Here is a 56229-nt window from a genome sequence, read left to right on the forward strand (position 1 = left end):
GTGGCTACCACCGCGGCGTCCGCGCCGCGGAGCTGCCGTTCGCGGCCCGGCTGCTCGCCGCCGCCGACGTGTTCGCCGCGCTCACCGAGGACCGGCCGCACCGGCCCGCGTTCACCGTGGGGGCGGCGCGGGAGGTGCTGCTGGCCGAACCGGGGCTCGACCGGGAGGCGTGCGCCGCGGTCGTCGCGGGCGCCGGGCTGCCGCGCCCGCCGCGGGCGTGGCCGTGCGAGCTGACCGACCGCGAGGTCGACGTCCTGCGGCTCGCCGCGCGGGGGCTTACCAACCGCGCGATCGCGGGCGCGCTCGGCGTCGCGGAGCGGACGGTCGGCCACCATCTCGCGCACGTCTACGACAAGACCGGCCGCCGCACCCGCGCCGGCGCCGCCGTCTTCGCGATGGAGCACGGGCTGCTGCCGGGGTAGGTCGAACGACCGATGTGCCGGGCCACCGGCGGGACGACCCTGCGGGGACACCACGACCCCCGGAGGGCCCCATGACCAGCACGGACACCCGCACCAACGCCACGACCGTCGCCGAGATCTACACGGCGTTCGGACGCGGCGACGTCCCCGCGATCCTCGACACGCTCGCCGACGACGTCGCCTGGGAGCAGTGGGCCGACCACACGGCGCAGCGCGCGGGCGTCGCGCACCTGCAGCCCCGCCGCGGCCCGGCACAGGTCGCCGAGTTCTTCACGGTGATCGGGGCCTGGGTGCCGCGCGAGTTCGCGGTGCTCGACGTGATCGGCACCGGCCGCCAGGTCGTCGCGGAGATCCGCGCGGAGTTCGACCTGCCCGGCGGCGGCCGCCTCGCCGACGAGGAGCTGCACCTGTGGACGTTCGACGATCGCGGCCGCGTCAGCCGCTTCCGCCACTACTGCGACACGGCGAAGCACATCGCGGTGGCCGCGCCCTGACCGTCGCACGCCCAACCGTCGCACGCACGGCACGACCCGGACACACGGATGTCCCGACTCGCGCGGAAGGGGGCGCGAGTCGGGACATCCGGGTGAGCGAGATGTGCGGGGGGTGCGTCAGTCGTTGCGGTCGCCCCGGATGAAGGCCTCCACCGCGTCACGGGCCACGTCGTCGCCGTACTGCTCGGGCGGGGACTTCATGAAGTAGCTCGACGCCGACAGGATCGGGCCGCCCACGCCCCGGTCGAGCGCGATCTTCGCGGCGCGCACGGCGTCGATGATGATGCCCGCGGAGTTGGGGGAGTCCCAGACCTCGAGCTTGTACTCCAGGTTCAGCGGGACGTCACCGAACGCGCGGCCCTCCAGCCGGACGTAGGCCCACTTGCGGTCGTCGAGCCAGGCGACGTAGTCCGACGGGCCGATGTGCACGTTGTCCTTGCCGAGGTCGCGGTCGACCTGGCTGGTGACCGACTGGGTCTTGGAGACCTTCTTGCTCTCCAGCCGCTCCAGCTCCTTCATGTTCAGGAAGTCCATGTTCCCGCCCACGTTGAGCTGCATCGTGCGGTCGAGCTGCACGCCGCGGTCCTCGAACAGCTTGGCCAGCACCCGGTGGGTGATGGTGGCGCCCACCTGGCTCTTGATGTCGTCGCCGACGATCGGGACGCCCGCGGCGCGGAACTTCTCGGCCCACACCGGGTCGGAGGCGATGAACACCGGCAGCGCGTTGACGAACCCGACGCCCGCGTCGATCGCGGCCTGGGCATAGAAGCGGTCGGCCGCCTCGCTGCCCACCGGCAGGTAGGACACGAGGACGTCGGCCCGGGTCTCGCGCAGGACCTGGGCGATGTCGACGGGCGACTCGTCGGACTCGGTGATCGTCTCGCGGTAGAACCGGCCCAGCCCGTCGAGGGTGTGGCCGCGCTGCACCGGAACGTCCAGCGGCGGCACGTCGGCGATCTTGATGGTGTTGTTCTCGCTGGCCCCGATGGCCTCGGAGAGGTCGCGCCCGACCTTCTTCGCGTCGACGTCGAACGCGGCGACGAAGGAGATGTCGCGGACGTGGTAGCCGCCGAAGTCGACGTGCATCAGCCCGGGCACGCGCTGGGACGGATCGGCGTCGGCGTAGTACTGCACGCCCTGGACGAGCGACGCGGCGCAGTTGCCGACGCCGACGATGGCGACACGAACCTGACTCATGGGTCGGCTCCTCTTCACTCTGGTGGGGTCTCGGGGGCGTCGCGGAACTCGGCCCGTTCGTTCTCGATCAGTTCGTTGAGCCAGCGGACCTCGCGCTCGGACGAGTCGAGGCCCAGCTGGTGCAGCTCGCGGGTGTAGCGGTCGATCTGCTCCCCGGCGCGGGCCAGCGCGGACCGCAGTCCCTCCCGGCGCTCCTCGACGGCCCGGCGCCGCCCTTCCAGGATCCGCATCCTGGCTTCGGCGGGCGTCCGCGAGAAGAACGCGAGATGGACGCCGAAGCTCTCGTCGTCCCAGGTCTGGGGGCCGGACTCGGACAGCATCTCGGCGAAGCGTTCCTTGCCCTCGGCCGTGATCCGGTAGACCCGTCTCCCGCGCCGCGACCAGGCGGCCGACTCCGGGTCCGGGGCCGGGTCCTCCGCGATCAGCCCCGCCCGGGTCAGCCGTCTCAGCGCCGGGTAGAGGGAGCCGTAGGAGAACAGCCGGAACCCGCCGAGCCGGACGCCGAGCTGTTTGCGCAGCTCGTATCCGTGCGCGGACGCCTCGTGGAGCAGACCGAGGATCGCCAGCTCCAGCACGTCGACCTCCCTCCGCCCCCTGGGTACCGTCACATCATATCGAAGCGATACATCCGCGCGACGCGTCGAGACGCTCGTCACCCCCGACCGGCCGCTCGACCGGACGACCACCGGGCGTTCCCCCCACCCCGTCCGGTGGCCCGCGTACCCTGACCGGGTGCGCACCCAGCGACAGGTCGTCGACTACGCGTTGCAGCGCCGGGCGCTGCTCGCCGACGTCGGCTCCGGGCGCGTCGGCACGGCGTCGGTCTGCGATGCGGGCCCGTACCTGCTCCGGGCCGCCCGTTTCCACGGCGAGCAGACCGAGCAGACCTGCCCGGTGTGCCGCCGCGAGCGCCTCACGAACGTGTCATGGATCTTCGGCGACGCCCTGAAGCACGCGTCCGGCTCGGCCCGCAAGCCCGCCGAGCTCGACGAGCTCGCCGCGCGCCACGACGAGTTCTCCGTCTACGTCGTCGAGGTCTGCCGCGCGTGCAGCTGGAACCACCTCGTCCTGTCCTACGTACTGGGCACCGGAGCCCCCACCAAGCGACGCCGGACCGCGGCCGAGTGAACTCCCCACACTCGCGGCACGTGTACCGGAGACCCCCGATCCACAGGAGCCAGTGGTGACCGACCAGCGCGACCCCCGTCTCGGCGGGGGCCCACCCCCCGGCCGCGCGGACCTGCCCGCCGGTCCCCGACCGGGTCCGTCCGCCCCGCCGCCCCGCCCCCCTCGCCCGGGCGGCCCCCAGCCGCACCAGCACCAGCCGCGCCAGCACCAGCCCCACCAGCCGCCACCGGGCTACGGACCGCCGCCCGGGTGGCAGCCCGGCCCGCCCGGCCCGCCGCCGGGGCGCGTACCCCCGCAGCGCTACGGCCCCGGCCCGGACACCCGCGCGCCCTACCGCTCGGGCGACATGCCGCTGCTCACCCACGAGGAGACCGGCACCGAGGCCGTGGCCCGCAACCACGCCGTCGCGCTGGCGGAGCGCCCCCCGGTCCCCGACCGTCCCGAGCGGCGCGGCGACGGCCCCCGCAGGAGCGTGTGGAGCCGGATCCGGCGGGCGGTCTACGTCCTGCTCGGCCTGCTGATCCTCGGCCCGGTGCTGGCGTTCGTCGTCGGCTGGCTGATCTTCCCCGTTCCCACCTCGGAGCAGCTGGCGGTCGACCAGGTCTCCCAGTTCACCTTCGCCGACGGGTCGCCGCTGGCCACCGTGCGGCCCGAGGGCGTCAACCGGCGGGTCGTGCTGCTCGACGAGGTGCCCGAGCCCGTCCGCCAGGCCGTGCTCGCCGCGGAGAACCGCTCGTTCTACAGCGATCCCGGCTTCGACATCACCGGGATCATGCGCGCGGTCTACAACCAGCTCACCGGCGGGGTCGGCGGCGGGTCGACGATCACCCAGCAGTACGTCAAGGTGATCACCGGCGACGACGACTTCTCGCTGGTCCGCAAGTACAAGGAGGTCGTGCTCGCGGTGAAGATCACCCGTGAGCAGACCAAGGACGAGATCCTCGAGAACTACCTCAACGTCATCTACATGGGCCGCAGCTCCTACGGCATCCAGGCGGCGAGCCAGTCGTTCTTCGGCAAGGACGTCCGCGACCTGACGCTGTCGGAGGGCGCGATGCTCGCCGGCATGATCCAGGCGCCGTCGCGCTGGGACCCGGCCAACGACATGGAGGGCTCGCAGCGGCGCTGGACCTACGTGATGGACCAGATGGTCGACGCCCAGTTCATCACCCCCGCGCAGCGCGCCTCCGAGGTCTTCCCCACCGCCTGGCTCCCCGAGGCCCCCGAGGTCGAGGGCATCCCGGCCGACGACCGTGGGCACATCTACGAGCGCGCCCGCGACGAGGTGATCGCGCGCGGCATCGTCACCGAGGACGAGTTCAACACCGAGGGCCTGACGGTCACCACCACCGTCGACCCGGGCCGGCAGCGGGAGGCGGTCGAGGCCGTCACCGAACAGCTCGAGGGCGAGGACCCCGACCTGCGCAGCGCGCTGGTCTCGATCGACCCGCGCTCGGGTGCGATCCAGGCGTACTACGGCGGCAGCGACGGGCAGGGCACCGACTACGCCGGCCAGGGCCTGCGCCCGCCGGGCTCGTCGTTCAAGCCGTTCGTGCTGGCCGCGGCGATGGCGGCCGACCCGGACATCGGGCTCGGCAGCACCTTCGACGGGTCGTCGGGGCAGACGCTGGCCGGCACCGTCGTCGACAACTCCGAGGGGTTCGACTGCGCGAGCTGCACCGTGCAGACGGCGATGACGCGCTCGATCAACACCATCTTCTACCGGCTCGGCCTCGACGCCGGCCCGCAGAACGTCATCGACACCGCCCACGAGCTGGGGATCCCGGCCGACCTGGTCACCGAGGCCCGGGGCGGGGTCGCCCTCGGCGACCAGGACGTGCATCCCCTTGACATGGCCTCGGCGTACGCCACGCTCGCGGCCGACGGCGTCTACCACGAGCCCTACCTCGTCTCCCGCGTCACCGCGGCCGACGGGCGCACGCTCTACGACCGGGCCGAGAGCGCGGGCGAGCAGCGGATCGACCCGCAGATCGCGCGCAACGTCACCGAGGCGATGCTCGACGTCGCCGATTTCGCCCGGATCGGGCTCTCCGGTGGCCGCGAGGTCGCCGGCAAGACCGGCACCCAGCAGCACCCGACGCAGGACCGGCAGAACAAGGACGCGTGGATGGTCGGCTACACGCCGTCGCTCGCCACGGCCGTCTGGCTCGGCACCGACACCAGCAAGCCGATCCAGACCGCGGGCGGCTCGCCCATCTACGGCCGCATGATCCCCGGCTCGATCTGGCGGGACTTCATGAACGCCGCGCTGCGCGGCACGCCCGCCGAGCGGTTCTCCCCGTTCGTCCCGCTGGGCGCGCCGCCCTACGTCGAGCCGACCGCCGCCCCCGACGACGACGACGCCTCCGAGGACGACGGTTCCCAGGACGGCGACAACGGCGGCGACGGGAACGGCGACGGGGACAACGGCGGCGACAACGGGGACAACGCCGACGGAAACGGCAACGGCAACGACGGGAACAACGGTCGGGGCAACGACGGCGCCCCGGGCGACCGGTTCTTCTTCCCGGACAACTCCGGCGGCGGCAACCCCGACGACGGGAGCGACGAGGGCGACGACGGGTGAGCGGTCCCGACCCCGCGTCAGGACCCCGCGGTGTCGGGACACAGCACCCGCCGCCGGTCCGGGCAGCACAGCGCCCGGCCGTCCGCGTGGTGCCGACCTGGTCGGAGCCGCTGGCCGCGGCGGCCAGCCGGGTCGTCGGCGGGCCGCTCGGGCGGCACGCGCTGATCGGGCGCACCGCCTTCTGGACGCCGCTGCGCGTGATCCTGCTGGTCACGGTGGCCGTGCTCGCGCTCGGCTGGCTGGGCAAGTCCCCCTGCCTGCAGCAGTACCGCACCGACGACGGCACGCTCGCACTCGACTGGCGGGACAACCGCCAGTACGTGGCGATGTGCTACTCCGACACGGTGCCGCTGTGGGCCATCCAGAACCTGGACGACCCGGCGGCACTGCCCTACCGCGACCCCTGGGTGGAGAACGCGGGGCAGCCGGAGGAGAACGAGCGGTATATGGAGTACCCGGTGCTCACCGGGTTCCACCAGTGGGCCGCGGCGCGGGTCGCCGACGGGTGGGCCGGGCTGGCCGCCTCCGTCGGCTGGCTGCCCTCGGCGCTCCCGGTCGTCCTCTACTTCGACGTGTCCGCGGCCTGGCTCGCGCTGGCCTGGCTGGTCACGGTGTGGGCGGTGCACGGGCTGCGCCCGTCCCGACCGTGGGACGCCGTGCTGGTCGCGCTGTCGCCACTGGTCGCGGTGCACGTGTTCACCAACTTCGACGCCCTCGCGGTCGCGTCGGCGACCGCCGGGATGCTCGCGCTCGCCCGCAACCGTCCCGTGCTGGCGGGGGTGCTGATCGGCCTCGGCGGGGGCTTCAAGATGTACCCGCTGCTGCTGCTGGGCCCGATCGTGCTGATCGGGCTGCGCCGGTGGCGCGACGGTTCCGGCCCGCCGCGACCCGCCCTGCTCACGGCCGGCGCGGCGCTCGCGACGGTCGTCGCCGTCAACCTGCCGGTGGCGCTGGCGTGGCCGGCTGGCTGGGGGGAGTTCTTCCGCCTCAACCGGACGCGCGCGGCCGACCCCGACTCGCTGTACTTCGCGGTCAGCCACTTCACCGGCTGGGCCGGGTTCGACGGCCCGCTCGCCGCCGGGCAGACCCCGGAGGTGCTCAACGCGGTCTCGCTCGTGCTGTTCCTCGTCTGCTGCGCGGCGATCGCGTTGCTGGCCTGGCGGGCGCCCCGCACGCCGCGCCTGGCGTCGCTGGGGTTCCTCGTCGTCGCCGCGTTCCTGCTGGTCAACAAGGTGTGGAGCCCGCAGTACTCGCTGTGGCTGGTGCCGCTGGCGGTGCTGGCGCTGCCGCGGGCCCGGATCCTGCTGGCCTGGATGCTCGTCGACGCGCTGGTCTGGGTGCCGCGGATGTACTACTACCTGACGCCGGAGAACATGGGGTTGTCGCCCGACTGGTTCCTGGGCACCGTGCTGCTGCGCGACGCCGCCGTCGTCGGGCTGTGCGTGCTGGTGGTGCGCTCGGTGCTGCGGCCGGTCACCGACCCGGTGCGCGCCATCGGCCTGGACGACCCCGACTGGCCCGCGCCGGCCGCACGCGCGAGGGTCGGGGCATGACCGGTCGACCCGACGTCGAGGCCGCGCTGGCGGCGTTCGTCCCGCGGCCGATCGACCGGCCCGACCTGCGCCACTCCGCGGTCGCGATCACGATCGTCGAGGAGCCGGACGGGCCGGCGTTCCTGCTCACCCGGCGCGCCGAGACGCTGCGCCGGCACGCCGGTCAGTGGGCGCTGCCCGGCGGGCGCACCGACCCGGGCGAGGGGCCCGGGGAGACCGCCCGGCGCGAGCTGTCCGAGGAGCTGGGCCTGGTGCTCGACGCCTCCACCGAGCTCGGCGTGCTCGACGACTACGCCACGCGCTCGGGCTTCGTCATCACCCCGGTGGTGCTGTGGGCCGGGCCGGTCGGTGAGCTGACCCCGAACCCCGACGAGGTCGGCGCCGTGCACCGGGTGCCGCTCGCGCTCATCGACGTGGAGCCGCGGTTCCTCACCATCCCCGAGTCCGACGCCCCGGTGATCCAGCTCCCGCTGTTCGACCGGTTCGTGCACGCCCCCACCGGCGCCGTGCTGCACCAGTTCCGCGAGGTCGTCCTGCACGGCCGCGCTACGCGGGTGGCCCACCTGGAACAGCCGGTGTTCGCCTGGCGCTGACCTGCTCCGCGAGCGGGTCGGGCAGGCGCAGGAACATCACGAACAGCACGACCAGCAGCACCGCCCGGCCCCACACCCCGACGGCGACGGCCTGCGCCGCGAGCCCGTCGTAGATGCCGCCCTCGCCCGCCTTGAACGCGTAGAACCAGCGGAAGATCCCGATGCCCATGACGGCGTCGGCCACCAGGTACGCCCCGATCCAGCCCCACGGCACCGCGAGCAGCACCAGGAACGGCAGCAGCCACAGCGTGTACTGGGGCGAGTGCACCTTGTGCAACAGCATGAACCCGCACAGCATCGCCGCGCTCACCGCCACCCACGGGTAGCTGCCCTCGCGGCGGAACCGCCACCAGCCCACCGCCGCGGCCACCGCGAACGCCAGCAGCACGAGCACGGGCGACACGACGTCGACCGCATCCTGGAACTCCAGGTTCTCCGGGTCGGACTCGGGCCGGAAACCCCAGTACCAGATCGAGTTCGTCGTGAAGTCGACGTTGCGCAGCTGCTGGAAGGTGAACGACGCCCGCCAGCCCTCGTAGCCGGCCACGGCGAAGGGCAGGTTGACCAGCACGACGGTGCCCGCCGCGGCCAGCGGCACGCGCAGCGCGCCGCGCCAGTCGAGGACACCGGGGCGCGACTGCGCGAGGACGTACAGCGCCAGCGGCAGCACGAAGGCGCCCGGGTAGAGCTTGAGCGCGAAACCCAGCCCCAGCAGCACCGCCGCGACGGTGGCGCGGTCGGCCAGCGGCCGGTCGGTGGCCCAGCCGTGCACGACGTACACCGCCCCCACCGCGCAGGCGACGACGGGCAGGTCCCAGTTGTGGAAGGCGTAGAGCACCAGCGGTGGCCCGACCGCCCACAGCAGCGCCCGCCACCGGGCCAGCCGCCCCAGCATCCAGCCGGTGAGCAGCCCGAACGGGGCCATCAGCACCGCCGAGGCGAGCAGGAAGGCGCCGTCGTTCTCGGCGAACCAGGCACCGGCCCAGATCAGCAGCCCGGTGAGCACGGGGTACTCGACGACGCCGCCGACGAGCTGCCCCTCCGGGGTGATCGACCCGGAGACGTAGGGGAAGACGTGCTTGTCGACGTCGCGTCCCAGCCACAGGTACTGGATATCGGAGTAGCAGACGTCGCGGTCGACCCGGATCTCGTAGTCGGGGACCGTGCGGCCCGCCGCGTCGTACTCCGGGCCCGTGCACCGGGCCTTGTTGGCGTAGCCCAGCAGCAGCGTGACGCCGGTGAGCAGGACGAGCACCGCGAGCACGACTCGCGCGCCGGCCCCGGTGCCGCCCGCGGCCCGCTCGGGCACCCGCGGGGCGTCGAGGGCCGTGCGCGTCACCGCGTCAGCCGCTCGCGGAGGAAGGCGATGTCGGCGGGCTGGCCGTCGGCCGGGGTCTCGACCACGACCGGCGCGTCGGCCGCGGCGCACACCGCGGCCAGCACCTCGGGGTCGATCGTGCCGGAGCCGATGTTGGCGTGCCGGTCGCGGGCGGAGCCGAACTCGTCGCGGGAGTCGTTGAGGTGCACCAGGTCGATCCGGCCGGTGATCGCCCGCGCCCGGTCGACGACCCCGACCAGCTCCTCCCCGCCGGCGTGGGCGTGGCAGGTGTCGAGGCAGAAGCCGGCCCCGTACTCGCCGACGGCGTCCCAGAGGCGGGCCAGCGCGTCGAACCGGCGGGCCATCGCGTGGTCGCCGCCCGCGGTGTTCTCGATGAGGATCGGCACGGCGAAACCGCCCTCGTCGGCCTGGCGGGAGAAGAACTTGCGCCAGTTGTCGACACCGGTGGCCTCGTCCTCGTCCTGCGTGACGTGCCCGCCGTGCACGACCAGGCCGATCGCGCCGACCTCGGCCGCGCCCTCCGCGTGCTGCACGACGAGCTTGCGCGACGGGATGCGGACCCGGTTGTTGAGCGAGGCGAGGTTGACGACGTAGGGCGAGTGGACGACGACCGCGACGTCGCTCTCGCGCAGCTCGGCGGCCCGGGGGTGCGGCGGCGGCTTCTTCCAGCCCTGCGGGTCGGCCAGGAACATCTGGACGATGTCGGCGCCCCGCTCGGCCGCCGTGGCGACCGGGTCGTCCTGGTACACGTGGGCGCCGATGAGCATGGTCACGAGGATAGTGTCCGGGACCGACGGTCCCCGTCGCGCACTCCCGGCCGGCCGGCCGGTGCGCTCGCGGGCGGGCCGGCGGGGGCGGGCGGTGCCGGGCGCGGACGTTCGCGCTGGTAGCCTCGTTGCGTCACCCCGACCGGCGTCCCCCTGGATGCCGTCGTCGCACCCCCGGTCACGATCGCGGGGCCCGATTCTGTCGGGGTGCGGTGAGAACCTCCTGTCGCGGACGTACCGCGACCGTCAGACCGTAGGAGGTGAGTGGTTCTCATGCGCCATTACGAGCTTATGATCATCCTGGACCCCAGCCTGGACGAGCGCACCGTGACGCCGTCGCTGGAGCAGTTCCTCACTGTCGTGAAGAACGACAAGGGCACCGTCGAGAAGATCGAGGTCTGGGGCAAGCGCCGCCTGTCCTTCGAGATCCTCAAGCACGCCGAGGGCATCTACGCCGTCATCGAGATCACCTGCGAGCCGGCCACCGTCGCCGAGCTCGACCGCCAGCTCGGCCTCAACGAGTCCGTGCTGCGCACCAAGGTGCTGCGTCGCGAGCCGAAGAAGCGGGCCGCCCCGGCGCCCGCCGTCGCCGCCGCGGCGAGCTGAGGCGAGCCCGATGGCCGGCGAGACTGTCATCACCGTGGTCGGCAACCTCACCGCCGACCCGGAGCTGCGGTTCACCCCGTCCGGTGCCGCGGTCGCCAACTTCACCGTCGCGTCCACCCCGCGCACCTTCGACCGCCAGTCCGGCGAGTGGAAGGACGGCGACGCGCTGTTCATGCGCTGCAACGTGTGGCGCCAGGCGGCGGAGAACGTCGCCGAGACGCTCACGCGCGGCATGCGCGTGATGGTGTCCGGCCGGCTGCGGCAGCGCTCCTTCGAGACCCGTGAGGGCGAGAAGCGCACCGTCGTGGAGCTCGAGGTCGACGAGGTCGGCCCGTCGCTCAAGTACGCCACCGCCAAGGTCAACAAGGTCAGCCGCGGCAGCGGCGACGGCGGGGGCTTCGGCGGCGGCGGTGGCGGCGGCGCCTCCGGGGGCGGCGGCTACGGCGGCGGCGGTTCCCGCGGCGGCCAGAACGACGACCCCTGGGGTTCGGCCCCACCCGCCGGCAGCGGCCCCGCCGCGGACGACGAGCCCCCCTTCTAGATCCACCCCCTCCCGCGCGCCCCGCGCGCGGTGACCGAGAACCACCAGGAGTACCCCCATGGCCAAGCCCGTCCTGCGCAAGCCGAAGAAGAAGGTGTGCGCGTTCTGCAAGGACAAGGCCCAGGACATCGACTACAAGGACACCGGCCTGCTGCGGAAGTTCATCTCCGACCGCGGCAAGATCCGGGCCCGTCGCGTCACCGGCAACTGCCGGCAGCACCAGCGTGACGTCGCCGTCGCGGTCAAGAACTCCCGTGAGGTGGCCCTGCTGCCCTACACCTCGACCGCCCGATAAGCGAGGAATGACCAGATGAAGCTCATCCTCACCGCCGACGTGCCCAACCTGGGCGCCCCCGGCGACATCGTCGAGGTCAAGGACGGCTACGGCCGCAACTACCTGCTCCCCCGCTCGCTGGCCATCACAGCCACGCGCGGCGCGGAGAAGCAGGTGGCCTCCATCCAGCGCGCCCAGAAGGCGCGCCAGATCCGCGACCTCGGCCACGCCAAGGAGGTCGCCGGCCAGCTCGGCGAGCTCTCCGTCACCGTGAAGGCCAAGGCCGCGGGCGACTCGGGCCGGCTCTTCGGCTCCGTCACCACCGCCGACGTCGTCGACGCCGTGCGCGCCGCGGGCGGTCCCGCCCTCGACAAGCGTGCCGTCGACGTGCCGCAGATCAAGACCACGGGTTCGCACGCGGTCACGGTCCGGCTGCACCCGGAGGTCACCACCGAGCTCCAGGTGTCCGTCGTCGGCCAGTAGCAGCACCGCCGGCTCGCCGGCACAGATCACGCACCGTGACCGGGGCGGGATCCGGGTCATCCCCCGGATCCCGCCCCGTCGCCGTTCCCGGGTCCGCCCGGTGGCCGCCCGCCCGCCACCGGCCGACACGCCGCGGGGGTACGGGTACGTCGGCGAGTGACCGCTCGGATGCGCCGGGTGGACAACCCCGCGACACGCCCGGAGCGGCGTGCGCAGCGACACGCCCACAATGTTGTCCACAGCCGTCGATCACTCCTTGAGCTGCGGATAGGTCCGTCATCGGCCAGTTGTCCCCACTCTGTCCACAGTTCCCTCCCGACGCCGTCCAGGGCATCCGTCGATCCGTCCCCAGGCCCTCCCCAGCCCCGTGCACAGGCCCGTTAGGTATGGCGGGCGAGAGCGCCTAACGTCGCGCGCAGGTTCGGACGACGAGCCGGGTGGAGCCGACCGTTCATCGCGGGGTCGACGGGACGTCATCCGTGCGTCTCGAACGCTCGTTCGATATACTGGGACTGGGGGTGACGCTGCGTATGGACCGGATCCGGGCGAACCAGCGACCGACCGCACGACCGACGGCACGGGTGGCGCACGCATGGCACTGACCGACGACCGTCCGGCCGGACGGCGCCCCGACCGCCCCCTGCGCCCGGCGGGCGAGGGCGGCGAGAGCGGCTCCCCGTTCGACCGCCAGCCCCCGCAGGACCTCACGGCCGAGCAGTCCGTGCTGGGCGGCATGCTGCTGAGCAAGGACGCCATCGCCGACGTCGTCGAGGTGCTGCGCCCCGACGACTTCTACAAGCCCGCGCACCAGACCGTCTACGACTGCATCCTCGACCTGTACGGGCGCGGCGAGCCCGCCGACGCCGTCACGGTCTCCGCCGAGCTGCAGCGCAAGGGCGACCTCATCCGCCTGGGCGGCGCGCCCTACCTGCACACCCTCATCGCCACCGTCCCCACCGCCGCCAACGCCGCCTACTACGCCGAGATCGTCGCGGAGAAGGCGATCCTGCGGCGGCTCGTCTCCGCCGGCACCCGGATCGTGCAGCTGGGCTACCACGGCGCCGACGGCGCCGACGTGGCCGACGTCGTCGACCGCGCACAGGCCACGCTCTACGACGTGAGCGACCGCTCCACCAGCGAGGACTACGTCGCGCTGGAGGAGCTGCTCCAGCCCACGATGGACGAGATCGACGCGATCAGCTCGCGGGGCGGGGCGTCGGTCGGCGTGCCCACCGGTTTCGCCGATCTCGACGCGGCCACCAACGGCATGCACCCCGGCCAGATGATCGTCGTGGCGGCGCGGCCGGGGCTCGGGAAGAGCACCCTGGGACTGGATTTCGCGCGGTCCTGCTCCATCAAGCACGGCATGACCAGCGCGGTGTTCTCGCTCGAGATGAGCAAGTCCGAGATCGTCATGCGCCTGCTCTCGGCCGAGGCGCGGATCCGGCTCGCCGACATGCGCGCCGGCCGGATGAGCGACGACGACTGGACGCGGATGGCGCGGCGGATGAGCGAGATCAGCGAGGCCCCGCTGTTCATCGACGACTCACCGAACCTCACGCTGATGGAGATCCGGGCCAAGGCGCGGCGGCTCAAGCAGCGCCACGACCTGAAGCTGATCATCCTCGACTACCTGCAGCTGATGACGTCGGGCCGCAAGGTCGAGTCGCGGCAGCAGGAGGTCTCGGAGTTCTCCCGGCAGATCAAGCTGCTGGCCAAGGAGCTCGAGGTGCCGGTCGTGGCGATGAGCCAGCTCAACCGCGGGCCCGAGCAGCGCACCGACAAGCGGCCGATGCTCTCCGACCTGCGCGAGTCGGGCTCGATCGAGCAGGACGCCGACATGGTGATCCTGCTCCACCGGCCCGACGCGTTCGAGCGCGACGACCCCCGCGCCGGCGAGGCCGACCTGATCCTGGCCAAGCACCGCAACGGGCCCACCAGCACGATCACGGTGGCCCACCAGCTGCACTACAGCCGTTTCGCCGACCTGGCGCACGGCTGAGCGGAGGGTCAAGCGGGGCTGAAACCCGCCGACCCGTTGCGCTGGAAGGCGACGACCAGCGCCCACGCAGCGGTGGCCATGCCGATCACGGCGACCGGGACGGCCATGACCGCGGACCCGAGCACCATCAGCGCCAGCCCGATCACGAGCAGCAGGCTGGGGTTGATCCCCGACCGCCGCGGGGCCGCGCCCCGGAACAGCTGGATGAACTCGGGATCGGTGATCGCGAGGTGGTGCTCGATCCGGGCCAGAACCTGTCTCTCACGGTCGTTCAGCACGCGCGGTCGCCTCCGGTGAGCTCGTGTTCGATCCCGAGCTCCTCGTCGACCCCGGCACCTCCGTCGCGTTCAGGGTAGGCGGAGACCTGCCTCACTAAACGGAGGGGTGCGTCACCCGGCCGAGTGGGCGGCGATCAGCCCAGTGGCCTGCTCCGAACGCTCGATCGTCGCGAGGTGCGCGGCGTCGAGGACCTCCAGCCGCGCACCCGGGATGCCCTCGACGATCGTGCGCGCGTGCGGCTCGATGGGCGTCGAGGGGTCCTCGGCGCCGGCGATCACCAGCGTGGGGGCGGTGATCGAGCCCAGGCGCGGGCGGTGGTCGAAGTCGCGCAGCGCCGCGCAGCAGGCCGCGTAGCCGTCGTCGGGGGTGTTCGCGACCTGCGCGACGGCGTCGGCGACGACCTGCGGGTGCGCCGCGGCGTAGGCCGGGGTGAACCAGCGGGACACCACCGTCTCGGCGATCGGCCCGGTGCCGCCCGACTCCACGGCCGCGATGCGGTCGGCCCACACGCTCGCGTCCGGCCAGTACGACGACGTGCAGCACAGCGTCAGCGCGCTGATCCGTTCCGGCGCCTCGGACGCCAGGTACATGCCGACGCAGCCGCCCATCGACAGGCCGCAGTAGGCGACCCGGTCGAGGCCGAGCTCGTCGAGGAGGGCGAGGACGTCACCCGCCAGGTCGGCGACGGTGTACGGGCCGGGCGGGACGGGCGATCCGCCGTGGCCGCGGTGGTCGACCCGGATCACCCGGAACGACTCCGTCAACGGGGCGACCTGCGGCCGCCACATCTCGACCGTCGACCCCAGCGACCCGCACAGGACGAGGGCGGGCGCGTCACGCGGGCCCTCGTCGACGTGGTGCAGCGCCACGCTCACGACGCCACACCAACCGTCCGCAGGCCGCGCAGCGTCGACAGCTCCTGCTCGGTGGGCGGCGCGGTGATCCTCAGGTCGGCCGAGATCTCCAGCTCCCACCCGGTCTCGGAGCGCACCTGCTCGACGGTGACGTCCGGGTGCACGGCGGTGAGCACCAACTCGGCGGACTCGGGATCGGGTTCGAGCACGCCGAGGTCGGTGATCACACGCACCGGACCGGCCCCGCGCAGGCCCAGCCGGCCGCGGTCGCCGGGGCCGGACCCGTGGCCGACCGACGTCACGAAGTCGACCTGGCTGACGAAGGCCCGCAGCCGCTGGCGCATCACGACGATCACCTCGCGGCACGACGCCGCGATCTCCGGCGCCCCACCGGACCCGGGCAGCCGCACCGACGGCTCGTCGTACTCACCGATGACGGTGGTGTTGATGTTGGCGAAGCGGTCGATCTGGGCGCCGGAGAGGAAGCCGACGTCGATCCGGCCGGACTGCAGCCAGTAGTTGAAGATCTCCGGCACCCCGACGAGCGAGAGCGCCGAGTCGGCGAGGATGCCGTCGCCGATGGAGAGCGGCAGCTCGTCGGGCTCGGTGCCGATCGTGCCCGACTCGTAGACCAGCACCAGGCCGGGGGCGTGCAGGCGGCGGGCCAGGTTGGCCGCAGTGGACGGCAGCCCGATCCCGACGAAGCACACCTGCCCGTCGCGCAGGGAGCGCGACGCGGCGACGGTCATCATCTCGTCGGCGGTCCAGGTGCTCACGACGCGTCCTCCTGCAGCTTCTCGAGCCAGGCCGAGAATTTCTCGCGGTCCCGGCTGACGGTGTCCCACGCCCGGTAGGCGGCGTTGTCGCGGTCGTAGTAGCCGTGGGCGTAGGACGGGGCGGCACCGCGGGGGGCGACCGCCACCGCGTCGAGCACCCAGGCGGGCAGCACCACCGCGCCGGGGACGGGCGTCAGCTCGTCGACGATCTCCTCGACCGTGACGATCGCCCGCCGCGCGGCCAGCACCGCCTCCTTCTGCACCCCGAGGATGCCCCAGAGCTGGACGTTGCCCGCGCGGTCGGCGCGCTGCGCGTGCACCACCGTGACGTCGGGGTTGAGCGCGGCGACGGCGGCCAGCTCCTCGCCGGTGAACGGGCAGGTGACGGTGGAGATGGTGTCGGTGTGTTCGGGCAGCTCGGTGCCGGCGTAGCCGCGCAGCACCGCGAACGGCAGCCCGGAGGCGCCCGCGACGTAGCGGTTGGCCATGCCGGCGTGGCTGTGCTCCTCGATCTCGAGCGGCACCGGCCAGCCGGAGGCCAGCGCGTCGCGCATCCGGTGCAGCGAGCCGACGCCGGGGTTGCCGCCCCAGGAGAAGACGAGCTTGCGCGCGCATCCCGCGCCGATCATCCGGTCGTAGACGAGATCGGGGGTCATGCGCACGAGCGTGAGGTCGCGCCGGCCCTGGCGGATGATCTCGTGCCCCGCGGCGAACGGGATGAGGTGCGTGAAGCCCTCCAGGGCGACGACGTCGCCGTCGTGCACGAGCTCGGACACCGCCTGCGGCAGGGACTGGATCTTCGACGACGCGATCTTTGCCACGGCGGAACGCTAGCCCCCGCCGGGAGGCCCGGCAATCGCGCGTGACGCGCGTCGGCGGCGACGGGCGTCACGATCGGCTGCGGGTCGGTGGCGGACGGTGCCAGCCTGGGCCGCATGACCTCCACCTTCCGCATCGGTGACGGACCCGCCGTGAACCGGCTCGGTTTCGGCACCATGCAGCTCACCGGCCCCGGCGTGTGGGGCCCTCCCGCCGACCCGGACGCCGCCGTCGCGGTGCTCCGCCGCGCGGCCGAACTGGGCACCGACCTGTTCGACACCGCCGACTCCTACGGCCCCGAGGTCGCCGAGGACCTGCTCCGTCGCGCCCTGCACCCCTTCTCCGGCATCACCGTCGCCACGAAGGCCGGCCTGCTGCGCACCGGGCCCGGCGAGTGGCACCCGTGCGGGCGCCCGGAGTACCTGCGCCAGCAGTGCGAGCTGTCGCTGCGTCGCCTGGGCGTCGAGCGCATCGACCTGTTCCAGCTGCACCGCGTCGACCCGGCCGTGCCCGCCGACGAGCAGTTCGGGCTGCTCGCCGAGCTGCACGCCGAGGGCAAGGTGGCCGCCGTCGGGCTCTCGGAGGTGGGTGTGGAGCAGATCGAGCAGGCGGGCCGCGCCGTCGACGTCGCCACGGTGCAGAACCGCTACAACCTCGTCGACCGCGCGAGCGACGACGTGCTGCGGTACTGCACCGAGCACGGCATCGGCTTCCTGCCGTGGTTCCCGATCGCCTCGGGCCGGCTCGCCGAGCCCGGCGGGCCGGTCGCCGACACCGCGCAGCGGCTCGGCGCCACCACCGCGCAGGTGGCGCTGGCCTGGCTGCTGCACCGCTCGTCGGTGATGCTGCCGATCCCGGGGACGTCCTCGCTCGCGCACGTCGAGGAGAACGTCCGTGCCGCGGAGCTGACGCTCGACGAGGAGGCCGTGGACAAGCTCGACGCCGCGGCGTAGCGGAGGTTCCGTGGTAGGACACGCGGGTGGCCCAGGATCCCGTGTCCGCGCTGACCGGTGCGCTCACCGCGGGCCACGAGCTCGACCTCGGCGGGGCGGAGCTGCCCGCCGCGGCACTGGCCGCCGTCCTCACCGCGGGGCGGCCGCCCGGCGCCCCGGTGCTGCGGCTGCGCCACGCGCGCGTCACCGGGGTGCTGCGGCTGACCGGCGCGCAGGTCACCGTCCCCGTCGACCTGCGCGCCTGCACCTTCGACGAGGCACCCGACCTGCGGATGGCCGAGTTCAGCGGGCTGTCGATGTCCGGCTGCCGGGTCCCGGCGCTGCGGGCGGGCAACGTCGTCGTCACCGCCGACCTCACCCTCGACGACGGCTTCACCTCCCACGGCCCGGTGCACCTGTCCGACGCCCGGATCGGCGGCTCCCTGCGGCTCTCGGCCGGGCGGCTCGACGGCGCGGGCGGGCGGGCCGTCATCGCCGACCGGCTCGTCGTCGGCGGCACCTGCTACGCCCGGCGGCTCGTCGCCGGGGGTGAGGTGCGGATGCCCGGTGCGCGGATCACCGGCAACCTCGACCTGTCCGGTGCGGAGCTGGCCTCGCCCACCGTCGACGCCCTCGACCTCACGGGACTGGCGGTCGACGGCAGCCTGCTCGCCGGGCGCCACCACGCCGGGCCGGTGTTCACCTGCGACGGCCGGGTGCTGCTCGCCGGGGTGCAGGTCGGGGGCGACCTCGTGCTCACCGGTGCGGTGATCCGGCGCCGGGCGGGCGAGCCGCTGCTGCCGCGCGCGGCCGACGAGAGCCGGATGCCGATCGTCCCCGGCGGGATCGTCGACCCGGGGGCGGCGCTGGTCGCCGACCGGATCCGCGTGCAGGGCAACCTGGAGCTCGACGACGGGTCGGACACGACCGGCACCGTGCGGCTGCCGGGTGCGGTGGTCGGCGGGTACGTGCGCCTGTCCGGGGCACACCTGACCGGCCCCTACGACGAGCCCGACCGCGGGGTGGCGCTGCTCGGCGACGGCATCGAGATCGGCGGCGACCTGGAGGCCCGGGCCGCGGGACGCGGGCCGTTGCGCTGCGACGGACAGCTCCGGCTCGTCGACGCCCACGTGCGCGGCAGCGCGAGCCTGTCCGGCGTGCGGTTGCACGCCCCGGACCGCGACGCGTTCAACGGCGACCGGCTGCGCGTCGGCGGGGAGCTCTACCTGCGCTCGTCTGCTCGGGCACGCTGCGGCTGCAGAACGCCGAGATCGGCGCGACGCTCGACTGCACCGGCGCGGTGTTCGAGCGGCCACGCGTGCGTCCGTACCTCGACGGCGCGCCGCCGGTGCCGGACCCGCCACCGGTGCGGCCGTCGCTGGACGCGCGGGCGGCGTCGGTCGGCAAGGACCTGCTCCTGCTGCGCGTCCGGGCCGCCGGCGGCATCCGGCTCCGGGGCACCGACGCCCGCAAGTCGGTGCAGCTCGTCGACGTCCGGCTCGGCGGCCCCGGGGCCCGGTACGCGCTGAACGCCTACGGCCTGACGACCGCGGAGCTGGTGGTGCGGCCGGCCGAGTCCCCGCGCGGGGTGGTCCGGCTCGAGCACGCACAGGTCGGCGCATTCCGCGATTCCCCCGCATTGTGGTTGGGCCGATCGGCACGCGGATCCGTCCTCGTCGACGGATTTACCTACGGTGCGCTGAACGACACCCGTTCAGCGGACGCCCGAAAGCGGCTCCACTGGTTCGAGCGGGTGAGTAATGGCTACTCTCCGGCGTTATACGACCAATTGGCCGCGGCGTACCAGCGCGCCGGCCAGGACGAGATGGCCGAGACCGTGCTCATCGCGCGCCAGCACCGGCGCTACGCCGCGGCCGGGCCGGCGGGCCGGATCTGGGGCGCGCTGCAGCGGTGGACCGTGGGCTACGGATACCGCCCCTGGCTGGCCGTGTGCTGGTTGATCGGCCTGTGGGCACTCGGCAGCGTCTGGTTCGTCGGTCACGAGCCGGTGCCCGTCGACGCCGACCAGAACCCCGTCTGGAACCCCTGGATCTTCGCCGCCGACACCCTGCTCCCGATCGTGAACCTCGGGCAGGACGGGTACTGGCGACTCGAGGGCGCATCGCAGTGGATCGCCGGCACTCTGGTCGCCGCGGGCTGGATCCTGGCCACCACGGCTGCAGCGGGCGCCGCCCGGATACTCAAGAGAGTGTGATCGGGAGCGGAGTCCACCCGATCGAGCGTATTCGGCCCGCAGAACTGTAACGAGGCCCCGTAAGCCGTTTCCCCGAGCGAGTGTCCCCCGTTGTGGTCATCAAGTGCGCTGAACGGTCCACTTCGACGGCGCATGCGGAGCAGCGGAGGTGTTGAGGTGTCGGACGTGGTCAGGGGTTACGGGGAGATGCGGCGGGCGGTCGTCCACGGGGGGCGGCACGCCGTCAACGAGGAGGCGGTGCTGACGCCGATCTTCCACGCGCTGCGCCACTCCGGCTGGCGCGGCCGGCAGGTCGAGGCACCGTCCCGCAGGCGGTCCGACGTCCGGGCGCCCGACGTCCGGGTGCCCGGCGCCAGGGGACTCGACCCCGTCGACGAGTTCCGCCGCGACCCGCTGACCGCCCCCATCCCGGTGCAGGCCTTCGACGCCGCCGCGGCCCCGTCGCCCGTCCTGCCCACGCGGGCCCCGCGCCGCCGCCGCTCGGCCGACACCGACACCGGCGCCCACGCGCTCGTCGAGCCGCGCGAGGGCGGACGGCACCACTTCCGGCTGGAGACCGCCGGGAGCCACTGAGACGCCCCCGCCCCGGATCGTGCCGGGGCGGGGACTGCGCGGTCGGCTGGGGAGCGGACCGCACGCACGGACGAGGGCCGGTGGCCCGCGGGAGACCGGCGCCACGGACCGCCGCTCCACCCGCGGTCACCGGCCCTCCGCGCACCTCCCACCCCCGCGAGTCCCCCGAACTCCGCGCGCGAGTCCCCCGGATCCCGCGCGCGAGTCCCCCGGATCCCGTGCGCGAGTCCCCCGGACTGCGCGCGGGTCCCCCGGATCCCGCGCCGTCGATCTCGGTTCGGTGCGCCGGGAGGGGCACGGGACGCACGTTGTCCACCTCGGGACCCGACCATCCACAGCTTTCGCACTCGATCCGCCGGGAGCTACGCGGAGCGGCACGGTCGAGCACATGTTCCCCACCGAATCCCTGCACGGCGCCTGCCTGCGCCGCGACGCCGTCCGACAGATCGGCGAGACCCGGGTCCGCACCGCGCTCGCGGACGGCACGTTCCGCACACCGTGGCCGGGTGTCGTCGTCGATCCGGCGCGCGCGGCCGACCCGCTCACGATCGTCGCCGCGGGGCTGCTCGCCGGAGGTCCCGGCGCCCGTGTGTCCGGGCCGACCGCCGCCTTCCTGCACGGCCTCGGCGCCGCCGCACCGACGCCGGTCGATCTCGTCGTCCCCTACGGCAACAAGCGTCCGTCGCGGACCGGGCTCGTCGTCCACAACGGGCGCGATCTCGTCGACGACACCGTCGAGATCCAGGGCATCCCGACGCTCGTGCTCGACCGCGTACTGGCCGGTGTGCTGTGCCGGCGGCCTCACCAGGACGCACTCGCCCTGGTCGACCAGGCCCTCGCCGCGCTGCCCGCGGAGCAGCGCGAATCGTTCCGGGCCACCGTGCACAGCAGGTTGCGGAGCCGACCCGATCCGCGCGGCACCCGCGTCGGCGCGCGTCTGCTGGACCTCGCGACCGGGCTCGCCGAGTCGCCGGCCGAGAGCTGGATGTTGTGGCGGATCGTCGATCTCGGCTTTCCGGTCCCCGTGGTCAACCATTGGGTACGGGACATCGGGGGACGCCCGCGATGGCGGCTCGACCTGAGCTGGCCGGCCCTGCGGATCGCCGTCGAGTACGACGGACACCTGGCCCATCTGGATCGCGCCGACGTCGACGAGCTGCGCGTCGAGGCGCTCCGCCGCTCGGGATGGATCGTCGTACGGGTGGACGTCGACGACCTCCGGAGCACGGTGCGCGTGCAACGCGAACTGCACGAGGCCTTCGTGACGCGCGGCTACGCCGCCCGCGGGTTCACCCCCGGCGCGTTGCGGGCCCGACGGCATCGCGCACGGATCGCCGGGTGACCCGACGATCCGGGTCTCGCAACGCGGATTCCGGGGGACTCGCGCACGGATCTCGGGGGACTCGCGCGCGGAGAACGGGGGACTCGCGGGGGGGGTGGGTCAGGGGCGGAGGCGGGTGGCCACCTCGCGGACCGCTGCGGTGGTCTGCGCGCGGGTCACCCGGGTGGGCTCGCCTGCGGCCAGCACCTGCTCGCCCGCCACCCACACGTCGCGGACCAGCCGCGCACCGCCCGCCCACACCAGGTTCGACAGCAGCTGGGCGTCGTCGGCGGGGTCGGTGAAGACCGGGTCGTCGAGATCGACGTGCACCAGGTCGGCCCACCGGCCGGGCTCCAGGGCGCCGAGGTCGTCGCGGCCGAGCGCGGCGGCCCCGTCGCGGGTGGCCATCAGCAGCAGCTCCGACGCGGTGAGCGCGGCGGCGTCACCGCTGGTCACACGGGCGAGAAGCCCGGCGAGGCGGGCCTGCGCCCAGACGTCGAGGTCGTCGCCGGAGGCGGGGCCGTCGGTGCCCAGGCCGACCCGGACCCCGGCCCGGCGCAGGGCGGTGACCCGCGCGATCCCGGCCGCCAGCTTCGCGTTCGAGCCCGGGCAGTGCGCCACGGCGGTGCCGCGGGCGGCGAACAGGGCGATGTCGTCGTCGGAGAGCTGGATCGAATGGGCGGCGAGCACGCGGCCCTCGAGCACCCCGAGGGCGTCGAGCAGGGCGGGCACCGAGCCGTGCGACGCGCGCGCGGCCGCGTCCTCCTCCGCCGCCTCCGCGACGTGCACGTGCAGCAGCGCGCCCCGGGCCCTGGCGTGCTCGCCGATGGACGCCAGCGCCTCCGGCGGCAGCGTGTACGCCGAGTGCGGTCCGTACCCGAGCTCGACGCGGCCGTTCACCACGCCGTCGGCGTCGATCCGGGCGGAGATGCCGTCGCGCATCTGCTCCCACGTGCCGAGGCGGTCCCAGCCCGGTGCGGCGATGACCCCGGGCGTCAGCACCACGCGGGAGCCGACGGCGTGCACGGCGTCGAGCACCGCCTGGGTGTGGAAGTACATCTCGACGCTGGTGGTGCAGCCGGTGCGCAGCAGCTCGACGCAGCCCGCGGTCATCGCGGCCCGCACGTCGTCGCCGGTGAGCCGGGCCTCCATCGGCCACATGACCTCGTGCAGCCAGCGCAGCAGCGGGAGGTCGCCGCCCGCGCCGCGCAGGGCGATCATCGGGGTGTGTGCGTGGGTGTTGACCAGCCCCGGCAGCAGGACGCCGGGCAGGGCGTGCACCGGGGCGTCCGACGCCGGGGCCTGCGCGCGGGGCCCGACGAAGGTGATCCGGCCCTCGGCGGAGACGTCCACGACACCGTCGCGCAGGACCGAGCAGGCCGCGTCGCAGGGGAGCACGACCGGCGCGGTCAGCCGTATCACCGGCGGGGCTCCAGCAGCGAGCGCAGGGAGCGGAACGGGGGCAGCCAGGCGCCGCCGTCGGGCAGCGAGTCGAGCGTGATGCGCGGCAGCGGCTCGCGGAAGACGCCGTCGATCTCCTCGAGGTCGACGAACTCCATGACGTCCGACGCCACCGCGAACGTCGCGTGCTCGCGGAACCCGATGACCGTGACGTAGGTGCCCTTGGCGCGCAGCTCCTCCAGCGGTTCGCGGAACGCGCGCCCGTCACCGGAGGCCACGACGACGTGCTCGAGCGTGCCCTCGTCGGCGCGCAGGCGGATATGGGCGAGCATGTCGTCGTCGACGTCGGAGTCGTCGGTGATCTTCGGCTTGGCGAACACCGCGAAGCCGACGTTGCGCAGCGCCTCGACCCACGGGCGGACGACCTCGGTGCTGCCGGGGACGACGTTGGTGAACACCGTGGCCTCGGCCAGCGCGTCCGGCCCGGCGAGGTCGAGCAGCCAGCGCCCGACGGCGTCGAAGCGCGGGCGGAACGCCGCCGTCGGCCGGGCGCCCAGGAGCGAACCCAGGCTCATGTCCATGTTCGGCGCGTCCCAGACCAGCAGCACGCGGGGGGCGGGCGGCGAGGTCGGCGCGGGGGTCGTCATGGCCCGGACCCTATCCCGCGCCCCCGGATAGCATCCCGTCACGATGGACGAGCCGAGCGAGACCGCCCGCCGCACCTCCGAGGCCATGACCCGCCACGACGCCGCCGCACGCGGCGCGGGCGTCCGGCTGCTCGACGTCGGCCCCGGCACCGCCGCCGTCGCGCTGACGGTCGGCGAGCAGCACCTCAACGGCCACGGCATCTGCCACGGCGGGTTCGTGTTCCTGCTCGCCGACGCCGCGCTCGCGCACGCGTCCAACAGCCACGGCGTCTCGGCGGTGGCGGCCGGGGCCGACATCGCCTTCCTGCGCCCCGCGGCGTTGGGCGACGAGCTGGTCGCGACGGCGGCGGAGCGGGCGCTCACCGGGCGTTCCGGCCTCTACGACGTCACCGTGCGGGCGGGGGACGTCGTCGTCGCGGAGTTCCGCGGGCGCACGCGCCAGGTCCCCGGGCTCGCCGGGCCCACGTAGGACGGGCAGGCCGGGAGCCGCGGGCGCGCAGCGCCGTCCCCCCGGCGAGCCCCACGAACCACTCCTGCCCCGGCCCGGTGAGTGCCAGGCCGTCGCGGGTGCGGACGGGACCGGCGCCGACCTGCGCGTCGAACAGGGCGACGCCGTGCGTGCCGGCCACGTGGTCGTAGCGGGTGCGGGCGGCCGCCGCAGGCCCGGCCGACGCGGCGGGCACGACCCGGGCCGAGACCGTCGCGCCGGCGAGGGCGCCGGACGGGCGCGGCCTCCTGCTCACCGCCGACATCGAGTCGGGCTTCGCCGGCGATCCGGACGCGGTGGCATCCTGTGCGGCCGCCACCCGCCCGCCGACCTCACGGCCGTGGGGGTACGCCGGGTCAGCACCGGTTCCCTGCACTTCCGCGCCGCCGACCTACTCCGACGTCCGGCGCCTCACAGCCCGATGACGGGACTCGCGGACGGAGAACGGGGGACTCGCGGACGGGAAACGGGGGACTCGCGGGGTCAGGCGGGGGGTGGGGGGAGGTAGGCCGGGCGGGTCGCGGGGTCGGGCTCGTCGTAGTAGCGGTGGTAGACCGGGGTGAGCCCACCGCTGACCGGGGGCACGATCCAGCTCCAGTCGGCCGGGCAGCGCCGGCCTGCGTTCTCCTCGCGGGCGACGTGGGTGAGGAAGCGGTCGGACTCGGTGTGGTGGTCGGTCATCGTCACCCCCGCCGCGTCGAACGAGTGCTGCACCGCGCGCAGCATCTCCAGCAGGGCGCGGTCGCGCCACAGGGTGCGCTCGGAGGAGGTGTCGAGGCCGAGGCGCTCGCCGAGCACGGGGAGCAGGTCGTAGCGGTCGGCGTCGGCGAGGTTGCGGGCGCCGATCTCGGTGCCCATGTACCAGCCGTTGAACGGCGCGGCCGGGTAGACGATGCCGCCGACCTCCAACGGCATGGTGCTGATCGCGGGTACCGCGTGCCAGCGCAGCCGCAGGTCGGCGAACCACGCGTGCTCGGGGTGGGTCAGCGGGACCTCGAGCACGGCGTCGCGCGGGATCTCGTGCAGCTCCGGCGGGGCGTCGCCGTCGGAGACCAGCAGCGGCAGGACGTCGAAGCGGCCGGGCGGGTCGGGCCGCTCCCAGCCCAGCGCGACGGCCCGGTCGGTGAAGTCGGCGTACCGGGCGTCGCCGCGGATCCGGCCGCCGGGGGTGCGGTGCCCGGCATAGCGGATGAGCTGCTCGTTGTGGATCCGCGGACCCGGCCGGCCGGGGCGGTCCGGGGCGAACACCGTGATGGTGGAGCGGATCCGGCCGTCGCGACCGGCGTCGCGCAGGTGGGCGACGCACTCGGCGGCGACCTCGGCGGGCGCGGACACCGCGCGGCGGTCGCGCACCCGCAGGCTGTTCCAGTACAGCCTGCCGATGCAGCGGGCCGCGTTGCGCCAGGCCACCCGCGCGCCGAAGGTCAGCTCGTCGGGGGTGTGGACGTAGGTGCCCGTCTCGTCGATCTCGCGGCGCACCTCGTCGAGCCGGCCCGCCAGCGTCTGCGCCGGGGTGGTCTCGGAATGGAACTGCTCCAGGAACGTCGTCGCGGCCTCGACCAGGCCCGGCCCGGCCGACGCGGGCGCGTGGGCCACCGGGCAGGAACGGGGGGCCGGAACGACGGTGTCCTCGTCCACGAACGCCGTCACGCACGCCCCGCTCTCCCCGACCGACTTCCCCGTTCCGGGGCCGTCGACCTGTTTACACGGTCACGAAGCGTGATCGCCAGGGTGCCCAGCGGAACGGCGGCGGTACAGCAGATCGCGGACGACACGTCCCTCGAGGTGGGCACGCTGCTCGAACTTGGTCACCGGCCGCCATTCCGGGCGCGGATACCAGCCCTCCGGGGCGTCGGGGGCCGCGTTCACCAGAAGGTGTTCCTCCTCACACACGGTGCGCATCTGGGTCGCGTAGTCGGCCCAGTCCGTCGCCAGGTGCAGCGTGCCGCCGGGCGCCAGCCGGGACGCGACCAGCGCTGCGACCTCGGGCTGCACCAGGCGGCGCTTGCGGTGCCTGCGCTTGGGCCACGGGTCCGGGAAGAAGATCCGGACGGCGGCCAGCGAGCCATCCGGCACCCGCGTCCGCAGCAGCTCGACGGCGTCGCCACGCAGCAGCGCGAGGTTCGTCAGCCCCAGCTCCCCGACCCGCATGAGCAGCTGCGCCAGGCCGGGTTCGAAGACCTCGACGGCGAGGTGGTCGTGCTCCGGGGCGGCGGCAGCCAGCGCGGCGGTCGACTCCCCCATGCCGGACCCGATCTCCAGCACCAGCGGGGCGGTGCGGCCGAACCACGCGGGCGGGTCGTAGGCGACGGTGCCCGCGACGACGTCGGCGACGTCGCGGCCCAGCACCGGCCACGAGCGGTCCCAGGCCCGCTGCTGCCCCTCGGTCAGCCGCGCGCGGTGGTGCACGAAGCTCATGATGCGGGGCCGGTCCTCGACCGGTGGGCGCGAGGTCACGCGGGCTCCTTCGGGTGGAACGGGGACCGTTCACGATCGCACACCGTTCCCCCGATCCCCCGCGCGCCGGTGCCCGGGCCGTCACCCTCACCGGCATGCCCGACCGCCATGCCGACGCCGTGCGCGCCCGGCGCCACGAGCTGCGCGCGCAGCGCGCCCTGCTGACGCCGGGCCGCACCGCCCTGCGCGACGCCCTCGCCGCCGCCCGCGCGACCGCGCTCGCCCGGGCCACGGCCGATCTCGCCGAGGTCCGCCGCGAGCTCGACCGGGCGGCCCGCCCCGCCGCGGCCGTCGCCGACGCGGCCCGGGCCGTGGAGACGGCCGCGTACCGGCGCTTCACCGACCTCGCGGTGGCCGCCGAGCGCGGCACGGCCGCCGACCGGGGCGTCGCGCTGCCGGTGCCCCCGGACGACCCGCCCCCGCCCGCCGCACCGGACCCGCCCGCCCCGCGGCGCACGGGGACGTGGGAGACCCTGGCCGACGCCGGCACCTGGCGACCCGCGGTGCTCCCGCTCGCGGCGGCCCCGCTCACCGGGTTCGCCGGCCCGTCGGTGGCCCTGCCCGCCGCGGGTGCGGCCGTGCTGGTGCTCGTCGCCGTCGTCCGGTCGCGCCGGGCCGCGGCCGACCGGGCGCGGCTGCGGCGCTGGAGCCTCGCCCTGCTCGCCGACACGCGCACCCGCGTCGACGCCGAGCTCGCCCGGCGGGCCGTCGCCCGGGCGGCGGCCGGGGCCGTCCGCCTCGACGCGGCCCTGGCCGGGCACCGCAGCGCGGTCGACGCCGAGCTGGCCGCCTTCGGACCCCGGGAGGCGGTCGGTGCGTGATCCCCGCGACGACGCCTGCCCCGAGGTCACCGCGGGGTTCGACACCGACGACGACGGCACCCCCGACTCCCTGTTCTCCGAGGACGACTCGGGTGAGCTGTTCCTGCACACCGACCTCGACGGCGACGGACTCGCCGACCGCACCCTCGCCCTGCGCGCCGACGGCGACATCGACGCGGCGCCGTGCGACGACGACCCGCCCACGCTCGTCGAGGTGCTCACGAGGCTGCTGCGCTGGGGCTGACCGTGACCGGTCCGTGACCCGGAGCGGGTAGCCGTACGCATCCGCGCGAGCCCCGCCGGCCCGATCATGGCCCCATGAGCAGCACAGCGGACCTGACGGCCGAGCTCGCGCGGCTGGCCCACCGGCTCGACCGCGTCGAGGCGCGGCTGGACTCGCTCGCCGCGCCGCACCCGGTCGCGAACGCGGACGCGGTCACCGGGGTCCTGGAACGACCCCCGGTGCGGCACCCGGTCCCGCCGGGCCCGGCCGGGCCGCCGCCGTGGTGGGGTGCCCCCGCCGGGGGGCCGCCCCAGGGACAGCCCCCGGGCCCGTGGAACCCGCCCGGCGGCACCGGCCTGCCGCCCGCGCCGCCGTGGTTCGGCGGCGGCCCCGCGACCCCGCCCGCACGGGCGACCGCGGGCGGCGCCCGGCTCCTGGCCTGGACCGGCGGCGCGATGACGCTGCTGGGCGTGGTGCTGTTCCTGGTGCTCGCCGCCTCCCGCGGCTGGGGTTCGCCCGCCGCGCGGGTGTGGTCCGGGGCCGTGCTCGGCGCCGTACTGGTGGCCGTCGCGATGTGGATGCACCGCACCGAGGCCCGCCGCGGCGGTGCGACGGCCGTGGCCGGCACCGGTTTCGCGGCCCTGTACCTGGTGGTGGCGGCCGCGAACCGGCTCCTCGGGGTCCCCGAGGCGCTCGCCGTGGCGCTGGCCCTCGCGGTGGCCGCGGGCGGGCTGGCGCTGGCCGGCCGCTGGCGCTCGCCGCTGCTCGCCTCCGGCATCGTCGTCGGTGGTGCGGTGCTCGCCCCGGCGCTGGTCGAGGGTCCGCTGCTCGTGGCGCTGCTGCTGGCCCTGCAGCTGGCGGTGGCCGTGGTGGCGCTGCGCCACGGACCGCGCGGCGCCGCCTGGTCGTGGCCCGCCCTGCTCGCCGCGGCGGGTCCCGCACTGGGCGCGTCGATCGTCGCCTTCTCCACGGATCCGCTGCGGATCCCCGCCGTGCTCGCCGCCACCCTGCTGGGGCTCGCCGGCGCGGCGCTCGCCGTGCGCCGCCTGCCCGATGGCGTGGTGGCCGGGCTCGTCGCGCTGGCCCCGCTGCCCGCGCTGGCGCTGGCTCCCGAGCTCGACGGCTGGGGCGGCGCGGGCGTGGCCGCGGCGGTCGCGCTGCTGGTGCCCGCCCTGCTCGCGGTGCCCGGCGCCGGGCCGCGGCTGCGGGCGGCGGTCCTCGCGGTCGCCGGGGTCGGGGTGCTGGAGGCGGTGCTGGTCGCCCTGGACGGACCGGTCGCCACCGGCACGCTGCTGGCCGTCGCGATGGGCACGGCCGCCGTCGCCGTGGCCGTCGGCCACCGGCCCACGCTGGCTCTCGCGGCCGGGTTCGGCCTGGTCGGGACGCTGCTGGCGGTCGCCGTCGACGCACCGGTGACCGCGCTCGTCGCCTTCCCCGCCGATCCCTTCGTCGTCGACGGCCTGGCCCGCACGGGTGCGCTGGTGGGCGGCGCGGTGGTGTCGCTGCTGGTGCTGCTCACGGCCGTGGTCCTCACGGTCGCCGCGGGGCGGCTGGGCCTGGTGCGGCCGGACTCCGCGACCGCGGGGATCTGGGTGCCGCTCGGGGTGGCCGGCCTGTACGGCACGGCCGGGCTCGCCGTGTCGCTGGCGCTGCTGGTGTCGCCGGAGCGGACCGCGTTCACGGTCGGGCACGCCGTCGTCACCGTGTCCTGGACGGTGCTGGCGCTGGTGCTGCTCGCCCGCGGTCTGCGGCGGCCTGCGCTGCGGGTGACCGGGCTGGTGCTGGTGGCGGGGGCCGTCGCCAAGCTGGTGCTGTTCGACCTGGTCGTGCTCGACGGACTGGCGCAGGTCGCGGCGTTCCTCGGCGCCGGGCTGGTGCTGCTGGCCGCGGGAACCCGCTACGCCCGGATGGTCGCCGAGGCCGGGTAGGGCGCGGGCGGGATAGGTTCGGGCCATGCCAGACCTGGACCCGGTGTTCGCGGGCCTGCCCCTCACCGCCCTCGCCGACGCCGCCCTGTCCCGCGCCCGCGACCTCGGGGCGCAGCACGCCGACCTGCGGGTGGAGCGGATCGTCACGCAGTCGGTGGACCTGCGCGACGGCCGCGTCACCGGGGTCGCCGACGACGTGACGGTCGGCCTGGCCGTCCGCGTGATCGTCGACGGGGTGTGGGGCTTCGCCTCGCACGGCGACCTCACCCCCTCCCGGGCCGCGGCCACCGCGGAGCGCGCGGTGGCCGTCGCCCGGACGCTGGCGCCCGTCGCGGTGGAGCGGGTGGAGCGGGCCGACGAGCCGGTGCACGTCGCCGAGTGGGTGTCCGCCTACGACGTCGACCCGTTCACGGTGCCGACCCGGGAGAAGGTGGAGCTGCTCACCGAGTGGAGCCACCGCCTGCTCGCCTCCGACGGCGTCGACCACGTGCAGGCCGGCGTCGCGCAGGTGCGGGAGAACAAGTTCTACGCCGACCTCACCGGCACCCGCACCACCCAGCAGCGGGTGCGGATCTCCCCGACGTTCACCGCCACCTCCGTCGACCGCGGGGCCGGGGCGTTCGAGACGATGAGCACGCTCGCCCCGCCCGTCGGCCGCGGCTGGGAGTACCTCACGGGGACGGGCTGGGACTGGGACGCCGAGCTCGCGCAGGTGCCCGAGCTGCTGGCCGAGAAGACGAAGTCCCCGAGCGTGCAGGCCGGACCCTACGACCTGGTCATCGACCCCACGAACCTGTGGCTGACGATCCACGAGTCGGTCGGGCACGCCACCGAGTACGACCGGGCGATCGGCTACGAGGCCGCGTACGCCGGCTCCAGCTTCGCCACCCCCGACCTGCTCGGGACGCTGCGCTACGGCTCGGAGCACATGCACGTCACCGGCGACCGGACGCAGCCGCACGGCCTCGCGACCGTCGGCTACGACGACGACGGCGTGGCCACCTCGACGTTCGACCTCGTGCGCGACGGCGTGCTGGTCGGCTACCAGCTCGACCGCACGTTCGCCCCCCGCCTGGGCCTCGAGCGCTCCAACGGCTGCGCGTTCGCCGACTCCCCGCACCACGTGCCGATCCAGCGCATGGCCAACGTGTCGCTGCAGCCCGACCCGGTGCGCGACACCTCCACCGCCGAGCTGATCGCGGGCGTCGAGCGCGGGATCTACGTCGTCGGCGACAAGTCCTGGTCGATCGACATGCAGCGCTACAACTTCCAGTTCACCGGCCAGCGCTTCTTCCGGATCGAGAACGGGGAGCTGGCCGGGCAGCTGCGCGACGTCGCCTACCAGGCCACCACCACCGACTTCTGGGGCTCGCTCGACGCCGTCGGCGGCCCGTCGACGTGGGTGCTGCACGGCGCGATGAACTGCGGCAAGGCCCAACCCGGGCAGGTGGCGGCGGTGAGCCACGGCTGCCCGTCGGCCCGGTTCCGCGGCGTCGCCGTGCTCAACACCCAGGAGGAGGGCTCGTGATGCGGCCGCAGGAGATCGTCGAGCGGACGCTGGCGGCGGCGGCGCACCTGCACGGGTGCGCCGTGGTCGTGCAGGAGTCGAGCGAGGCCGTGCTGCGCTGGGCGAACTCGACGATGACCACCAACGGGCACACCACGTCGGGCCGGGTCACGGTGATCGCGATGGTGGCCGTCGAGGGCGGGACGGCGGCGGGCGTCGTCAGCTCCAGCGTGGCCGTCACCGACCCGGCGCAGCTCGCCGACCTGGTGCGCGCCGCGGAGGCCTCGGCGCGCGACGCCGGGCCCGCGCAGGACGCGATGCCGCTGCCCGACCCGTCGGAGACCGACCCCACCTGGGACGACCCCGCGGCCGAGACCTCGATCGGCGTCTACGGGACGTTCGCCGAGGGCCTGGCCGAGGTGCTCGCCGGGCCGCAGCGCCAGTACGGCTTCGCCAGCCACGAGCTGGCCACGACGTGGCTGGGCACCTCGGCCGGGGTGCGGCGGCGCTGGGTGCAGCCGACCGGCTCGGTGGAGCTGAACGCGAAGACCCCCGACCTGTCCGGGTCGGCGTGGGTGGGGGCGTCGACGGCGGACTTCACCGACGTGGACGTCGTCGACCTCGCCGCGCAGGCCGCGCGCCGGCTGGACTGGGGCAAGCGGAAGGTGACGCTGCCCGCGGGCCGGTACGAGACGCTGCTGCCGCCCTCGGCCGTGTCCGACCTGATGATCTACCTGGCCTGGTCGATGGAGGGCCGGCCCGCCCAGGAGGGTCGCAGCGCCCTGTCCGGCCCCGACGGCACCCGGGTCGGCGAGCGCCTGACGGGGCTGCCCCTGACGCTGGCCTGCGACCCGGCGGCCCCCGGCCTGGCGTACGAGCCGTTCCTCACCACCACCCGCTCCGGCGACGGCGTCTCGGTCTTCGACAACGGCGCACCGACCCGCCGCGTCGACTGGGTCCGGGAGGGCGTGATCGCCGAGCTCGGCTGGTCGCGGGCGGAGGCCGCGGAGTTCGGCACGACCTTCACCCCGCCCGGCGACAACCTGCTGCTCACCGGGGGCTCGGACGCGTCGCTGGAGGAGATGGCCGGGCGCACCGGGCGCGGCCTGCTGCTGACCTGCCTCTGGTACATCCGGCTCGTCGACCCGGCGTCGCTGCTGCTCACCGGGCTGACCCGGGACGGCGTGTACCTCGTGGAGGACGGCGAGGTCGTCGGCGAGGTCGACCACAACTTCCGCTTCAACCACTCCCCGCTCGACGTCCTGCGCTCGGCCACCGAGGTCGGCGCCACGGAGCGGACGCTGCCGCGGGAGTGGAAGGACTGGTTCACCCGCGCCGCCATGCCGCCGGTGCGGGTGCCGGACTTCACGATGTCGTCGGTATCGCTCGGTCGCTGAGGACGTCCCGTCGGGCGATCCGTCGTACACCCGGCCGGGGTGACCGGTCGCACACGGCGCGTGATGGACACCATCGGGCGACGCCCGGCGCGCCGATGCGGACCCGGCCGGGGTGCGTGCCGTTGACTGGGTGAACGCGCCGACGACGTCGCGGGACAACCGGTTCGAGCCCGAGAGGGGCGTGCCCGTGCCCTACGAGATGGTCAGCGCCTACACGCTGCTGGTCGGCCAGACCGACGGCGAGCCCAGCGTCAGCGTGCACACCACCGCCGACGACGCGTGGCGGACCCTCGACCGGGTGGTCCGCGAACACTGCAACATGCGCCCCCGGCCGCGGCGGCGCGCCGACGCCGACGCCACCACCCGCCTGGCCAACGCCTGGCGTGCGGGCGACCCGGAGAACCGGTACTGGAACGTCACGACGCACCGGCTGCCGGTCCCGGTGCCCGAGATCGCGCGGCACCCGGTGCCCGTGGAGCCGGCGCCCACGCTGGTGCGGGCCACGTCGCGATGGATCTTCGGCTGACGCGGTCCCGCCCCGGTCACGACCCCGCGTCGGGGAGGTAGCGGCGCATCCGGGCCAGCAGGTCCTCCACCCCGAGGCCGGGTGGGAGCGGCGTGCCGGTGAGGGTGCGCAGGTAGAGACCGTCGCCCACGAGCTGGGCGAGCCAGGCGAGCACCGGGTCGTCGAGCTCGGCCCGCAGCGCGGCGAACGCGTCGGCGTCGACCTCGGCGAGCACCTCCCGGATCGTCCGTCCCGTGCTGCTGCCCTCGGAGATCCGCAGGACGGCGAGGTAGGTGCGCGTGACGCCCCCGGGCACCCCGCCGCCGGGCGCGGACGTGCGCAGGTAGTAGGCGACGGCGCCGTCGGGCGCGGTGCGGATGGCGTCGGCGTCGGCAGCGCTGCGCTCGCGCAGCCGGTCGAGCAGGCCGGTGACCAGCGCGTCCTTCGAGGCGAAGTGGTAGAGCAACCCGCCCTTGGAGACCTCGGCCGCGGCGGCGACGGCGTCGAGGGTGGCCGAGCCGGGGCCGTGGTCGATCAGGAGCGTCTCGTACGCGTCCAGCACGCGGTCGCGGGCGCCGGTCATCGGGCGAGTCTAGGTGGGCGAGCCCACCACGCGTCCGGCCAGGGAATACCCGGCGCTACTGTACCGTCTGGACGGTATACAGACGCGTAAGGAACCCCGATGACCGTCACCGCTCCCCGTCCCGTCCGCCCGTCCGCCCGCGCCTGGGCCGGGCTCGCCGTGTTGTTCCTACCCACCCTGCTGGTGGCGATCGACAACACCGTGCTGAGCTTCGCGCTGCCCGCGATCAGCGCGGCGGTGTCGCCCTCGGCCACGCAGCAGCTGTGGATCGTCGACGCCTACCCGCTCGTGCTCGCGGGCCTGCTCGTCACGATGGGCACGCTCGGCGACCGCATCGGCCGCCGCCGGACGCTGCTGATCGGCGTCGCCGGGTTCGGGGCCGTGTCGCTGGCCGCGGCGTTCGCGACCGACGCCGCCCAGCTCGTCGCCGCCCGCGCCCTGCTCGGCTTCTTCGGCGCCATGCTCATGCCCGCGACGCTCGCGCTGCTGCGCACGCTGTTCCCCGACCGCACGCAGCGGCGCACCGCCGTCGCCATCTGGGCGACCGGCTTCGCGGCGGGGGCCGCGGTCGGGCCGATCGTCGGCGGGCTGCTGCTCGCGCACTTCTGGTGGGGCGCGGTCTTCCTGGTGAACGTGCCGCTCATGCTGCTGATCCTGGTGGCGGGCGCGGTGCTGCTGCCCGAGTCGCGGATGGAGCGGCCGGGCCGCCTCGACCCCTACGGCGTGCTGCTGTCGCTGCTCGCGATGGGCCCCACGGTGCTGGCGATCAAGACCGTGGCCCACGACGGCGTCACCGGCTCCGCGGTGCTCGCGCTGCTGGTCGGCGCCGGGGCGGGCGTGCTGTTCGTCCGCCGGGCGCGCGCCCGGCTCGCCGCGGGTGAGGAGCCGCTGCTCGACGTCACCCTGTTCGCCTCGCCGGTGCTGCGCCTGTCCGCACTCGCCAACGCGACGACGATGTTCGCGCTCACCGGGCTGCTGTTCTTCTCCGCCCAGTACCTGCTGCTGGTCGCCGGCCTCGACCCGCTCGACGCCGGGCTGGTCCTGCTCCCCGGCTTCGTGACGACGGCGGTGGCCGGGCTCACGGCGAGCCGGCTCGCCCGTCGCTACCCGCTGCGGCTGCTGGTGCCGACCGGCCTGCTGCTCGCCGCGGCCGGGTTCGGGCTGTGCACGCAGTTGGGCGGGTCGTCCGCCGTCGGGGTGCTGGCCGTCTCCGCGGTGCTCGTCGGCGCCGGGATCGGGCTGTCGGAGACGATCACCAACGACGCCATCCTCGCGGCCGCCCCCGCCGACCGGGCCGGTTCGGCGTCGGCGGTGTCGGAGACGGCCTACGAGATCGGGGCCGTGCTCGGCACGGCCGTGCTGGGCAGCGTGCTCGCCGCGGCGTACCGGCGCGGGGTCGCGGTGCCGGAGGGGATCGGCCCGACCTGGGCCGACGCCGCGCACGAGACGCTGGGCGGCGCGATCGGGACCGCACAACGCGTCCCTGGTGTCGACGGCGAGGCGCTGCTCTCCTCGGCCCGCGCCGCGTTCGACGCGGGCGTGGAGCTGACCGCGCTGGTCGGGTCCGGGGTGCTCGTGGCCGTCGCGGCCACCGTGGTGGTGGGACTCAGAGCTGCTTCGGGATCACCGGCTGGGTGCTGATCTGGGCCTCGCCGACGGGGCGCGGGGCCGGCGCCGACCGCTCGGCCAGCCGCTCCTGCACCTGCTCGGAGATCTGGTCGGACCGGCGGCGCTCGCGCACGCGGATGAGCACCAGCATCGAGATGCCGTAGGCCACGCCGAGGACCAGCAGCACCACCCCGAGCTTGACGACGAAGGTCTGCAGCGGTTGCTGCCCGCCGGCGATGTCGACCACCGAGATGATCGCCAGCACGCCGAGGGTGATGAGGTGGAACAGCACCGACAGCAGCAGGTTCACCGACCGGGTCACCTTGGTGTCCTGGAACACCTCCTGCAGGAAGGGCTCACCCGCGGTGACCAGCAGGCGCCCGACCAGGAAGGTGAGCGCGATCGCCACCACGAGCAGGGTGACGTACATACCGGTGTCGCTCATGTTCGCGCTCCCTCGTGGCGCCGGATACGGGCGAAACGCTACGCCCGGCCGCGCCGGTGGTCCAGGCGGAGCACCCGGACCGCAACGTCACGAAGGTCACCGCCGGGGATCCGGGAATGGCGCCGTGACCTGTTCTGAATCGATTAGTTGATCGGTCCTGTGAGTGAATCGACATCGCCCAGCGGTGGGGAAAGCCGGACACCGCCGGTACCGTCGATATTCATCTTCGACAGGCACGCCCGGCCGCATCCGCTGCCCGGGCGTGCGTAAGCGTTCCCGCAGAACCGGTCCGCCGGCTAGGAGACAGGACGACATGACTGCAGCCACCGTGCCAGGGCTCGACGCAGCGCCGACCGAGAACACGCGACTGCTCTCGTGGGTCCGCGACGTGGCCGAACTGACGACCCCCGACCGGGTGGTCTGGGTCGACGGGTCCGACGAGGAGTGGGAGCGGATGACCACCGCCCTCGTCGAGGCGGGCACGTTCACGCGGCTGGAGAAAAAGCCGAATTCGTTCTATGCGGCATCGGATCCCGATGACGTGGCGCGCGTCGAGGAACGCACCTTCATCTGTTCTGCGGAGCGTTCCGGTGCCGGCCCGACGAACAACTGGGTCGATCCCGCCGAGATGAAGTCGACGATGTCGGATCTGTACCGCGGATGCATGCGCGGCCGCACGATGTACGTCATCCCGTTCTGCATGGGCCCGCTCGACGCGACCCCGCCGATGCTCGGCGTGGAGATCACCGACTCCGAGTACGTCGTGGCGTCCATGCGGATCATGACGCGGATGGGCGCCTCGGTGCTCCCGCTGTTCGCCGACCGCGGCGACACCTTCGTCAAGTGCCTGCACTCGGTGGGTGCGCCGCTGGAGCCCGGCCAGGCCGACGTCGCGTGGCCGTGCAACGAGCAGAAGTACATCTCGCACTTCCCCGAGACCCGCGAGATCTGGAGCTACGGCTCCGGCTACGGCGGCAACGCCCTGCTGGGCAAGAAGTGCTACGCGCTGCGGATCGCCTCGGCCATCGCCCACGACGAGGGCTGGATGGCCGAGCACATGCTCATCCTCAAGCTGATCTCGCCGGAGGAGAAGGCCTACTACGTGGCCGCGGCATTCCCGTCCGCCTGCGGCAAGACCAACCTCGCGATGCTCCAGCCGACCATTCCCGGATGGCGTGCGGAGACCGTCGGCGACGACATCGCCTGGATGCGTTTCGGCGAGGACGGCCGCCTCTACGCGGTCAACCCCGAGTTCGGTTTCTTCGGCGTCGCGCCGGGCACCAACTGGAAGACCAACCCCAACGCCATGCGCACCATCGAGGCGGGCAACGCGCTGTTCACCAACGTCGCGCTGACCGACGACGGCGACGTGTGGTGGGAGGGCCTGGAGGGCGAGCCCGAGCACCTGACGGACTGGAAGGGCAACGACTGGACGCCCGAGTCCGGCACCGACGCCGCGCACCCGAACTCCCGCTACACCGTGCCGATCGGGCAGTGCCCGGTCGTCGCGCCCGAGTGGGAGGACCCGAACGGCGTGCCGATCTCGGCGATCCTGTTCGGCGGGCGGCGCAAGACCACCGTCCCGCTGGTCACCGAGGCGCGCGACTGGCAGCACGGCACCTTCATGGGCGCCACGATGTCGAGCGAGAAGACCGCGGCCGCGGCCGGCGGCCTGGGCCAGGTCCGCCGCGACCCGATGGCGATGCTGCCGTTCCTGGGCTACAACGTCGGCGAGTACTTCCAGCACTGGGTGAACCTGGGCAAGGGCGCCGACGCCGACAAGCTGCCGAAGATCTTCTACGTCAACTGGTTCCGCCGGGGCGACGAGGGCCAGTTCCTGTGGCCCGGGTTCGGCGAGAACAGCCGCGTCCTGAAGTGGTGCATCGAGCGAATGGAGGGCACCGCCGCGGCCACCGAGACCGCGATCGGCTACGTCCCGACCTCGGACCAGATGGACCTCGACGGGCTCGATTCCGCCGTGGCCGACATCGACGCCGCGCTCGAGGTCGACGTCGAGGAGTGGAAGGCCGAGATCCCGCTCATCGAGGAGTGGTTCGACAAGATCGGCGACGGCCTCCCCACGTCGATGCGCGACGAGCTGGAGGCGCTCAAGCTGCGTCTCGGCGCCTAGTACTCCGTCCCCGCCGGCCCGTCGTGCACCCGCACGGCGGGCCGGTGCCGTGTCACGACTCGGCATTCGGCGCAGCGGGAGCACTGACAACACCCGTTCGTGGGCCTATCGTCGCCTCGCCGGTGCCTTGTCGGGGGGCGCCCGGGACGGGGAAGAGGTGTGCGCCGTGGCCACCACGGAGATGTCGGGTGCGCAGCCCGAGGGGTCCGAACGCAGGCGTCCGGACCTGCGGCAGGTGCTCATCTGGTCGGCGGTGGCCCTGGTGGGCGCCGTGGCCTGGGGGATCATCGCGCTGAGCCGCGGCGAGGAGATCTCGGCCGCGTGGCTGGTGTTCGCCGCGCTGGCGTCCTACGCCATCGGCTACCGGTTCTACTCGCGGTTCATCTCCCGCAAGGTCCTGCAGGTCGACGACACCCGCGCCACCCCCGCCGAGCGCCTCGACGACGGGCAGGACTACCAGCCCACCGACCGGCGCGTGCTGTTCGGCCACCACTTCGCCGCCATCGCCGGCGCGGGCCCGCTGGTCGGGCCGGTCCTGGCCGCCCAGATGGGCTACCTGCCCGGCACGATCTGGATCATCGTCGGCGTCATCTTCGCCGGGGCCGTGCAGGACATGGTCACGCTGTTCTTCTCCACCCGCCGCGGCGGGCGCAGCCTCGGGCAGATGGCCCGCGAGGAGATCGGGCCGGTGGGCGGGATCGCGGCCCTGATCGCTGTGCTGGCCATCATGATCATCCTGCTGGCGGTGCTGGCGCTGGTCGTCGTGCAGGCGCTCGCCGACTCGCCGTGGGGCACCTTCTCGCTGGCGATGACGATCCCGATCGCCCTGTTCATGGGCTTCTACCTGCGCTACATACGGCCGGGGAAGATCATCGAGGGCTCGCTGATCGGCGTCGCACTGCTGCTGCTGGCGATCGTGGCGGGTGGCTGGATCGACAGCTCCCCGCTCGCCGAGTCCTTCACGCTCACCGCCAACCAGCTCACCCTCGCGCTGGTGGTCTACGGCTTCGTCGCCTCCGTGCTGCCGGTGTGGATGCTGCTGGCCCCGCGCGACTACCTGTCGAGCTTCATGAAGATCGGCGTCATCGTGCTGCTCGCGGTGTCGATCCTGGTGGCCTGGCCGACGATGCGGACCGAGGCCTTCACCGAGTTCGCGGCCAACGGCATGGGCCCGGTGTTCGCCGGTTCGCTGTTCCCGTTCGTCTTCATCACCATCGCCTGCGGTGCGCTGTCGGGCTTCCACGCGCTCGTCGCGTCGGGCACCACGCCCAAGCTGATCGAGAAGGAGTCGCAGGTCCGGCTGATCGGCTACGGGGGCATGCTCACCGAGTCGTTCGTCGCGATCTGCGCGCTCGCCGCGGCGTGCGTGCTCGACCCGGGCCTCTACTTCGCCATGAACATGCCGGCCACGGTGCTCGGCCCGACCGTCGAGACCGCGTCGGCCGCGGTGGCGAACATCGGGTTCACGATCAGCCCCGCCGAGCTGCAGGCCGCGGCGGCCGCGGTCGAGGAGGAGAGTCTCGTCGGCCGGTCCGGCGGCGCGCCCACGCTGGCCGTCGGGCTGTCCCAGATCTTCTCCGAGGTCTTCGGCGGCGACGCGCTGCGCGCGTTCTGGTACCACTTCGCGATCATGTTCGAGGCGCTGTTCATCCTCACCACGGTGGACGCAGGCACCCGCGTCGGGCGCTTCATGCTGCAGGACACCATCGGCGCGGTCTGGCCCAAGTACAAGGACACGTCCTGGAAGCCCGCCGCGTGGTCGGCGAGCGCGCTGATCGTGGGGGCATGGGGCTACCTGCTCTACGCGGGCGTCAACGACCCCCTCGGCGGGATCTACCAGCTCTTTCCGCTGTTCGGCATCGCCAACCAGCTCCTCGCCGCGGTCGCGCTGGCCGTCTGCACGACACTGCTGATCAAGTCCGGGCGGGCGCGCTACGCCTGGATCACGCTGGTCCCGCTGGCCTTCGACGCCGCCGTGACGCTCACCGCGAGCTACCAGAAGATCTTCTCGCCCGACCCGACGCTGGGCTTCTGGGCCCAGCGCCAGCGCTACCAGGCCGCCCTCGACGCCGGGGAGACGAGCCTGGGTACGGCGAGATCGGTGGAGGACATGCAGCAGGTCGTGTTCAACACGACCCTGGACACCGTGCTGACGGCGCTGTTCGCCACGCTGATCCTGATCATCCTGGCCGACTCGATGCGGGTGTGGGTCACGGCGCTGCGCGGCGGCCCCCTGCCCGGCGGCTCGGAGGACCCGTACGTGCGGTCGACGATCGTCGCGCCGTCGGGGCTGATCGCCACCCGCGAGGAGAAGCGGGCGATCCGCGAGCACGAGCTCGCGACGGCCGGCAGCAGGGAGTCCACGTGACCGCGCGGGAGGCCCTGAGGGAGGCCTGGCAGCTGCTGCGCGGTTTCGCCGGGGAGCAGGCCTACGAGCGGTACGTGGCCCACCACGCCGCCCGTCACCCCGGGGTGCCCCCGATGGGCGAGCGCGAGTTCTGGCGGAAACGCACCGATCGTGGCGATCACGCACCGTCCGCACGGTGCTGTTGACCGCTGGTCGTATCCAGCAGACCGTCTGTCGCATAGAGTGATCGACACGGGCACGACACCGCCGTTCACCACGATGTCAGTGTCGCGCCATTCGTCCGTTCACTCGTTCGAGTGCCGGACACCGCCGAGAGTGACCTTTCGGCGGCCCACGATTGCCCAGCCACTCGTCAGAGGTGCACCATTCTGTGGACCCCTGCGATACGAAAGGGTGATCACCGCCACGCCGGGCGGTGACAGTCGGAGGTGACCACGGTGATGGATGTCGGACCCGGGAGCGCGCACGACCGTGCGTCCGCCGGAGAGGACGCCGAGGACCTCCTGGTTTTCGTCGACCGGCTCGCCGCGGCGGCCCACGAGGAACCCGCCACGGCCGCCGCGCGCGCCCGAATCGGTGAGGTCGTCCGGGCGGGCTCCACGCCCCCCGGGCTGCGCCGCCTCGCCGAGGCGCTCGCCGCCTCGGTCGCGGAGGTCCCGCCGGCGCCGCGCCGGCCCGCCGACGATCCGGCGTCGGTCGTGCAGGCGATGCGCGGCACGGCGCTGGTCGTCCTCGACGAGGCCGGCCCGAGCGAGGTCGCCACGGCCGTCTCGGCGCTGGTCGCCGACGGCAGGCGCGTCGTCGTCACCGCCGAGACCGACGCCGAGCTCGACTCGGTCCGGATGGGGGTCACCAGCGGCCGCACCGTCGACGCGCTGCCCGACCTCCCGCAGGCCGAGCTCCGCGAGCTGCGGCGCCTGCTGGCCACCTCCACGGCGGCCGCCCGGGCCCGTTCGGGCCAGGACCTCCCGGCCCCCGACGCCCTCCCCGGGGTCGACGAGGTGCGCCGGCTGTGCGACCAGGCCGTGCAGGCGAGCCCGCCCGACGACGCGGGCACCGTGGTGCCCGCCCTGCTCGCCCGCGTGGAGCCCGAGCGCCGCGAGGCCGTCACCTCGATCGCCCGGTGCGTCACCGCGAAGCTCGACGCGCTCGGCCCGCGCCGCCAGTCGCCCTGGGAGTGGGAGCTGCTCGGGCACCTGATCCACACCCGGCACCGCGGCACGTTCGACCGGGTGCAGGAGGACGTCGCCCAGGCCGCGACGATCGTGCACACCCGCCGCAACGCCCCGCCCGTCACCTTCCACGGGGAGCTCTCCGGCGACGCGGTCGACCTGCTGTGCAACTACTACGAGTTCCTGGAGTCCGGGGGCCGCACCCGCAACTACTTCCGGCCCACCGTGCAGCGCGACGTGCAGCCGGTGCTGCGCCGCATCCGGGTGGCCGACCGCGAGCCGGTCACCGCCCCCGACGTGCTGCGGGTCCTCGACCACCTGGAGCTCGGCGAGCGCATGGGGCGGATCGTCGCCGGCTGCTCGGAGATGGGCGTCCCGGCCCCGCGGGGTCCCGGCGACCTGGCCGCGCTCGCCGAGCGCCTCGTGCTGGTGGCCAACGCCGCCCGGTCCGTCGGTGCCCTGCGCCACGACGTGCTGTTCCTGGGCGCCGACTCGCCGCTGTCGGTCCCCGACGTCGACTCCGCGGCCCGCGTGTCGGCCGCCATCCTCGACTACGCCGAGCACGGCTCGGCCGCGGAGGCCGCCCAGCGGCTCGACCTGATGGCCGACCGGCTCGCCGCCCGCGGCGCCGTCGTCGCGCCCGAACAGCGCCTCGCCGTCGACGCGCTGCGCGGGCGTGACGCCGACGCCTACGAGGAGGCCGTCGACGCGCTCGGGGCCGCACGCCGCGAGCTGCGCGACGAGGTGCGCCGCACCTCGTTGCTGCGCAGGCTCCGGGCCACCGCCCCGGCGCTGGCCGCGGCGTGGGACGAGCTGCACGAGCGCGACGGCGGCGCCTACGGCCTGGCCTGCTTCACCCGCAGCGACGTCCTGCTCGGCGCCCTGCCCGCACCCGACAGCGCCGACGTGGTCGTCGTGGTGGGGGCGGCCCAGCTCGGCGTCGAGCGGCTGCTGCTCACGGCGGTGGCGCCCCGGATGATCGCCGTGGTGGCCCCCGACGAGCAGCCCGAGGGCTCCCCGTCACTGCTCAGCGTGCTGCAGCGGGCCGCCGCGCTGGTCATCCGCGGCCGCACCACCGACACCCCGGGCCGCGTGGTGCACCTCAACCCGGCCGTGCGGGCCGCGGGGAACGTGTCGGCGGTGGGTCAGGCCGGCGCCTGAGCGTCGAGCAGGGCGATCGGGTCCGCGCCGTCGGAGGTGCGGACCCAGCCGCCGTCGACCGGGCGGTGCAACGTCCAGTGCCCGGCGTCGTCGACGGCGAGCCGGGCGATCGGGGTGGAGCTCCACTCGACGTCGAGCTCCGGGACGGCGGGGGCGCGGCGGTCGCTGATCGTCACCTGCCGCCCGTGCACGGTGTAGCCGATGCGGCGGCGCTCCCGCTCGCCCGGCGGGATCCGCTGGGCGCACCATTCGGTCAGGGAGTGGCGGATCTCCTCCGGTACGTCCATGACGGACATGGTCCCCGGCAGTACGGTCGGACGCCATGGGAGAGATGCACGAGGTGAGCCGGTTCGGGCACGTGGAGCTGGCGGACATGCCCGAGGACCTGCGCGAGCGGATCGGGGCGATCGCCGAGAGGTCGGGGTTCGTCCCCAACGTGTTCCGGGCGCTGGCCCGCCGGCCGCGCGAGCTGCGCGCGTTCCTCGACTACCACGACGCGCTGATGGAGTCGAACGACGGGCTGAGCAAGGCCGAGCGCGAGCTCGTCGTCGTCGCGACGTCCGGGGCGAACAGCTGCACGTACTGCGTCGTCGCGCACGGGGCGATCCTGCGGGTGCGCACGAAGGACCCGGAGATCGCCGACCGCGTCGCCACCAACCCGTTCGGCGTCGCGCTCTCCCCGCGCGAGCGCGCGATCGTCGACCTCGCCCTGCTGATCGCCACCGACTCGGCCGCCCTCACCGAGGCCGAGATCGACGACGCCCGGCTGGCCGGCCTGTCCGAGGACGAGATCTGGGACGTCGGCGCGATCACGGCACTGTTCGCGATGTCCAACCGCCTCGCCCACCTCACCGACCTGCGGCCCAACCCGGAGTTCTTCCTGATGGGCCGCCTGCCGCGCTGAGCCGTCCCAGCATCCGGGAGCGCGCGGTTGGCTCCCGGGTCCACCGGTCAACCCCCTCCTGATAGGTCGTGCACGACAGAACTCTCAGGAGGATCGCAGATGGCCACCGTCACCGTCGGCACCGAGAACGACGCCCCCGTCGAGCTGTACTACGAGGACCACGGCTCCGGCCGCCCGGTCGTGCTCGTCCACGGCTGGCCGCTGTCGGGCCGGTCCTGGGAGGCGCAGGTCCCCGCGCTCGTCGACGCCGGGTACCGCGTCATCACCTACGACCGTCGCGGCTTCGGCAAGTCCTCGCAGCCGTGGGACGGCTACGACTACGACACCTTCACCGAGGACCTGCACGCGCTGCTGGTGCACCTCGACCTCACCGACGCCGCGCTCGTCGGCTTCTCGATGGGTGGCGGCGAGGTCGTCCGCTACGTCGCGACGCACGGCGACAACGGCCGCGTGAGCCGGGCCGTGCTGGCCGCCGCTGTGCCGCCCTACCTCTACAAGTCCGACGACAACCCCGACGGCGGGCTCGACGACGCCACCATCGAGGCGTTCCAGGGCGGCGTGACGGGAGACCGGCTCGCATTCCTGGAGCAGTTCACCACCGACTTCTTCTCGGCGAACGGTGAGCTGAAGATCAGCGAGGACCAGCGGCTGTACGCGAAGTCGATCGCCGCGGGTGCGTCGCCGAAGGGCACGCTGGACTGCATCACCGCCTTCGGCCGCACCGACCTGCGCGACGACGTCGCCGCCGTCACGATCCCGACGCTGGTGATCCACGGCGACGCCGACGCGGTCGTGCCGTTCGAGGTGAGCGGGAAGCGCAGCGCGGAGTCGATCGAGGGCAGCGAGCTGGTCGTCATCGAGGGCGGGCCGCACGCGATCAACGCCACGCACCCGGCGGAGTTCAACCGGGCCCTGATCGAGTTCCTGGCGCGGTAGCCCGGCCGTCCTAGAGAACCTTGGCGAGGAACGCTCGTGTCCTCTCCTCCCGCGGGTTCGTCACCAGGTCCCGGGGGTCGCCCGACTCCACGATGCGTCCCTCGTCCATGAACGCGAGCGTGTCACCGACCTCGCGCGCGAAGCCGATCTCGTGCGTCACCACCACCATCGTCATGCCGTCGGCGGCGAGCCCGCGCATGACGTCGAGGACCTCGCCGACGAGCTCGGGGTCCAGGGCCGAGGTGGGCTCGTCGAACAGCATCAGCCGCGGCTCCATCGCCAGCGCCCGGGCGATGGCGACGCGCTGCTGCTGGCCGCCGGAGAGCTGGACCGGGTAGGTGTCGTACTTGTCGGCCAGCCCGACCCGGTCCAGCAGCGCGCAGGCGCGTGCCCGGGCCGCCCTGCGCGACTCGCGGCGCACGGTCAGGGGCGCCTCCATCACGTTCTCCGCCGCCGTCATGTGCGGGAACAGGTTGAAGCGCTGGAACACCATCCCGATGTCACGGCGCTGCCTGGCCACCTCCGACTCGCGCATCTCGTGCAGCTTCCCGCCGCGCTCGCGGTAACCGATGAGGTCACCGTCGACCCGCATCCGGCCGGCGTCGATCCGCTCCAGGTGGTTGATGCAGCGCAGGAACGTCGACTTGCCCGAACCGGACGGGCCGATGAGGCAGGCCACCTCGCCCGGCATGACGGTGAGGTCGACGCCGCGCAGCACCTCGACCCGGCCGAAGCTCTTGTGGATGCCGAGCGCCTCCACCATGGGCGTGGTCATCTCTGCGCCCCCATCCCGAACATCCGCGATCCGCCGGTGGACATGCGGGTCGCACCCCGGCCGTAGCGACGTTCGACGAACGCCTGTCCGACCGAGAGCACCGAGGTCAGCGCCAGGTACCAGATGGCCACCACGATGAGCAGCGGGATCGTCTGGAAGTTCTGCGAGTAGATCCGCTGCGCCGAGGTGAGCAGCTCGAAGTACCCGATGACGACCACGAGCGAGGTGCTCTTGAGCATCGAGATCGTCTCGTTGCCCGTCGGCGGGATGATCACCCGCATCGCCTGCGGGAGCACGATCCGGCGCAGCGTCTGTGCCCGCGACATGCCCAGCGCCCCGGCCGCCTCGGTCTGCCCCTCGTCCACCGACAGCAGTCCACCGCGCACGATCTCGGCCATGTAGGCGGCCTCGTTGAGACCCAGTCCGAGCAGGCAGGCGGCGAACTGCGTGATCAGCTGGTTGGTGTCGAACACGACGAACGCCGGCCCGAACGGCACCCCGAGCGAGAGCTGCGGGTAGAGCGCGGCGAGGAAGTTCCAGAACAGCAGCTGGGCGATGAGCGGCGTTCCGCGGAACACCCAGATGTAGAGCCCGGCCACCGACGTCAGCACCGGGTTGGGGGACAGCCGCATGATCGCCAGCCCGATGCCGCCGACGATGCCGATGGCCATCGACAGGACCGTGAGCAGCAGCGTGTTCTGCAGCCCGTTGAGGATCGGCGCGGAGAACAGGTAGCGGCCGACCACGTCCCAGCGGAACCCGTCGTTGGTCAGGACCGTGTTGACGAACATCGCCGCCAGCACGGCCAGCACCACCACGGCCACCCACCGGCCCGGGTGCCGGACCGGCACGGCGCTGATCGGCTGCGACGGCTTCTCCAGCTCGGGGGCGGCCACCGTCAGCTCGAGACCTCGGCGGTCGGGATCGCGCCGTTGGACACGTCCCACTTCTCCAGGATCCCGGCGTAGGTGCCGTCGTCGATCAGGGCCTGCACCGCACCCTGCACCGCCTGCGCGAACTGACCCTGGTCCTTGCCGATCGCGATGCCGTAGGGCGCGGTGTCGTAGGGCTCGCCGACGACCTCGACCGCCCCCTCCGTGGTGGTCACGGCGTACGCGGCGACCGGCGAGTCGGCGAGCATCCCGACGATCCGGTTGGCCGTCAGCGCCAGGTTGACGTCGGTCTGGGCCTGCAGCTCGGTGATCGCGATGGGCTGCTGCCCTGCGGCGGTGCACGCCTCGCTGCGGGCCACGACGTCCTCCGCCTGCACGGTGCCCGACTGCACACCGATGGCGCGCCCGCACAGCGTGTCCGGGGTGAGCCCCTCCGGGTTGCCCGCGGCGACCGCGAGGCTGGTGCCCGCCGAGAAGTAGCTGATCATGTCGACGGTCTCGATCCGCTCGTCGTTGATCGTGAACGAGGAGATGCCCGCCTCGTACCGGGCGCTCTGGATGCCGGGGATGATCCCGGAGAACTGGCTGTTCTCGAACGTCGCTGTCAGGCCGAGCTTCTGCGCGACGGCGGTGGCGAGGTCGACGTCCATGCCGATGATCGTGGTGCCGTCGGTGTCGGTGAACTCGTTGGGCGGGTAGGAGGCGTCGGTGCCGAAGACGAGGTTCCCGTCCGCGGAGACGCTCGCCGGGACCAGCGCCGCGAGCGCCTCGTCGGCGGCGACGGCCGGGGGCTCGGCCGGGGCGGCGGGGGCGGCCCCGCCGCTGCCGTCACCTCCCGCCCCGCAGCCCGCGAGGGCCACGGCGAGGGCGACGAGGGACAGGGTCGCGGGGATGGTGCGACGGGACACGGGGACCTCCACGGTGGTGTGAGTACGCCGGGATGCTGCCACTCCGTCACCGGGACGACACCCCGTAGGGGGGTCACCGTTGCATGAAGTCACCCTGCGTCACGCATGTCCGTTCGAGAGTGATCATCGGTCGGGATGGGTACCGTGAGCAGATGTCCCTGTTCAGAAGACTCGCCACCCTCGCCACGGCCGCCGAGGCGGCCCGCCGCTACGCCCGGAGCAACCCGGACAAGGCCGGGAAGTACCTCGACCAGGCGGCCGCGTTCGTCGACAAGCAGACGAAGGGCAAGTACCGCACCCAGATCGACGGGGTCGCGAAGAAGGCCAAGGGCGCGGCCGGCATCCCGTCCGGCCCCGGCGCCGCGGGCAACGGCCACGGCACCTACGGCCAGAACCCGGCGTACGGCCAGCCGCCCGCCTACGGCCACGACGCGCCGACGCAGGCGAACCCGCCGGCTCAGCAGCCCGGTACCTCGCAGCCCGGTACCTCGCAGTACCGGCCGCCGCAGCCGGGGCCGCGCGAGCACGGCGCCTGACGCCCCCGCGCCGCTGCTCCTCGTGCCAGGATGACGGGGAAGATCCGTGCTGTGTGCGGGCCCACACCCCGGGCCCGTGCACACCGGACCGCCCGTCCCGCGCCCGCCACGAACCGGACGCGGGCCGACACCGCGAGGAGCACCCGTGTCCACACCTCAGGACTGGACGCCGCCCACGTCCGCCGCCACCCGCCCGGGGCGTGACCGCCCGGGCCGCGACCACGTCGTCGCCGGGCTGAAGGGCACCGACGAGGGCGGCGCCGACCTCGTCCAGCTGCTGACGCCCGAGGGCGTGCGGGTGCCCGACCCCCGCTTCGACTCCTACGCGGCCGACGTCGACGTCGAGATGCTCAAGGGCCTCTACCGCGACCTCGTCCTGGTCCGCCGGTTCGACCGCGAGGGCAACGCGCTGCAGCGCCAGGGCCAGCTCGGGATCTGGGTGCCGCTGCTGGGCCAGGAGGCCGCGCAGATCGGCGCCGGCCGCGCGATGGCGCCGCAGGACATGGCGTTCCCCTCCTACCGCGAGCACGGCGTGGCCTGGACGCGCGGCGTCGACCCGACCGACCTGCTCGGCATCTTCCGCGGCACCGACCACGGCAGCTGGGACCCCCGGGAGAAGGGGTTCCACCTCTACACCATCGTCATCGGCAACCAGTGCCTCAACGCCACCGGCTACGCGATGGGCCAGAAGTTCGAGGGCAAGGTCGGCGGCGACGACGCCGAGGCCACGATGTGCTTCTTCGGCGACGGCGCCACCAGCCAGGGCGACGTGCACGAGGGCTTCGTCTGGGCCGCGGTCTACGACGCGCCGGTCGTCTTCTACTGCCAGAACAACCAGTGGGCGATCTCCGAGCCCACCGAGCGGCAGACCCGCGTGCCCCTCTACAAGCGCGCGCAGGGCTACGGCTTCCCCGGCATCCGCGTCGACGGCAACGACGTCATCGCCTGCCTCGCCGTCACCCGCTGGGCGCTGGAGGAGTGCCGCACCGGCAACGGGCCGGTGCTGGTCGAGGCGTTCACCTACCGGATGGACGCCCACACCACCTCCGACGACCCCACCCGCTACCGGCTGGCCGACGAGCTGGAGCTGTGGAAGCTCAAGGACCCGATCGAGCGGGTCCGGGTGCACCTGGTGCGCTCCCTCGGCGTCGAGCCGGAGTTCTTCGACGACGTGCAGGCCCAGGCCGACGAGCTGGCCGCGCGGTTCCGGCAGTTCTGCGTCGACATGCCCGCACCCGCCCCGGACCGGATGTTCTCGCAGGTGTACGCGGAGGGCTCGCCCGCCGTCGACGCCCAGCGCGAGGAGTTCCTGGCCTACCACGCGTCGTTCGAGGGGGCGTCCTGATGGCGGTGCTCACGATGGCGAAGGCGATCAACGACGGGCTGCGCGCCGCGATGGAGCGCGACCCGAAGGTGCTCGTGATGGGCGAGGACGTCGGCAAGCTGGGCGGGGTCTTCCGCGTCACCGACGGGCTGCAGAAGGACTTCGGCGAGCAGCGCGTGCTCGACACCCCGCTGGCCGAGAGCGGCATCATCGGCACCGCGGTCGGCCTGGCGATCCGCGGCTTCCGGCCGGTGTGCGAGATCCAGTTCGACGGGTTCGTGTTCCCCGGCTACGACCAGATCGTCTCGCAGCTGGCGAAGCTGCACTTCCGCTCGCAGGGCCGCGTGCCGATGCCGGTGGTCGTGCGCATCCCGTTCGGCGGCGGCATCGGGGCCGTGGAGCACCACAGCGAGTCGCCCGAGGCGCTGTTCGCGCACGTCGCGGGCCTGAAGGTCGTGTCGTGCTCCAACCCGGTCGACGCCTACTGGATGATCCAGCAGGCCATCGCCTCCGACGACCCGGTGATCTTCTTCGAGCCCAAGCGGCGGTACTGGGAGAAGGCCGAGGTCGACCTGTCGGCCACCCCGCCGCCGCTGCACAGCGCCCAGGTCGCGCGGCCCGGCTCGTCCCTGACGCTCGCCGGGTACGGCCCGGTGCTCAAGACCTGCCTGGAGGCCGCGGAGGCGGCGGTCGCGGACGGGCACGACATCGAGGTGATCGACCTGCGCACGCTCTCGCCGCTCGACCTCGACCCCGTGTTCTCCTCCGTCCGCCGGACCGGGCGGCTGGTCGTCGTCGCGGAGGCCCCGTCGGAGACGTCGGTGGCCGCGGAGGTCTGCGCGCGCGTGCAGCAGGAGTGCTTCCACTCGCTGGAGGCGCCGGTGCTGCGGGTGACCGGGTTCGACACCCCGTACCCGCCGTCGAAGTGCGAGGAGGACTACCTCCCCGACCTGGACCGGGTGCTGGACGCCGTCGACCGCTCGATGGGCTGGTGACCGCGATGCTGCGCGAGTTCGCCATGCCCGACGTCGGCGAGGGGCTCACCGAGGCCGAGGTCGTCACCTGGAACGTGGCGGCGGGTGACGTCGTCACCGTCAACCAGGTGCTGTGCGAGATCGAGACGGCCAAGGCCGCGGTCGAACTGCCCTCGCCGTACGCGGGGACGGTCGGGAAGCTGCTGGTCGAGCCGGGCCAGGTCGTCGCCGTCGGGTCGCCGATCATCAGCATCGAGACCGCCGAGGCCGCGGCTCCCGCGGTGGAGGAGGACACGGGCGCCAAGATCGGGGAGGTCGGGAAGGACGGCCGCGTCGCCAACCTGGTCGGCTACGGCGCGCGGCCCGGCGCGGTCACCCGCCGCCCCCGCCGCGGCACGACGCCGCCCCCCGCCCCGCCGACCCCCGCCCCGGTGCAGCAAAGCCACTCTGCTGCCACCTCACGGCGGGAAAGTGGCTTTACTGCCATTTCCCCGGGAGGAGCCGGAGCCGGAGCCGCGGCCGGGGCCGTGCCGCTGGCCAAGCCGCCGGTGCGCAAGCTGGCCCGGGATCTCGGCGTCGACCTGCGGTCCGTCACCCCGTCCGGGCCGGGCGGGGTGATCACCCGCGACGACGTGCAGTCGCACGTGGTCACCCCGGCGGCGCCCGCGGCCGTCGCGGCCGTCGGCGGGGTGCGGCGCGAGCCGATCCGCGGCATCCGCAAGCACACCGCGGCGGCCATGGTGAGCAGCGCGTTCACCGCGCCGCACGTCACCGAGTTCCTCGCGGTCGACGTCACGGCCACGATGGCGTTGCGCGACCGGCTCCGCGCCACGCGCGAGTACGCCGAGGTCAAGCTGACGCCGCTGGCGTTCGTCGCGAAGGCGGTGTGCCTGGCGGCGCGGCGCACCCCGGAGCTCAACGCGCGGTGGGACGAGGCCGCGGGCGAGATCGTCTACTTCGACCGGATGCAGCTCGGGATCGCCGCCGCCACCCCGCGCGGGCTGATCGTCCCGAACGTCCGCGACGCCGACACGCTCACGCTGCGCGAGCTGGCGGCGGCGCTGGGCGAGCTGACGGCCACGGCACGGGCGGGGCGGACGTCCCCGGCCGACATGGCGGGCGGGACGTTCACGATCACCAACGTCGGCGTGTTCGGCGTCGACACCGGCACCCCGATCCTCAACCCCGGGGAGGCCGGGATCCTGGCCGTCGGCGCCATCAAGCCGACGCCGTGGGTCGTCGACGGCGAGCTGGCCGTGCGCACGGTGTGCCAGCTCGCACTGTCGTTCGACCACCGCCTCGTCGACGGCGAGCAGGGCTCCCGCTTCCTGGCCGACGTCGGCGCGCTGCTGACCGACCCGGGGCTCGCGCTCACCTGGTAGGGGCGGGGAGGGCGGCGAGCAGGCGCCGGTACCGCGGGCCCAGCACGAGGTCGTGCAGCGCGCGGGCCGGGGCCGGCACGTCGGCCCGGTCGGCACCGCCGGCGTGGGCGAGGTACAGCGGCCCGAGCGCGGCGGTGTCACGGGGCCCGGTCGGCCGGACCAGCGCGTCCCGCAGCGCCGCCCACTCGCCGGGGCCGACGCGGTGACGCAGCACCGGCAGCGCCAGCTCCTCGGCGGCGGCGAGGTGGCGGCGCAGCCGGATGTCGAGGCGGCTGACGGTGGCGGAGAGGTTGACGCGCACGGACCCGGACTCCGGCCCGTCGAGCGCCGCGAGGCGGCCGAGGCCGTAGGCGACGAGCGCGACGTGGGCGTCGAGCGGGGCGCGGTCGAGCTCCAGGCGCCGCACCTCGCCCGCCAGCTCCGGCGCGGTGCCCAGCACCAGCGGCCACAGCGCGGCGTCGGCGGCCCTGGCGTGGCGCCGCAGGCCGCGGGAGCACAGGTCCCACCAGCGCACGAGCGCGCGGGCCCCGCGCCGGTCGCCCGGTCGCAGCGCCCGGACGTGACGGGCCGCCTGCGGGACCGTCGCGCGGATGCCGTCGTGCACGAGCAGCAGGGCGCGCACGTCGTTGCCGGCGCCCAGGTCGGTGAGGGTCATGGCGGGAGCGTGCGCGCACGCCCTTGACGCCCGCTTGTCCCGCCGCCTCAAGTCGGCCACAAGTGGGCGGGGCAGGATGGCGGCCATGACGATCGGGGAGACCTCCGCCGAGTCGCACCTGATGCGGCGCAGCCCGCGGCAGGGCGACGGGCCGGGCGGCGTGGTGACCTACACCCTGGAGGACCTCGCCGCCCCCGCGGGCGAGGACCCCAAGGCCGTCATCGAGGTGCACCGCGAGGGCGACGTCGCGACGGTCGTCGGCGGCGGGGTCCCCGAGCGCCACCGCGGCCACGGCTACGGCCCGCGCCTCGCGCGGCAGGTCACCACCGCGGTGCGCGCCGAGGGCTGCCGGATCGCGCGGATGGCCGACCCGGGAACCGAGCAGGGCCGGGGCATGCTCCGCGGGCTCGGCTACTCGCGCCTGCCCGACGGGACCTGGGAGATCGAGCTCTAGATCTCCGACGGGCGCCGTACCTAGGGTTCGGGGATGCAGTTCCGCGTGCTGGGGCCGCTGGAGGTCGTGGCGGCCGACGGCCGGTCCGTCGACCCCGGGAGCCCCAAGCTCCGCTCGCTGCTCACGCTGCTGCTCGCCGACCACGGCCGGGTCGTGCCGCTGGACCGCATCAACGAGACGCTGTGGGCGGGCGAGCCACCCGCCACGGCCACCGGCACCCTGCAGTCCTACGTCTCGCAGCTGCGCAGGCTGCTCGAACCCGACCGGGCCCCGCGCGCCGCACCGCGCACGCTGCTGACCCGTCCGCCCGGCTACCTGCTCGCCCTCGGTCCCGGCGACGACCTCGACGTGCTGCGCTTCGAGCACCGGCTCGGCGAGGGCCGGCGGCTGCTCGCCGCGGGCCGGGCGGCCGAGGCCGACGCGGAGCTGACCGCGGCACTGGCCCTATGGCGCGGCGAGCCCTACGCCGACCTGGGCGACGCCGGCGACGCCGGCGGCACCGCCGACCGTGCCCGCCTCGCCGAGCTGCGGGTCGTGGCGCTGGAACGGCACGTCGAGGCCCTGCTCGCGACCGGCCGTCCGGACGCGGCGGTCGCCGAGCTGGAGACGCTGGTGGCGGTGCACCCGCTGCGGGAGCGGCTGTGGGGATCGCTGATGCTCGCGCTGTACCGCACCGGGCGCCAGGCCGACGCGCTGCGCGCCGCCCGCGCCTGCCGCGACCTGCTGCGCGACGAGCTGGGCATCGACCCCGGCCCGGAGTTGCGCCGCCTGGAGCAGGCGATCCGCACGCAGGACCCGGGCGTCGACGGGCCGGCTCCGCCGCCGCTGCCGACCCCCGCCGCGCAGCCGGAGGGGCCCGCCCCCGGGGGTTTCGTCGGCCGCCGCGCGGAGCTCTCGACGCTGGTGGCGCGACTGTCGGCGGCGGCGGGCGGCAGCGGGTCGGTGGTGCTGCTCGGCGGCGAGGCCGGGATCGGCAAGACCCGGCTGGCCGAGGAGACGGCCGCGTCCGCCGGCGCGCTCGGCGTCCGGGTGGCCTGGAGCCGGTGTGCCGACGAGGCCGCGGCGCCCGCGCTGTGGCCGTGGACGCAGGTGCTGCGCGCGCTCGGCTCCGACGCGGGCACCCCGCCCGGCGCCGGGGAGGGCGACTCCGACGCCCGCCGCGCCGAGCTGTTCGAGCAGATCACCGGTGCGCTGGCCACGGCCGCCGCGGACGGGCCGCTGCTCGTCGTCCTCGACGACCTGCACGGCGCCGACCCGCTCTCGCTGCACCTGCTGCGCTTCCTCGTCGGCCGGATCGCGGCGCTGCCGGTGCTGGTGGTCGCGACGCTGCGCGACTCGCCCGACGAGCGCACCGACGCGCTGGTCCACACCCTCGCCGACCTGGCCAGGGAGCGCACCGTCACCCGGCTGACGCTCGACGGGCTGCCGGTCGCCGAGGTCGGGGAGCTGCTCGCCGACCGCGGGCTGGCCGACCCCGGGCTGGCCGAGGACCTGCGCCGGCGTACCGAGGGCAACCCGTTCTTCCTCGTCGAGCTGATCGAGCTGCTGCGCAGCGAGCGCCGCCTGGACGCCCGGCCGGGCGCGCCGGACATCCCCGCGTCGGTCCGCGACGTGCTGGAACGTCGGCTGGGCCGGCTGCCCGACGACACCCGGGCCCTGCTCACCCTGGCCGCGGTGATCGGCCGCGAGTTCCCGCTGGACGTGCTGGAGGCCGCCGCCCAGCTCGACGCCGAGCAGATCGTCGGGCTGCTGGAGCCCGCCGTCATCACCGGGGTGGTGGTGGAGCACGGCGACGGCTGGGTGTGGCGGTTCGGGCACGACCTGGTCCGCGAGACGATCGTGGCCGGGCTGACCCGGCTGCAGCGGGCCCGGCTGCACCGCGCGATCGCCCGGGCGCTGGAGGGTCTGCCGCCCGCGGGCCGGCTCGACGCGCTGGCCCACCACTCCTACCTGGCCGGCCCGTTCGCCGGGGAGGGCAGCGCGCTGCGGCACGCGCTCGCCGCGGCGGCTGCGGCCCGCGAGCGGTTCGCGTTCGTCACCGCGGCCGAGCACGTCGCGCGGGCCGTCGAGCTGACCGACGGCGCGGGCGACGACCCGTCGGCGCTGCTCGTCGAGCTCGGCCGGGACCGGCGGGCGGCGGGCGACCTCACCGGCGCGCAGGCCGCGCTGTCCCGGGCGATCACGCTCGCCCGCGAGCGCGGCGACACCGACCGCGCCGCCGACGCGGCGAGCGTGTTCGGCGGGGTGGCCCTGTGGAACTGGCGGGCCTACGGCTCGAGCGACGAGACCGTCATCGAGCGGCTCGACGACCTGCTGACCGGCACCGACGACCCCGTCCGGCGGGCCGAGCTGCTCGGCACGCTGGCCTGCGAGCTGTGCTACACCGACCGGCGCGCGGAGGGGATGGACGCCGCCCGCGAGGCCGCCCGCATCGCCCGCGACCTCGGCGACGTCGCGCTGCTCGGCCGGGCGCTGAACAACTTCTACCTCGCGGGCTGGGTGCCCGGCGGCGAGGCGGAGCGGCGCGCGGCGCTGGACGAGTCGCTGGCGCTGGTCGGGAAGGGGCTGCCCGCGCACACCGAGGCCATCGCCCGGCTGCACCGCGGGGCGCTCGCGCTGCGGTTCGCCGAGCCGGACCTCGCACTGGCCGACCTCGCCCGGGCCCAGCGCCTCGCCACCGACCTCGGGCTCGCCGAGCTGCGCGCGCAGGTCACCTACCAGGAGGCCGGGCACGCCACCCTGCGCGGCGAGTGGGACCTGGCCGAGAAGCACGCCGAGGACGCGTTCGCGCTGCAGCAGCGCACCAGCCTGTGGGGTGCCAACTGGTGCCGGCTGGTGCAGCGGATGACCGTCCGGTGGGGCCAGGGCCGCCTCGACGAGGTGGCCGCCGAGCTCGTCGAGGAGACGGTGGGCGAGTTCGCCGGGCTGCGCCCGGTCGCGCTGCTCGCGCTCGCCGAGGTGGGCGAGCACGCGCAGGCGCGGCGGCTGCTGGAGCGCACCGACCGCATGCTGCCGGTGGACTGGAGCACCGACTTCCTGCTCTGCGCCTGGGGAGAGGTGGCCGCCGCGCTGGGCGCCCCCGATCCGCACGCGCTCTACCGCGAGCTGCTGCCGCAGGCCGGCGAGCTGGTGGTGGCGGGCACCGCGAACGCGTCGTGGGGCTCGGTGCACGGCGTGCTCGGCCGCCTCGCCGCCCGCACCGGCGACGCCGACGCCGCGCGGGCGCACCTGGCCGAGGCGGTCCGGGTCGACACCGCGGTCGGCGCGGCGCACTGGGCCGAGCGCGCCCGTTCCGCGCATCTAGTCACCACGTGCAGCCGGCTTTCAGCGGATCACCAGCGGACCACAGCGATCCGCAAGTGCCCGCGCCCATCGTCACCGGGACACGGCGGCCCGGCCCCGGGCCGCCGTCCGGACCCGGAGACCCCCGATGACCACCATGAGCACCCCCACCACCGGTCGCGTCCACGCGCTCGCCGCCCGCGTGCGCGGCCCGGTCCTCGACGCCACCGACCCGCGGCTCCCAGCCGAGGTCGCGGCCTTCAACACCACCCACACCGCGCGCCCGGCCGTCGTGGTCGGGGCGACGGACGCCGCCGACGTGGCCGCCGCCGTGCACTGGGCGGGCGAGCAGGGGACGTCGGTCTCCGTGCAGTCCACCGGGCACGGGCTGATGTCCGACCTGGCCGGGTCGGTGCTGGTGAGCACCCGCCGGATGGCGGAGGTGACGGTCGACCCCGTCGCCCGCACCGCCCGCGTCGGCGCCGGGGTGCGCTGGGGCCGGGTGATCGAGGCCGCCGCCCCGCACGGACTCGCCCCGCTCAACGGCTCGTCGAGCCACGTCGGCGTCGTCGGGTACACCCTCGGCGGCGGCCTCGGCCCGATGGCCCGC

General features: G+C 74.2%; 55 protein-coding genes and 1 pseudogene (1 of these 56 only partly in view). 37 read left to right on the forward strand and 19 right to left on the reverse strand.

Features of this window, described 5'->3' with window-relative positions; genetic code table 11:
• Nucleotides 1-422, forward strand: a 422-nt coding sequence (locus PHY01_RS18510; RefSeq protein ID WP_218030222.1) for a response regulator transcription factor, incomplete at its 5' end; no start/stop codon positions are given.
• 71 nt (nucleotides 423-493) lie between these two features.
• Nucleotides 494-916: a nuclear transport factor 2 family protein gene (locus tag PHY01_RS18515; protein ID WP_141280280.1), complete on the forward strand. Its 423-nt coding sequence runs from the start codon at nucleotides 494-496 to the stop codon at nucleotides 914-916.
• Nucleotides 917-1033: 117 nt separating this feature from the next.
• On the opposite strand, the gene PHY01_RS18520 is transcribed toward PHY01_RS18515, so the two are convergent.
• Together PHY01_RS18520 and PHY01_RS18525 are read right to left on the reverse strand one after the other, a co-directional pair.
• Nucleotides 1034-2113: an inositol-3-phosphate synthase gene (locus tag PHY01_RS18520; RefSeq protein WP_141280281.1), complete on the reverse strand. Its 1080-nt coding sequence runs from the start codon at nucleotides 2111-2113 to the stop codon at nucleotides 1034-1036.
• Between the two features lie 14 nt (nucleotides 2114-2127).
• Nucleotides 2128-2688 carry a PadR family transcriptional regulator gene (locus PHY01_RS18525; RefSeq protein WP_141280282.1) on the reverse strand — a complete coding sequence of 187 codons (561 nt, stop codon included), beginning with the start codon at nucleotides 2686-2688 and terminating at the stop codon, nucleotides 2128-2130.
• A gap of 157 nt (nucleotides 2689-2845) precedes the next feature.
• Between PHY01_RS18525 and PHY01_RS18530 the strand changes: the two genes are divergently transcribed.
• From PHY01_RS18530 to PHY01_RS18545, 4 genes are all read left to right on the forward strand, one after another.
• Nucleotides 2846-3241, forward strand: a complete 396-nt coding sequence (locus PHY01_RS18530) for a DUF5318 family protein (protein ID WP_141280283.1) — start codon at nucleotides 2846-2848, stop codon at nucleotides 3239-3241.
• Between the two features lie 346 nt (nucleotides 3242-3587).
• Nucleotides 3588-5828, forward strand: a complete 2241-nt coding sequence (locus PHY01_RS18535) for a transglycosylase domain-containing protein (RefSeq protein ID WP_141280284.1) — start codon at nucleotides 3588-3590, stop codon at nucleotides 5826-5828.
• Between the two features lie 89 nt (nucleotides 5829-5917).
• Nucleotides 5918-7381, forward strand: coding sequence for a glycosyltransferase family 87 protein (locus tag PHY01_RS18540; protein ID WP_370467339.1), 1464 nt, complete (start codon nucleotides 5918-5920; stop codon nucleotides 7379-7381).
• The gene (locus PHY01_RS18545) at nucleotides 7378-7974 is read left to right on the forward strand and encodes an NUDIX hydrolase (protein ID WP_141280286.1); all 597 of its coding nucleotides are present in this window, start codon (nucleotides 7378-7380) and stop codon (nucleotides 7972-7974) included. Before PHY01_RS18540 ends, PHY01_RS18545 begins: the two co-directional genes overlap by 4 nt.
• Here the strand turns inward: PHY01_RS18545 and PHY01_RS18550 are convergent.
• Both PHY01_RS18550 and PHY01_RS18555 read right to left on the reverse strand, forming a co-directional pair.
• Nucleotides 7928-9313: a glycosyltransferase family 87 protein gene (locus tag PHY01_RS18550; RefSeq protein ID WP_370467338.1), complete on the reverse strand. Its 1386-nt coding sequence runs from the start codon at nucleotides 9311-9313 to the stop codon at nucleotides 7928-7930. The genes PHY01_RS18545 and PHY01_RS18550 overlap by 47 nt on opposite strands.
• Nucleotides 9310-10080 carry a deoxyribonuclease IV gene (locus PHY01_RS18555; RefSeq protein ID WP_141280402.1) on the reverse strand — a complete coding sequence of 257 codons (771 nt, stop codon included), beginning with the start codon at nucleotides 10078-10080 and terminating at the stop codon, nucleotides 9310-9312. The genes PHY01_RS18550 and PHY01_RS18555 overlap by 4 nt, the downstream gene beginning before the upstream one ends.
• 273 nt (nucleotides 10081-10353) lie before the next feature.
• On the opposite strand from PHY01_RS18555, the gene rpsF reads away from it, so the two are divergent.
• The 5 genes from rpsF to dnaB all read left to right on the forward strand — a co-directional run bounded on the left by rpsF (nucleotide 10354) and on the right by dnaB (nucleotide 13986).
• Entirely contained in the window at nucleotides 10354-10686 is a 333-nt protein-coding gene (rpsF, locus tag PHY01_RS18560; RefSeq protein ID WP_141280287.1) for a 30S ribosomal protein S6, read from the forward strand.
• 10 nt (nucleotides 10687-10696) lie between these two features.
• On the forward strand, nucleotides 10697-11227 hold the full coding sequence (locus tag PHY01_RS18565) for a single-stranded DNA-binding protein (protein WP_141280288.1): 531 nt from the start codon (nucleotides 10697-10699) through the stop codon (nucleotides 11225-11227).
• Nucleotides 11228-11285: 58 nt separating this feature from the next.
• The gene (rpsR, locus tag PHY01_RS18570) at nucleotides 11286-11522 is read left to right on the forward strand and encodes a 30S ribosomal protein S18 (protein ID WP_094923024.1); all 237 of its coding nucleotides are present in this window, start codon (nucleotides 11286-11288) and stop codon (nucleotides 11520-11522) included.
• Between the two features lie 15 nt (nucleotides 11523-11537).
• Nucleotides 11538-11984, forward strand: coding sequence for a 50S ribosomal protein L9 (rplI, locus tag PHY01_RS18575; RefSeq protein WP_141280289.1), 447 nt, complete (start codon nucleotides 11538-11540; stop codon nucleotides 11982-11984).
• Nucleotides 11985-12576: 592 nt separating this feature from the next.
• Nucleotides 12577-13986: a replicative DNA helicase gene (dnaB, locus tag PHY01_RS18580; RefSeq protein ID WP_141280290.1), complete on the forward strand. Its 1410-nt coding sequence runs from the start codon at nucleotides 12577-12579 to the stop codon at nucleotides 13984-13986.
• A gap of 8 nt (nucleotides 13987-13994) precedes the next feature.
• Here the strand turns inward: dnaB and PHY01_RS18585 are convergent, their stop codons facing one another.
• From PHY01_RS18585 to PHY01_RS18600, 4 genes are all read right to left on the reverse strand, one after another.
• Nucleotides 13995-14264, reverse strand: a complete 270-nt coding sequence (locus PHY01_RS18585) for a DUF3040 domain-containing protein (RefSeq protein WP_141280291.1) — start codon at nucleotides 14262-14264, stop codon at nucleotides 13995-13997.
• Nucleotides 14265-14375: 111 nt separating this feature from the next.
• Nucleotides 14376-15140: a 3-oxoadipate enol-lactonase gene (gene pcaD / locus PHY01_RS18590; RefSeq protein WP_141280292.1), complete on the reverse strand. Its 765-nt coding sequence runs from the start codon at nucleotides 15138-15140 to the stop codon at nucleotides 14376-14378.
• Nucleotides 15137-15871: a CoA-transferase subunit beta gene (locus PHY01_RS18595; RefSeq protein ID WP_141280404.1), complete on the reverse strand. Its 735-nt coding sequence runs from the start codon at nucleotides 15869-15871 to the stop codon at nucleotides 15137-15139. Before PHY01_RS18595 ends, pcaD begins: the two co-directional genes overlap by 4 nt.
• A 20-nt stretch (nucleotides 15872-15891) precedes the next feature.
• Nucleotides 15892-16707, reverse strand: coding sequence for a CoA transferase subunit A (locus PHY01_RS18600; protein ID WP_141280403.1), 816 nt, complete (start codon nucleotides 16705-16707; stop codon nucleotides 15892-15894).
• Nucleotides 16708-16830: 123 nt separating this feature from the next.
• On the opposite strand from PHY01_RS18600, the gene PHY01_RS18605 reads away from it, so the two are divergent.
• The 5 genes from PHY01_RS18605 to PHY01_RS18625 all read left to right on the forward strand — a co-directional run bounded on the left by PHY01_RS18605 (nucleotide 16831) and on the right by PHY01_RS18625 (nucleotide 21776).
• On the forward strand, nucleotides 16831-17667 hold the full coding sequence (locus PHY01_RS18605; RefSeq protein ID WP_141280293.1) for an aldo/keto reductase: 837 nt from the start codon (nucleotides 16831-16833) through the stop codon (nucleotides 17665-17667).
• 26 nt (nucleotides 17668-17693) lie between these two features.
• On the forward strand, nucleotides 17694-19175 hold the full coding sequence (locus tag PHY01_RS18610) for a hypothetical protein (protein WP_141280294.1): 1482 nt from the start codon (nucleotides 17694-17696) through the stop codon (nucleotides 19173-19175).
• Complete coding sequence (locus PHY01_RS18615) at nucleotides 19124-19861, forward strand: hypothetical protein (protein WP_141280295.1); 738 nt, start codon at nucleotides 19124-19126, stop codon at nucleotides 19859-19861. Before PHY01_RS18610 ends, PHY01_RS18615 begins: the two co-directional genes overlap by 52 nt.
• 156 nt (nucleotides 19862-20017) lie before the next feature.
• On the forward strand, nucleotides 20018-20434 hold the full coding sequence (locus PHY01_RS18620) for a hypothetical protein (RefSeq protein WP_141280296.1): 417 nt from the start codon (nucleotides 20018-20020) through the stop codon (nucleotides 20432-20434).
• Nucleotides 20435-20822: 388 nt separating this feature from the next.
• Complete coding sequence (locus PHY01_RS18625; RefSeq protein WP_141280297.1) at nucleotides 20823-21776, forward strand: putative endonuclease domain-containing protein; 954 nt, start codon at nucleotides 20823-20825, stop codon at nucleotides 21774-21776.
• Nucleotides 21777-21875: 99 nt separating this feature from the next.
• Here PHY01_RS18625 and PHY01_RS18630 read toward each other — a convergent pair whose 3' ends face one another.
• The gene (locus PHY01_RS18630) at nucleotides 21876-23153 is read right to left on the reverse strand and encodes an amidohydrolase family protein (RefSeq protein WP_246085999.1); all 1278 of its coding nucleotides are present in this window, start codon (nucleotides 23151-23153) and stop codon (nucleotides 21876-21878) included.
• A gap of 20 nt (nucleotides 23154-23173) precedes the next feature.
• Nucleotides 23174-23803, reverse strand: a complete 630-nt coding sequence (locus tag PHY01_RS18635; protein ID WP_141280299.1) for an NYN domain-containing protein — start codon at nucleotides 23801-23803, stop codon at nucleotides 23174-23176.
• A gap of 43 nt (nucleotides 23804-23846) precedes the next feature.
• Between PHY01_RS18635 and paaI the strand changes: the two genes are divergently transcribed.
• A complete protein-coding gene (gene paaI / locus PHY01_RS18640; RefSeq protein WP_141280300.1) occupies nucleotides 23847-24272 on the forward strand; it encodes a hydroxyphenylacetyl-CoA thioesterase PaaI in 426 nt (141 codons plus the stop codon).
• 501 nt (nucleotides 24273-24773) lie between these two features.
• On the opposite strand, the gene PHY01_RS18645 is transcribed toward paaI, so the two are convergent.
• Together PHY01_RS18645 and trmB are read right to left on the reverse strand one after the other, a co-directional pair.
• Nucleotides 24774-25886, reverse strand: coding sequence for a nitric oxide synthase oxygenase (locus PHY01_RS18645; protein WP_370467340.1), 1113 nt, complete (start codon nucleotides 25884-25886; stop codon nucleotides 24774-24776).
• Nucleotides 25887-26000: 114 nt separating this feature from the next.
• A complete protein-coding gene (gene trmB / locus PHY01_RS18650) occupies nucleotides 26001-26708 on the reverse strand; it encodes a tRNA (guanosine(46)-N7)-methyltransferase TrmB (protein WP_141280406.1) in 708 nt (235 codons plus the stop codon).
• A 134-nt stretch (nucleotides 26709-26842) separates the two neighbouring features.
• On the opposite strand from trmB, the gene PHY01_RS18655 reads away from it, so the two are divergent.
• From PHY01_RS18655 to PHY01_RS18680, 6 genes are all read left to right on the forward strand, one after another.
• A complete protein-coding gene (locus PHY01_RS18655; RefSeq protein ID WP_141280301.1) occupies nucleotides 26843-27568 on the forward strand; it encodes a hypothetical protein in 726 nt (241 codons plus the stop codon).
• The gene (locus PHY01_RS18660; protein WP_141280302.1) at nucleotides 27561-27812 is read left to right on the forward strand and encodes a hypothetical protein; all 252 of its coding nucleotides are present in this window, start codon (nucleotides 27561-27563) and stop codon (nucleotides 27810-27812) included. Before PHY01_RS18655 ends, PHY01_RS18660 begins: the two co-directional genes overlap by 8 nt.
• A 74-nt stretch (nucleotides 27813-27886) precedes the next feature.
• Entirely contained in the window at nucleotides 27887-29719 is a 1833-nt protein-coding gene (locus PHY01_RS18665; protein WP_141280303.1) for a DUF2339 domain-containing protein, read from the forward strand.
• Nucleotides 29720-29744: 25 nt separating this feature from the next.
• Nucleotides 29745-31247 (forward strand): TldD/PmbA family protein, encoded by a 1503-nt coding sequence (locus tag PHY01_RS18670; RefSeq protein WP_141280304.1) that lies wholly within the window; start codon nucleotides 29745-29747, stop codon nucleotides 31245-31247.
• Entirely contained in the window at nucleotides 31247-32623 is a 1377-nt protein-coding gene (locus tag PHY01_RS18675) for a metallopeptidase TldD-related protein (RefSeq protein ID WP_218030230.1), read from the forward strand. The genes PHY01_RS18670 and PHY01_RS18675 overlap by 1 nt, the downstream gene beginning before the upstream one ends.
• Nucleotides 32624-32753: 130 nt before the next feature.
• Entirely contained in the window at nucleotides 32754-33149 is a 396-nt protein-coding gene (locus tag PHY01_RS18680; protein ID WP_246086000.1) for a hypothetical protein, read from the forward strand.
• Between the two features lie 16 nt (nucleotides 33150-33165).
• Here the strand turns inward: PHY01_RS18680 and PHY01_RS18685 are convergent, their stop codons facing one another.
• Nucleotides 33166-33711, reverse strand: a complete 546-nt coding sequence (locus PHY01_RS18685) for a TetR/AcrR family transcriptional regulator (protein ID WP_141280306.1) — start codon at nucleotides 33709-33711, stop codon at nucleotides 33166-33168.
• A 99-nt stretch (nucleotides 33712-33810) separates the two neighbouring features.
• Between PHY01_RS18685 and PHY01_RS18690 the strand changes: the two genes are divergently transcribed.
• On the forward strand, nucleotides 33811-35352 hold the full coding sequence (locus tag PHY01_RS18690; protein WP_141280307.1) for an MFS transporter: 1542 nt from the start codon (nucleotides 33811-33813) through the stop codon (nucleotides 35350-35352).
• Here PHY01_RS18690 and PHY01_RS18695 read toward each other — a convergent pair.
• On the reverse strand, nucleotides 35318-35764 hold the full coding sequence (locus PHY01_RS18695; RefSeq protein WP_174824134.1) for a hypothetical protein: 447 nt from the start codon (nucleotides 35762-35764) through the stop codon (nucleotides 35318-35320). The genes PHY01_RS18690 and PHY01_RS18695 overlap by 35 nt on opposite strands.
• Nucleotides 35765-36077: 313 nt before the next feature.
• Between PHY01_RS18695 and PHY01_RS18700 the strand changes: the two genes are divergently transcribed.
• From PHY01_RS18700 to PHY01_RS18715, 4 genes are all read left to right on the forward strand, one after another.
• Nucleotides 36078-37895, forward strand: a complete 1818-nt coding sequence (locus PHY01_RS18700) for a phosphoenolpyruvate carboxykinase (GTP) (protein ID WP_141280308.1) — start codon at nucleotides 36078-36080, stop codon at nucleotides 37893-37895.
• A 181-nt stretch (nucleotides 37896-38076) separates the two neighbouring features.
• The gene (locus tag PHY01_RS18705) at nucleotides 38077-40263 is read left to right on the forward strand and encodes a carbon starvation CstA family protein (RefSeq protein ID WP_141280408.1); all 2187 of its coding nucleotides are present in this window, start codon (nucleotides 38077-38079) and stop codon (nucleotides 40261-40263) included.
• Nucleotides 40260-40448 carry a YbdD/YjiX family protein gene (locus tag PHY01_RS18710; RefSeq protein WP_141280309.1) on the forward strand — a complete coding sequence of 63 codons (189 nt, stop codon included), beginning with the start codon at nucleotides 40260-40262 and terminating at the stop codon, nucleotides 40446-40448. Before PHY01_RS18705 ends, PHY01_RS18710 begins: the two co-directional genes overlap by 4 nt.
• Before the next feature lie 255 nt (nucleotides 40449-40703).
• A complete protein-coding gene (locus tag PHY01_RS18715; RefSeq protein ID WP_141280310.1) occupies nucleotides 40704-42596 on the forward strand; it encodes a hypothetical protein in 1893 nt (630 codons plus the stop codon).
• On the opposite strand, the gene PHY01_RS18720 is transcribed toward PHY01_RS18715, so the two are convergent.
• Nucleotides 42581-42883 carry a DUF3024 domain-containing protein gene (locus tag PHY01_RS18720; RefSeq protein ID WP_141280311.1) on the reverse strand — a complete coding sequence of 101 codons (303 nt, stop codon included), beginning with the start codon at nucleotides 42881-42883 and terminating at the stop codon, nucleotides 42581-42583. The two genes, PHY01_RS18715 and PHY01_RS18720, sit on opposite strands and share 16 nt — an antisense overlap.
• Nucleotides 42884-42927: 44 nt before the next feature.
• On the opposite strand from PHY01_RS18720, the gene PHY01_RS18725 reads away from it, so the two are divergent.
• Both PHY01_RS18725 and PHY01_RS18730 read left to right on the forward strand, forming a co-directional pair.
• On the forward strand, nucleotides 42928-43500 hold the full coding sequence (locus PHY01_RS18725; RefSeq protein ID WP_141280409.1) for a peroxidase-related enzyme: 573 nt from the start codon (nucleotides 42928-42930) through the stop codon (nucleotides 43498-43500).
• Nucleotides 43501-43599: 99 nt separating this feature from the next.
• On the forward strand, nucleotides 43600-44436 hold the full coding sequence (locus tag PHY01_RS18730; protein WP_141280312.1) for an alpha/beta fold hydrolase: 837 nt from the start codon (nucleotides 43600-43602) through the stop codon (nucleotides 44434-44436).
• Nucleotides 44437-44446: 10 nt separating this feature from the next.
• Here PHY01_RS18730 and PHY01_RS18735 read toward each other — a convergent pair whose 3' ends face one another.
• From PHY01_RS18735 to PHY01_RS18745, 3 genes are read right to left on the reverse strand one after another with little or no spacing between them, the layout of a single operon-like run.
• Nucleotides 44447-45211: an amino acid ABC transporter ATP-binding protein gene (locus tag PHY01_RS18735; RefSeq protein WP_141280313.1), complete on the reverse strand. Its 765-nt coding sequence runs from the start codon at nucleotides 45209-45211 to the stop codon at nucleotides 44447-44449.
• Entirely contained in the window at nucleotides 45208-46158 is a 951-nt protein-coding gene (locus PHY01_RS18740) for an amino acid ABC transporter permease (protein ID WP_440590674.1), read from the reverse strand. The genes PHY01_RS18735 and PHY01_RS18740 overlap by 4 nt, the downstream gene beginning before the upstream one ends.
• Nucleotides 46110-47012, reverse strand: coding sequence for an ABC transporter substrate-binding protein (locus PHY01_RS18745; protein ID WP_141280314.1), 903 nt, complete (start codon nucleotides 47010-47012; stop codon nucleotides 46110-46112). Before PHY01_RS18745 ends, PHY01_RS18740 begins: the two co-directional genes overlap by 49 nt.
• Before the next feature lie 152 nt (nucleotides 47013-47164).
• Here PHY01_RS18745 and PHY01_RS28130 point away from each other — a divergent pair, with 152 nt between their 5' ends.
• The 4 genes from PHY01_RS28130 (at nucleotide 47165) to PHY01_RS18765 (ending at nucleotide 51228) form a co-directional block, all read left to right on the forward strand.
• Nucleotides 47165-47548: an antitoxin gene (locus tag PHY01_RS28130; RefSeq protein WP_141280315.1), complete on the forward strand. Its 384-nt coding sequence runs from the start codon at nucleotides 47165-47167 to the stop codon at nucleotides 47546-47548.
• A 145-nt stretch (nucleotides 47549-47693) separates the two neighbouring features.
• Nucleotides 47694-48893 carry a thiamine pyrophosphate-dependent dehydrogenase E1 component subunit alpha gene (locus PHY01_RS18755; RefSeq protein WP_141280316.1) on the forward strand — a complete coding sequence of 400 codons (1200 nt, stop codon included), beginning with the start codon at nucleotides 47694-47696 and terminating at the stop codon, nucleotides 48891-48893.
• The gene (locus PHY01_RS18760) at nucleotides 48893-49867 is read left to right on the forward strand and encodes an alpha-ketoacid dehydrogenase subunit beta (RefSeq protein WP_141280317.1); all 975 of its coding nucleotides are present in this window, start codon (nucleotides 48893-48895) and stop codon (nucleotides 49865-49867) included. The genes PHY01_RS18755 and PHY01_RS18760 overlap by 1 nt, the downstream gene beginning before the upstream one ends.
• Nucleotides 49868-49872: 5 nt before the next feature.
• A complete protein-coding gene (locus PHY01_RS18765; protein ID WP_141280411.1) occupies nucleotides 49873-51228 on the forward strand; it encodes a dihydrolipoamide acetyltransferase family protein in 1356 nt (451 codons plus the stop codon).
• On the opposite strand, the gene PHY01_RS18770 is transcribed toward PHY01_RS18765, so the two are convergent.
• Entirely contained in the window at nucleotides 51218-51883 is a 666-nt protein-coding gene (locus PHY01_RS18770) for a hemerythrin domain-containing protein (RefSeq protein WP_170183877.1), read from the reverse strand. The two genes, PHY01_RS18765 and PHY01_RS18770, sit on opposite strands and share 11 nt — an antisense overlap.
• 85 nt (nucleotides 51884-51968) lie before the next feature.
• Between PHY01_RS18770 and PHY01_RS18775 the strand changes: the two genes are divergently transcribed.
• The 3 genes and pseudogenes from PHY01_RS18775 to PHY01_RS18790 form a co-directional block, all read left to right on the forward strand.
• Entirely contained in the window at nucleotides 51969-52337 is a 369-nt protein-coding gene (locus PHY01_RS18775) for a GNAT family N-acetyltransferase (RefSeq protein WP_141280319.1), read from the forward strand.
• Between the two features lie 33 nt (nucleotides 52338-52370).
• Nucleotides 52371-53597 (forward strand): annotated as a pseudogene (locus tag PHY01_RS28245) (AfsR/SARP family transcriptional regulator); the annotation flags it as partial.
• Nucleotides 53598-55776: 2179 nt separating this feature from the next.
• On the forward strand, nucleotides 55777-56229 hold the 5' portion of the coding sequence (locus tag PHY01_RS18790) for an FAD-binding oxidoreductase (RefSeq protein WP_141280320.1). 921 nt of this gene lie beyond the right edge of the window; the window shows 453 of its 1374 coding nt (coding positions 1-453); its start codon is at nucleotides 55777-55779; its stop codon lies off the right edge, out of view.

Source organism: Pseudonocardia hydrocarbonoxydans, from assembly GCF_006539565.1.
Taxonomy (GTDB): Bacteria; Actinomycetota; Actinomycetes; order Mycobacteriales; family Pseudonocardiaceae; genus Pseudonocardia; species Pseudonocardia hydrocarbonoxydans.

Coding starts and splice junctions, on each gene's coding strand:
- PHY01_RS18515 (WP_141280280.1), top strand. CDS start 494: ATGACCAGCACGGACACCCGCACCAACGCCACGACCGTCGCCGAGATC.
- PHY01_RS18520 (WP_141280281.1), bottom strand. CDS start 2,113: ATGAGTCAGGTTCGTGTCGCCATCGTCGGCGTCGGCAACTGCGCCGCG.
- PHY01_RS18535 (WP_141280284.1), top strand. CDS start 3,588: ATGCCGCTGCTCACCCACGAGGAGACCGGCACCGAGGCCGTGGCCCGC.
- PHY01_RS18545 (WP_141280286.1), top strand. CDS start 7,378: ATGACCGGTCGACCCGACGTCGAGGCCGCGCTGGCGGCGTTCGTCCCG.
- PHY01_RS18555 (WP_141280402.1), bottom strand. CDS start 10,080: ATGCTCATCGGCGCCCACGTGTACCAGGACGACCCGGTCGCCACGGCG.
- rpsF (WP_141280287.1), top strand. CDS start 10,354: ATGCGCCATTACGAGCTTATGATCATCCTGGACCCCAGCCTGGACGAG.
- PHY01_RS18565 (WP_141280288.1), top strand. CDS start 10,697: ATGGCCGGCGAGACTGTCATCACCGTGGTCGGCAACCTCACCGCCGAC.
- rpsR (WP_094923024.1), top strand. CDS start 11,286: ATGGCCAAGCCCGTCCTGCGCAAGCCGAAGAAGAAGGTGTGCGCGTTC.
- rplI (WP_141280289.1), top strand. CDS start 11,538: ATGAAGCTCATCCTCACCGCCGACGTGCCCAACCTGGGCGCCCCCGGC.
- dnaB (WP_141280290.1), top strand. CDS start 12,577: ATGGCACTGACCGACGACCGTCCGGCCGGACGGCGCCCCGACCGCCCC.
- PHY01_RS18595 (WP_141280404.1), bottom strand. CDS start 15,871: ATGATGACCGTCGCCGCGTCGCGCTCCCTGCGCGACGGGCAGGTGTGC.
- PHY01_RS18605 (WP_141280293.1), top strand. CDS start 16,831: ATGACCTCCACCTTCCGCATCGGTGACGGACCCGCCGTGAACCGGCTC.
- PHY01_RS18625 (WP_141280297.1), top strand. CDS start 20,823: ATGTTCCCCACCGAATCCCTGCACGGCGCCTGCCTGCGCCGCGACGCC.
- PHY01_RS18635 (WP_141280299.1), bottom strand. CDS start 23,803: ATGACGACCCCCGCGCCGACCTCGCCGCCCGCCCCCCGCGTGCTGCTG.
- paaI (WP_141280300.1), top strand. CDS start 23,847: ATGGACGAGCCGAGCGAGACCGCCCGCCGCACCTCCGAGGCCATGACC.
- trmB (WP_141280406.1), bottom strand. CDS start 26,708: ATGAGCTTCGTGCACCACCGCGCGCGGCTGACCGAGGGGCAGCAGCGG.
- PHY01_RS18655 (WP_141280301.1), top strand. CDS start 26,843: ATGCCCGACCGCCATGCCGACGCCGTGCGCGCCCGGCGCCACGAGCTG.
- PHY01_RS18665 (WP_141280303.1), top strand. CDS start 27,887: ATGAGCAGCACAGCGGACCTGACGGCCGAGCTCGCGCGGCTGGCCCAC.
- PHY01_RS18670 (WP_141280304.1), top strand. CDS start 29,745: ATGCCAGACCTGGACCCGGTGTTCGCGGGCCTGCCCCTCACCGCCCTC.
- PHY01_RS18675 (WP_218030230.1), top strand. CDS start 31,247: ATGCGGCCGCAGGAGATCGTCGAGCGGACGCTGGCGGCGGCGGCGCAC.
- PHY01_RS18685 (WP_141280306.1), bottom strand. CDS start 33,711: ATGACCGGCGCCCGCGACCGCGTGCTGGACGCGTACGAGACGCTCCTG.
- PHY01_RS18690 (WP_141280307.1), top strand. CDS start 33,811: ATGACCGTCACCGCTCCCCGTCCCGTCCGCCCGTCCGCCCGCGCCTGG.
- PHY01_RS18695 (WP_174824134.1), bottom strand. CDS start 35,764: ATGAGCGACACCGGTATGTACGTCACCCTGCTCGTGGTGGCGATCGCG.
- PHY01_RS18700 (WP_141280308.1), top strand. CDS start 36,078: ATGACTGCAGCCACCGTGCCAGGGCTCGACGCAGCGCCGACCGAGAAC.
- PHY01_RS18705 (WP_141280408.1), top strand. CDS start 38,077: ATGTCGGGTGCGCAGCCCGAGGGGTCCGAACGCAGGCGTCCGGACCTG.
- PHY01_RS18715 (WP_141280310.1), top strand. CDS start 40,704: ATGGATGTCGGACCCGGGAGCGCGCACGACCGTGCGTCCGCCGGAGAG.
- PHY01_RS18720 (WP_141280311.1), bottom strand. CDS start 42,883: ATGGACGTACCGGAGGAGATCCGCCACTCCCTGACCGAATGGTGCGCC.
- PHY01_RS18725 (WP_141280409.1), top strand. CDS start 42,928: ATGCACGAGGTGAGCCGGTTCGGGCACGTGGAGCTGGCGGACATGCCC.
- PHY01_RS18730 (WP_141280312.1), top strand. CDS start 43,600: ATGGCCACCGTCACCGTCGGCACCGAGAACGACGCCCCCGTCGAGCTG.
- PHY01_RS18735 (WP_141280313.1), bottom strand. CDS start 45,211: ATGACCACGCCCATGGTGGAGGCGCTCGGCATCCACAAGAGCTTCGGC.
- PHY01_RS28130 (WP_141280315.1), top strand. CDS start 47,165: ATGTCCCTGTTCAGAAGACTCGCCACCCTCGCCACGGCCGCCGAGGCG.
- PHY01_RS18760 (WP_141280317.1), top strand. CDS start 48,893: ATGGCGGTGCTCACGATGGCGAAGGCGATCAACGACGGGCTGCGCGCC.
- PHY01_RS18765 (WP_141280411.1), top strand. CDS start 49,873: ATGCTGCGCGAGTTCGCCATGCCCGACGTCGGCGAGGGGCTCACCGAG.
- PHY01_RS18770 (WP_170183877.1), bottom strand. CDS start 51,883: ATGACCCTCACCGACCTGGGCGCCGGCAACGACGTGCGCGCCCTGCTG.
- PHY01_RS18775 (WP_141280319.1), top strand. CDS start 51,969: ATGACGATCGGGGAGACCTCCGCCGAGTCGCACCTGATGCGGCGCAGC.